Annotated in this window: 49 protein-coding genes; 27 read left to right on the top strand and 22 right to left on the bottom strand. The window is 67.2% G+C overall.

The annotated features are described in order from the left end of the window. From KF871_RS18205 to KF871_RS18195, 3 genes are all read right to left on the bottom strand, one after another. Window positions 1-939: lytic transglycosylase domain-containing protein (locus KF871_RS18205; protein ID WP_291145892.1), on the bottom strand; the 939-nt coding region annotated here is incomplete at its 3' end. A gap of 72 nt (window positions 940-1,011) precedes the next feature. Continuing rightward, entirely contained in the window at window positions 1,012-2,376 is a 1,365-nt protein-coding gene (locus KF871_RS18200) for an MBL fold metallo-hydrolase (protein WP_291145890.1), read from the bottom strand. A 40-nt stretch (window positions 2,377-2,416) separates the two neighbouring features. After that, entirely contained in the window at window positions 2,417-3,427 is a 1,011-nt protein-coding gene (locus KF871_RS18195) for a ZIP family metal transporter (protein WP_291145888.1), read from the bottom strand. A gap of 149 nt (window positions 3,428-3,576) precedes the next feature. Between KF871_RS18195 and KF871_RS18190 the strand changes: the two genes are divergently transcribed. Next, window positions 3,577-4,017, top strand: a complete 441-nt coding sequence (locus KF871_RS18190; RefSeq protein ID WP_291145886.1) for an SRPBCC domain-containing protein — start codon at window positions 3,577-3,579, stop codon at window positions 4,015-4,017. After that, complete coding sequence (locus KF871_RS18185; RefSeq protein ID WP_291145884.1) at window positions 4,010-4,492, top strand: DUF6314 family protein; 483 nt, start codon at window positions 4,010-4,012, stop codon at window positions 4,490-4,492. Before KF871_RS18190 ends, KF871_RS18185 begins: the two co-directional genes overlap by 8 nt. A gap of 209 nt (window positions 4,493-4,701) precedes the next feature. Here the strand turns inward: KF871_RS18185 and dnaJ are convergent, their stop codons facing one another. From dnaJ to grpE, 3 genes are all read right to left on the bottom strand, one after another. After that, complete coding sequence (gene dnaJ / locus KF871_RS18180) at window positions 4,702-5,841, bottom strand: molecular chaperone DnaJ (protein ID WP_291145882.1); 1,140 nt, start codon at window positions 5,839-5,841, stop codon at window positions 4,702-4,704. Between the two features lie 80 nt (window positions 5,842-5,921). After that, window positions 5,922-7,853 (bottom strand): molecular chaperone DnaK, encoded by a 1,932-nt coding sequence (gene dnaK / locus KF871_RS18175; protein WP_291145880.1) that lies wholly within the window; start codon window positions 7,851-7,853, stop codon window positions 5,922-5,924. Window positions 7,854-7,948: 95 nt separating this feature from the next. Then, complete coding sequence (gene grpE, locus KF871_RS18170) at window positions 7,949-8,512, bottom strand: nucleotide exchange factor GrpE (protein ID WP_291145877.1); 564 nt, start codon at window positions 8,510-8,512, stop codon at window positions 7,949-7,951. A 162-nt stretch (window positions 8,513-8,674) separates the two neighbouring features. On the opposite strand from grpE, the gene KF871_RS18165 reads away from it, so the two are divergent. Beyond that, a complete protein-coding gene (locus KF871_RS18165; RefSeq protein ID WP_291145873.1) occupies window positions 8,675-9,526 on the top strand; it encodes a fumarylacetoacetate hydrolase family protein in 852 nt (283 codons plus the stop codon). 48 nt (window positions 9,527-9,574) lie between these two features. Here the strand turns inward: KF871_RS18165 and KF871_RS18790 are convergent, their stop codons facing one another. From KF871_RS18790 to KF871_RS18130, 7 genes are all read right to left on the bottom strand, one after another. Beyond that, window positions 9,575-10,027 carry a winged helix-turn-helix transcriptional regulator gene (locus tag KF871_RS18790; protein WP_367172068.1) on the bottom strand — a complete coding sequence of 151 codons (453 nt, stop codon included), beginning with the start codon at window positions 10,025-10,027 and terminating at the stop codon, window positions 9,575-9,577. A gap of 161 nt (window positions 10,028-10,188) precedes the next feature. Further along, window positions 10,189-10,752 carry a MarR family transcriptional regulator gene (locus KF871_RS18155; protein WP_291145870.1) on the bottom strand — a complete coding sequence of 188 codons (564 nt, stop codon included), beginning with the start codon at window positions 10,750-10,752 and terminating at the stop codon, window positions 10,189-10,191. Window positions 10,753-10,760: 8 nt separating this feature from the next. Further along, entirely contained in the window at window positions 10,761-11,180 is a 420-nt protein-coding gene (locus tag KF871_RS18150) for a thioesterase family protein (protein WP_291145867.1), read from the bottom strand. 55 nt (window positions 11,181-11,235) lie between these two features. Continuing rightward, on the bottom strand, window positions 11,236-12,000 hold the full coding sequence (locus KF871_RS18145; RefSeq protein ID WP_291145865.1) for an SDR family NAD(P)-dependent oxidoreductase: 765 nt from the start codon (window positions 11,998-12,000) through the stop codon (window positions 11,236-11,238). 32 nt (window positions 12,001-12,032) lie between these two features. After that, complete coding sequence (locus KF871_RS18140) at window positions 12,033-12,431, bottom strand: nuclear transport factor 2 family protein (protein ID WP_291145863.1); 399 nt, start codon at window positions 12,429-12,431, stop codon at window positions 12,033-12,035. Further along, the gene (locus KF871_RS18135; protein WP_291145861.1) at window positions 12,428-14,290 is read right to left on the bottom strand and encodes a feruloyl-CoA synthase; all 1,863 of its coding nucleotides are present in this window, start codon (window positions 14,288-14,290) and stop codon (window positions 12,428-12,430) included. The genes KF871_RS18140 and KF871_RS18135 overlap by 4 nt, the downstream gene beginning before the upstream one ends. Next, window positions 14,287-15,069, bottom strand: coding sequence for a crotonase/enoyl-CoA hydratase family protein (locus KF871_RS18130; RefSeq protein WP_291145894.1), 783 nt, complete (start codon window positions 15,067-15,069; stop codon window positions 14,287-14,289). The genes KF871_RS18135 and KF871_RS18130 overlap by 4 nt, the downstream gene beginning before the upstream one ends. Before the next feature lie 123 nt (window positions 15,070-15,192). On the opposite strand from KF871_RS18130, the gene KF871_RS18125 reads away from it, so the two are divergent. Then, window positions 15,193-16,056 (top strand): amidohydrolase family protein, encoded by an 864-nt coding sequence (locus tag KF871_RS18125; protein ID WP_291145859.1) that lies wholly within the window; start codon window positions 15,193-15,195, stop codon window positions 16,054-16,056. Next, window positions 16,053-17,888 carry an AMP-binding protein gene (locus KF871_RS18120; RefSeq protein ID WP_291145857.1) on the top strand — a complete coding sequence of 612 codons (1,836 nt, stop codon included), beginning with the start codon at window positions 16,053-16,055 and terminating at the stop codon, window positions 17,886-17,888. The genes KF871_RS18125 and KF871_RS18120 overlap by 4 nt, the downstream gene beginning before the upstream one ends. A gap of 24 nt (window positions 17,889-17,912) precedes the next feature. Here the strand turns inward: KF871_RS18120 and KF871_RS18115 are convergent, their stop codons facing one another. Next, window positions 17,913-18,503 carry a 2-hydroxychromene-2-carboxylate isomerase gene (locus KF871_RS18115; RefSeq protein WP_291145854.1) on the bottom strand — a complete coding sequence of 197 codons (591 nt, stop codon included), beginning with the start codon at window positions 18,501-18,503 and terminating at the stop codon, window positions 17,913-17,915. 431 nt (window positions 18,504-18,934) lie between these two features. Here KF871_RS18115 and KF871_RS18110 point away from each other — a divergent pair, with 431 nt between their 5' ends. Beyond that, window positions 18,935-19,747 (top strand): bifunctional 2-polyprenyl-6-hydroxyphenol methylase/3-demethylubiquinol 3-O-methyltransferase UbiG, encoded by an 813-nt coding sequence (locus tag KF871_RS18110; RefSeq protein WP_291145852.1) that lies wholly within the window; start codon window positions 18,935-18,937, stop codon window positions 19,745-19,747. A 56-nt stretch (window positions 19,748-19,803) separates the two neighbouring features. Here the strand turns inward: KF871_RS18110 and KF871_RS18105 are convergent, their stop codons facing one another. After that, on the bottom strand, window positions 19,804-20,928 hold the full coding sequence (locus KF871_RS18105; protein WP_291145850.1) for a 5-methyltetrahydropteroyltriglutamate--homocysteine S-methyltransferase: 1,125 nt from the start codon (window positions 20,926-20,928) through the stop codon (window positions 19,804-19,806). 164 nt (window positions 20,929-21,092) lie between these two features. On the opposite strand from KF871_RS18105, the gene KF871_RS18100 reads away from it, so the two are divergent. From KF871_RS18100 to KF871_RS18070, 7 genes are all read left to right on the top strand, one after another. Next, window positions 21,093-22,184, top strand: coding sequence for an aromatic ring-hydroxylating dioxygenase subunit alpha (locus KF871_RS18100; protein WP_291145847.1), 1,092 nt, complete (start codon window positions 21,093-21,095; stop codon window positions 22,182-22,184). A gap of 3 nt (window positions 22,185-22,187) precedes the next feature. After that, the gene (locus tag KF871_RS18095) at window positions 22,188-22,949 is read left to right on the top strand and encodes a GntR family transcriptional regulator (protein ID WP_291145844.1); all 762 of its coding nucleotides are present in this window, start codon (window positions 22,188-22,190) and stop codon (window positions 22,947-22,949) included. Window positions 22,950-22,953: 4 nt separating this feature from the next. After that, window positions 22,954-23,985, top strand: coding sequence for a PDR/VanB family oxidoreductase (locus KF871_RS18090; RefSeq protein WP_291145842.1), 1,032 nt, complete (start codon window positions 22,954-22,956; stop codon window positions 23,983-23,985). A gap of 144 nt (window positions 23,986-24,129) precedes the next feature. Further along, complete coding sequence (locus tag KF871_RS18085; RefSeq protein ID WP_291145841.1) at window positions 24,130-25,167, top strand: TRAP transporter substrate-binding protein; 1,038 nt, start codon at window positions 24,130-24,132, stop codon at window positions 25,165-25,167. Window positions 25,168-25,291: 124 nt separating this feature from the next. After that, on the top strand, window positions 25,292-25,810 hold the full coding sequence (locus tag KF871_RS18080) for a TRAP transporter small permease (RefSeq protein ID WP_291145840.1): 519 nt from the start codon (window positions 25,292-25,294) through the stop codon (window positions 25,808-25,810). Further along, entirely contained in the window at window positions 25,810-27,126 is a 1,317-nt protein-coding gene (locus KF871_RS18075; protein ID WP_291145839.1) for a TRAP transporter large permease, read from the top strand. Before KF871_RS18080 ends, KF871_RS18075 begins: the two co-directional genes overlap by 1 nt. A 1-nt stretch (window position 27,127) precedes the next feature. After that, on the top strand, window positions 27,128-28,096 hold the full coding sequence (locus tag KF871_RS18070) for a tripartite tricarboxylate transporter substrate binding protein (protein ID WP_291145837.1): 969 nt from the start codon (window positions 27,128-27,130) through the stop codon (window positions 28,094-28,096). Between the two features lie 33 nt (window positions 28,097-28,129). On the opposite strand, the gene KF871_RS18065 is transcribed toward KF871_RS18070, so the two are convergent. The 4 genes from KF871_RS18065 to KF871_RS18050 are packed head-to-tail and all read right to left on the bottom strand — an operon-like array spanning window position 28,130 to window position 32,653. Further along, window positions 28,130-29,797 carry an ATP-binding protein gene (locus KF871_RS18065; protein ID WP_291145835.1) on the bottom strand — a complete coding sequence of 556 codons (1,668 nt, stop codon included), beginning with the start codon at window positions 29,795-29,797 and terminating at the stop codon, window positions 28,130-28,132. Between the two features lie 3 nt (window positions 29,798-29,800). Beyond that, complete coding sequence (locus KF871_RS18060; protein ID WP_291145834.1) at window positions 29,801-30,406, bottom strand: PAS domain-containing protein; 606 nt, start codon at window positions 30,404-30,406, stop codon at window positions 29,801-29,803. Next, on the bottom strand, window positions 30,403-32,301 hold the full coding sequence (locus tag KF871_RS18055; RefSeq protein WP_291145833.1) for an ATP-binding protein: 1,899 nt from the start codon (window positions 32,299-32,301) through the stop codon (window positions 30,403-30,405). The genes KF871_RS18060 and KF871_RS18055 overlap by 4 nt, the downstream gene beginning before the upstream one ends. Window positions 32,302-32,335: 34 nt before the next feature. Beyond that, complete coding sequence (locus tag KF871_RS18050) at window positions 32,336-32,653, bottom strand: hypothetical protein (protein WP_291145832.1); 318 nt, start codon at window positions 32,651-32,653, stop codon at window positions 32,336-32,338. Between the two features lie 200 nt (window positions 32,654-32,853). Between KF871_RS18050 and KF871_RS18045 the strand changes: the two genes are divergently transcribed. Further along, on the top strand, window positions 32,854-33,945 hold the full coding sequence (locus KF871_RS18045) for a C4-dicarboxylate TRAP transporter substrate-binding protein (protein WP_291145831.1): 1,092 nt from the start codon (window positions 32,854-32,856) through the stop codon (window positions 33,943-33,945). A 30-nt stretch (window positions 33,946-33,975) separates the two neighbouring features. On the opposite strand, the gene KF871_RS18040 is transcribed toward KF871_RS18045, so the two are convergent. Next, entirely contained in the window at window positions 33,976-34,881 is a 906-nt protein-coding gene (locus KF871_RS18040; RefSeq protein ID WP_291145829.1) for a LysR substrate-binding domain-containing protein, read from the bottom strand. Window positions 34,882-34,974: 93 nt separating this feature from the next. On the opposite strand from KF871_RS18040, the gene KF871_RS18035 reads away from it, so the two are divergent. Genes KF871_RS18035 through KF871_RS18000 form a run of 8 tightly spaced genes read left to right on the top strand, consistent with a single transcriptional unit; the run spans window position 34,975 to window position 41,657 of the window. Continuing rightward, entirely contained in the window at window positions 34,975-35,673 is a 699-nt protein-coding gene (locus tag KF871_RS18035) for a substrate-binding domain-containing protein (RefSeq protein ID WP_291145827.1), read from the top strand. A 34-nt stretch (window positions 35,674-35,707) separates the two neighbouring features. After that, the gene (locus tag KF871_RS18030) at window positions 35,708-36,742 is read left to right on the top strand and encodes an amidohydrolase family protein (protein ID WP_291145825.1); all 1,035 of its coding nucleotides are present in this window, start codon (window positions 35,708-35,710) and stop codon (window positions 36,740-36,742) included. An 18-nt stretch (window positions 36,743-36,760) separates the two neighbouring features. Continuing rightward, window positions 36,761-37,444, top strand: coding sequence for a 4-carboxy-4-hydroxy-2-oxoadipate aldolase/oxaloacetate decarboxylase (gene ligK, locus KF871_RS18025; RefSeq protein WP_291145823.1), 684 nt, complete (start codon window positions 36,761-36,763; stop codon window positions 37,442-37,444). A 9-nt stretch (window positions 37,445-37,453) separates the two neighbouring features. Next, window positions 37,454-38,386 (top strand): amidohydrolase family protein, encoded by a 933-nt coding sequence (locus KF871_RS18020; protein ID WP_291145822.1) that lies wholly within the window; start codon window positions 37,454-37,456, stop codon window positions 38,384-38,386. A gap of 1 nt (window position 38,387) precedes the next feature. Beyond that, window positions 38,388-38,822 carry a protocatechuate 4,5-dioxygenase subunit alpha gene (ligA, locus tag KF871_RS18015; RefSeq protein WP_291145820.1) on the top strand — a complete coding sequence of 145 codons (435 nt, stop codon included), beginning with the start codon at window positions 38,388-38,390 and terminating at the stop codon, window positions 38,820-38,822. Between the two features lies 1 nt (window position 38,823). After that, complete coding sequence (locus KF871_RS18010; RefSeq protein ID WP_291145818.1) at window positions 38,824-39,678, top strand: class III extradiol dioxygenase subunit beta; 855 nt, start codon at window positions 38,824-38,826, stop codon at window positions 39,676-39,678. Window position 39,679: 1 nt separating this feature from the next. Continuing rightward, window positions 39,680-40,645, top strand: coding sequence for a Gfo/Idh/MocA family oxidoreductase (locus tag KF871_RS18005; protein ID WP_291145816.1), 966 nt, complete (start codon window positions 39,680-39,682; stop codon window positions 40,643-40,645). 4 nt (window positions 40,646-40,649) lie between these two features. Beyond that, window positions 40,650-41,657 (top strand): aldo/keto reductase, encoded by a 1,008-nt coding sequence (locus KF871_RS18000; protein WP_291145814.1) that lies wholly within the window; start codon window positions 40,650-40,652, stop codon window positions 41,655-41,657. Between the two features lie 7 nt (window positions 41,658-41,664). Here the strand turns inward: KF871_RS18000 and KF871_RS17995 are convergent, their stop codons facing one another. Beyond that, window positions 41,665-42,096: a lysozyme inhibitor LprI family protein gene (locus KF871_RS17995; protein ID WP_291145811.1), complete on the bottom strand. Its 432-nt coding sequence runs from the start codon at window positions 42,094-42,096 to the stop codon at window positions 41,665-41,667. Window positions 42,097-42,241: 145 nt separating this feature from the next. Between KF871_RS17995 and KF871_RS17990 the strand changes: the two genes are divergently transcribed. From KF871_RS17990 to KF871_RS17975, 4 genes are read left to right on the top strand one after another with little or no spacing between them, the layout of a single operon-like run. Further along, window positions 42,242-42,712, top strand: coding sequence for a Spy/CpxP family protein refolding chaperone (locus KF871_RS17990; protein WP_291145809.1), 471 nt, complete (start codon window positions 42,242-42,244; stop codon window positions 42,710-42,712). Between the two features lie 14 nt (window positions 42,713-42,726). Beyond that, the gene (locus KF871_RS17985; protein ID WP_291145806.1) at window positions 42,727-43,029 is read left to right on the top strand and encodes a hypothetical protein; all 303 of its coding nucleotides are present in this window, start codon (window positions 42,727-42,729) and stop codon (window positions 43,027-43,029) included. 47 nt (window positions 43,030-43,076) lie between these two features. Further along, window positions 43,077-43,757 (top strand): response regulator transcription factor, encoded by a 681-nt coding sequence (locus KF871_RS17980; RefSeq protein ID WP_291145803.1) that lies wholly within the window; start codon window positions 43,077-43,079, stop codon window positions 43,755-43,757. Continuing rightward, window positions 43,758-45,095, top strand: coding sequence for a HAMP domain-containing sensor histidine kinase (locus KF871_RS17975; RefSeq protein ID WP_291145800.1), 1,338 nt, complete (start codon window positions 43,758-43,760; stop codon window positions 45,093-45,095). Here the strand turns inward: KF871_RS17975 and KF871_RS17970 are convergent. Beyond that, a complete protein-coding gene (locus KF871_RS17970; protein WP_291145797.1) occupies window positions 45,079-45,975 on the bottom strand; it encodes a LysR family transcriptional regulator in 897 nt (298 codons plus the stop codon). The two genes, KF871_RS17975 and KF871_RS17970, sit on opposite strands and share 17 nt — an antisense overlap. Window positions 45,976-46,052: 77 nt before the next feature. Here KF871_RS17970 and KF871_RS17965 point away from each other — a divergent pair. Then, a partial coding sequence (locus KF871_RS17965) for an acyclic terpene utilization AtuA family protein (RefSeq protein ID WP_291145794.1) occupies window positions 46,053-46,800 on the top strand: 748 nt, incomplete at its 3' end.

Genomic DNA, 46,800 nt, shown 5'->3' with positions numbered 1-46,800 from the left:
GAAGGCCGGCCCTTCGGCGCCCGCGGGTGTGAGCAGGCCCATGGGCAGGTCGCCGGGCAGGGGCTCGCCATCTGCGCGGCGCACGCCGCGCGCGGCCCAGGTGCTGCCGGCGCGTTTGCTGCGGCGGCCCTCGCCGGCGGTGCTGAAGCCGGCCGGCAGCTTCACCTCAAAGCCCCAGGCCAGGCCGTCGCGCCAGCCCGCGCGCTGCAGGTAGTTGGCGGTGGAGGCGAGGGCGTCGGCCGCGCTGTCGAACAAGTCGGCGCGGCCATCGCCGTCAAAGTCCACCGCCAGGCGCTCGAAGGTGCTGGGCATGAACTGCGTCTGCCCGAAAGCACCCGCCCACGAGCCGGTGAAGCGCTCGGGCGCAAAGTGGCCGGCCTGCAGGATGCGCAGCGCGGCAAACAGCTCGGTGCGAAAGTAGCTTTGCCGCCGCCCCTCGCAAGAAAGTGACGCCAGCGAACGCACGATGGGCGTGCGGCCAAAGCCGCGCCCGTAGTTGCTCTCCACGCCCCACACGGCCACCACGGTGGCGGGGTCCACGCCGTAGGTGGTGTGCACGCGCTGCAGTACCTCGGCGTGCTGCTGCAGCATGGCCTGGCCGTCGGCCACGCGCTCGTCGTCCACCAGCACGGCCAGGTAGTCCCAGATGGGGGTCTTGAACTCGGGCTGCGTGTCCAGGCTGGCGATGACGCCGGTGTCGGCCTGAAGGCCGGCGGTGTGGGTGTCGAAGGTGTCGCCGCGCACGCCGCTGGCGATGGCGCTGGGGCGCAGTTTGGCCAGGCACTGGGCGAGGGTGTCGGATGGCGAGTCGACTTGTGCGGGTGCGGGTGAGGTGGCGGGTTCGGAAGTTGGTGCGGCGCTGGTCTGCGCCAGCGCCGACCAGGGCGCGGTCAGCGCCAGCGCGAGAGCGGGTGTCAGCAGTGCGGTGGGGGTGTGCATGGCAGAGGGAGGCGCGTTGCGCGCCAGAAGTTCAGTGCAATCGACCGCGCGGGCCGCTTCAGGCCATCCGGTTCAGGCCAGCCAGGTGCTGCCGTGCTCCGGCACCATGGCGTGCCAGCCCAGCGTGTGTTCGATGCGCGCGCGCAGCGCGTCGGACGCGGCCATGTCGCCGTGGGTGACGAACACGCGGTGCGGCGGTTTGGGCAGCTGCTGCAGCCAGGCCATCAGTTGATTGCTGTCGGCATGGGCCGAGGCCGAGGCCAGTTGCACCACCTCGGCCCGCACCGGCAGCTCTTGTCCGAACACGCGCAGCTGCGTGGCGCCGCTGGCCAGCGTGGCGCCGCGCGTGCCGGGCGCCTGGTAGCCGGTGAGCACCACCATGTTGCGGTGGTCGCCCAGGTACTGCACCAGGTGGTGCAGCACGCGCCCGCCAGTGGCCATGCCGCTGGCCGACAGCACGATCTTGGGCCCGTGCTGCAGGGCGATGGCCTTGGACTGCTCGACGCTCGACGTCATCTTGGCCACGTGCTCCATGTCGCGGCATTGCGCGGCGTTCAGTCGGTGCTCGCCCAGGTGCTGGTCGTACAGGTCGGTGGTGGAAATCGCCATCGGGCTGTCGAGGTAGACCGGCAGACCTTGCGGGACCACGCCCTGCGCCTTGAGTTGCACGATGGCGTGCAGCAGCGCTTGCGCACGCCCCACGGCAAACACCGGCACGACGGCCGTACCGCCGCGCGCGGCCACGCGGGCCAGCGCGGGGCCGAGCTCGGCCAGCAGGTCCTCGGCGGGGTGGGTGCGGTCGCCGTAGGTGGATTCGCACACCACCACGTCGGCCTCGGGCGGTGGCTCGGGCGGCAGCATCAGCATGTCGTCGGGGCGGCCCAGGTCGCCCGAGAACAGCAGGCGGCGCCCACCCACCTCAATCAACACACTGGTGGCGCCCAGAATGTGCCCGGCCCCGCTCAGGCGCACCTGCCAGCCACGCAGGGGCTCGAAGGTTTCGTGCAGGCGCACGGCGCGCAGGTGCTTGAGGCTGTCTTCGGCGTCTTCAACGGTGTAGAGCGGCAGCGCCGGCTTGTGCTTGCTGAAGCCCTTGCGGTTGGCAAAGGCGGCGTCTTCTTCCTGCAGGTGGCCGCTGTCGGGCAGCATGATGCGGCACAGGTCGCGTGTGCCAGTGCTGCACCAGGCCTTGCCCTTGAAGCCCTCTTTGACCAGCAGCGGAAAGTAGCCGCTGTGGTCGATGTGCGCATGGGTGAGCACCACCGCGCCGATCTGCGCCGGAATCACCGGCAGCGGGTCGCGGTTGCGCAGCCGCAGCTGCTTGAAACCCTGGAACAGCCCGCAGTCCACCAGCAGTCGCTGGTTGTCGTGTTCGACGAGGTACTTCGAGCCGGTGACGGTGCCGGTGCCGCCGAGGAATCGGATGTGAACGCCCATGGCAGGGCATCTTAGCCCCGTGTGCGGATGCGTCTGAGCCTCAGGCGAAGGCTTCGTTGAGCCAGATCATGAAGATGAAGCCCGCCAGCAGCGTGGCGCTGGCCGCGCCCTCGAAGCCGTTGCGGTGCGTCTCGGGAATGATCTCGTGGCTCACGACGAAGATCATGGCGCCCGCGGCCAGCGCCAGGCCCAGCGGGTAGAACACCGGCACGCTGCCCAGCACCAGCACACCCAGCAGGGCGCCCAGCGGTTCGGCCAGGCCGGTGAGGGCGGCCACGCCCCAGGCCTTGCCCGCGCCCATGCCCAGCGTGCGCAGGGCCATGGCCACGATCAGGCCTTCGGGCATGTTCTGCAGGCCGATGGCCAGCGCCACGGCCGCGCCGTCGTGCACGGTGTTGGCGTTGGCCGGGCCGGCGTAAGCGGCGCCCACGGCCAGGCCCTCGGGCACGTTGTGGATCATCAGCGCCAGCACCATGAGCCAGGCGCGCTGGGTGTCGGCCTTGGTCTCGGCATCTGCGGCGCCCCACGCGGCGGTGTGGCCGTGCGCGGCCGGCGGCAGCACGGCGTGCTCGTGCGGCAGTGCGCGGTCGATCAGCAGCATCAGCCCCATGCCCAGCGCCAAGCCCAGGCCCGACAGCAGGGCGCTGGTGCCGCCCGCGCCCACCAGCGCCCTGGCCGCGTCCAGCGAGGGCATGAGCAGCGAGAACACGGCGGCCGCCAGCATCACTCCGGCCGAAAACGACATGAAGGCCGACTCCTGCCGCTTGCCGATGCGCTGCACCACGAACACGGGCAAGGCGCCCACCGCCGTGGCCACCGCGGCCAGCAACGAGGCCTGCACGCCGGCCACCAGCGCGGTGCCGCCTTCCACCGCCATCCACCACGCCCGCGTGGGCCCCCAGAAGGTGGACGCCGCCGCCAGCCCCGCCATGGCCAGCACGCCCGCGGCCAGCGCCAGCAGGGCGTTGCGCAGGGCGTGCGCCGGCACCGGCAGTTCAAGCTGCTGCAACTGGGCCCACACGGGCTGGATCTGGCGGACAAGGGTGGCCATGGGTGCTCCGTCAATCGATGTGAGCGATGAGTTTGCCAAAAGCTATCAATCAAGGCCAATCGATCGTCCCAATGGGGGGCATAGGCCCGCCGTGTGTGTGCGCGGGCGGATGGTGCAGACTCGCGGCTCCTTCACTGGCGGAGAACCGCATGGACAGCCCCCAGACCGACGAGCGCAGCCTGCACACCCAACGGGTACTGCCCTTCGACGCGGCCGCCATCTACGGCGCCTTTGCCGATGGCGCGACGCTGGCCAGTTGGTGGGGGCCGGCGGGTTTCAGCAACGCCTTCGAGGTGTTCGAGTTCCGCGAAGGGGGTGCCTGGGTGTTCGACATGATCGGCCCCGATGGCCAGCGCTACGCGAATCGCAGCGTGTTCCAGCGGCTGGTGGCCGGCGAGTGCGTGGTGATCCGCCACGATTGCGCGCCCTGGTTCACGCTGACCGTGGCGCTGACACCCGCGCCCCAGGGCACGCGTCTGGACTGGACGCAGACCTTCGACGACCCGAAGTTCATGCAAGCCATGCGCGGCGTGCTGGTGCCCGCGAACGAACAGAACCTGGACCGGCTCACCGCTGCCTTGCATGGCTGAGGCCTTGGTTGCGCGTGAGGCCCTGGCCGATGTGCTCGCAGCGTTGAGCCGCGTGCGCACCCTGCGTTTCGAAGCGCGCAGCCAGGCCGGCACGGGCTGGGACGGCGTGGGCACGGGCGAGGTGCGGGTGAGCAGCCCGCAACCGGGCGTGGTGCTGTTCGAGGAAGCCGGCGTGTGGCAGGCCGAGCGGCCCGGCGCGGCGGGCGTGGCTTTCCGCAACGTGTTTCGCTGGACGGCGGTGGGCGAGCGGCTGCGCTTGGAGCACCTGCGCCAGGGGCCGGACCACCCGGTGTTTCTGTTCGACCTGGCCTGGGCCGGCGAGGGCAGTTGGCACACCGTGCAGCCGCACCTGTGCGCGGCCGATGTCTATGCGGCGCAGCTGCACTGCGAGGCCGATGCGATCAGCGTGGCCTGGACCATCCGCGGGCCGCGCAAGGACGAGGCGATTCGGTACCGGTACGGCGCCGCGACCTGACCAGGCGCCAGCGTCCAAAAAAAAAAGCGGCACCGAGGTGCCGCTTGCTTGTGGGGTAGCTGCTTACGAGAAGAAATCCTTCGCCTTTTAGCAAGAGTCCAAAGGCCAACTGTCGCTGGCGCTGCGCACTTCTTCCCTTGCGAGAAGAAGTCTTTGGCCTTCTGCAGAAAAGCGAAAGGCGTGCTGTCGCCCGCCTGTGCCTTTTTCTCTCACGAGAAAAAGTCTTTCGCTTTTTCAAACCATCCTTTGTCGTTCGGGCTGTGTTTGTGCCCGCCTTTCTTGAACGACTCGTCAAGCTCTTTGAGCAGCTTGCGCTGGTGCTCGGTGAGCTTGACCGGCGTTTCCACCGCCACGTGGCAGTACAGGTCGCCGGGGTAGCTGGAGCGCACGCCCTTGATGCCCTTGCCGCGCAGGCGGAAAGTCTTGCCGCTTTGCGTGCCCTCGGGCAGGTCGATGGTGGCCTTGCCTTGCAGCGTGGGCACGTCGATCTCGCCACCCAGGGCGGCGGTGGTCATGGGCACCGGCACCTGGCAGTGCAAGTCGTCGCCGTCGCGCTCGAAGATGTCGTGCTTGCGCAGCCGGATCTCGATGTACAGGTCGCCCGCGGGGCCGCCGTTCTGCCCCGGCTCGCCGTTGCCGGTGGAGCGGATGCGCTGGCCGTCGTCGATGCCGGCGGGAATCTTGATCTCCAGCGTCTTCTGCTTCTTGATCTTGCCCTGGCCGTGGCAGGTGGTGCAGGGCTCGGGGATCACCTTGCCGCGGCCCTGGCAGGTCGGGCAGGTCTGCTGCACGCTGAAGAAGCCCTGGCGCATCTGCACCACGCCCTGCCCATGGCAAGTGCCACAGGTCTTGGCGCTGGTGCCGGGCTTGGCGCCGCTGCCGTGGCAGGTCTCGCAGTCGTCCCAGCTCGGGATGCGGATCTGCGTTTCCTTGCCGTTGGCGGCCTCTTCAAGCGAGACCTCCATCGCATACGACAGGTCGGCGCCGCGGTAGACCTGACGGCCGCCGCCCGCACCCCGGCGGGCACCGCCGAAGATGTCGCCAAAGATGTCGCCGAAGGCGTCCCCAAAGGCGCCAAAGCCCTCGGCGCCACCCGCTGCGCCACCGCGCATGTTCGGGTCGACACCGGCGTGGCCGTACTGGTCGTAAGCCGCCTTCTTCTGCGGGTCCGACAGCATCTCGTAGGCCTCTTTGGCCTCTTTGAACTTCTCTTCGGCGCCCTTGGCCGCATCGCCCTGGTTGCGATCCGGGTGGTGCTTCATGGCGAGCTTGCGGTACGCCTTCTTGATCTCCTCATCGGAGGCGTTCTTGGGCACACCCAGCACTTCGTAAAAGTCGCGTTTGGCCATGTTGTTGGAGCGTTGTCTGTGAGCACGAACGCCGCGTCAGGTTGCCCCGACGCGGCGCGATGGCAGATCGGGCGAAACGATCAACCCTTCTTGACCTCTTTCACTTCCGCGTCGACCACGTCGTCGTCGGCCGCGGGCTTGGCTTCGGCTTGCGTTTCGGCGCCTGCACCGGCGGCGGCTTGTTCGGCCTGTTGCGCGGCGTAGACCTTCTCGCCCAGCTTCTGGCTGGTGGTCATCAGGGCCGTGGTCTTGGCTTCGATGTCGTCCTTGTCCTCGCCCTTGGCGGCTTCTTCCAGGGCCTTGAGCGCGTCTTCGATGGCGGTTTTTTCGGCCGCTTCGAGCTTGTCGCCGTGTTCGCCCAGGCTCTTCTTCACGCTGTGGACCATGGCTTCGGCCTGGTTGCGGGCCTGCACGAGTTCGACCTTCTTCTTGTCTTCGGCGGCGTTGAGCTCGGCGTCTTTCACCATCTGCTGGATCTCGGCTTCGGACAGACCCGAGTTGGCCTTGATGGTGATCTTGTTTTCCTTGCCGGTGCCCTTGTCCTTGGCGCCCACGTGCAGGATGCCGTTGGCGTCGATGTCGAAGGTCACTTCGATCTGCGGCAGGCCACGCGGTGCGGCGGGGATGCCTTCGAGGTTGAACTCACCCAGCAGCTTGTTGCCGGATGCGATTTCGCGCTCGCCCTGGAACACCTTGATGGTCACGGCCGGCTGGTTGTCGTCGGCGGTGGAGAACACCTGCGAGAACTTGGTCGGGATGGTGGTGTTCTTGGCGATCATCTTGGTCATGACGCCACCCATGGTTTCGATGCCCAGCGACAGCGGAGTCACGTCGAGCAGCAGCACGTCCTTGCGGTCACCCGAGAGCACCTGGCCTTGGATGGCGGCGCCGACGGCCACGGCTTCATCGGGGTTGACGTCCTTGCGCGGCTCCTTGCCGAAGAACTCCTTGACCTTGTCCTGCACCTTGGGCATGCGGGTCATGCCGCCGACCAGGATCACGTCGTGGATCTCGCCCACGCTCACGCCGGCGTCCTTGATGGCGGTGCGGCAGGGCGCGATGGTGCGTTCGATCAGCTCTTCCACCAGGGCCTCGAGCTTGGCGCGGGTGAGCTTGATGTTCAGGTGCTTCGGGCCCGAGGCATCGGCCGTGATGTAGGGCAGGTTGATGTCGGTGGCGGCCGAGGACGACAGCTCGATCTTGGCCTTCTCGGCGGCTTCCTTCAGGCGCTGCAGGGCCAGCACGTCCTTGCTCAGGTCGACGCCTTGCTCTTTCTTGAACTCGGAAATGATGTGGTCGATGATGCGCTGGTCGAAGTCTTCACCGCCCAGGAAGGTGTCGCCGTTGGTGGAGAGCACTTCGAACTGCTTCTCGCCATCGACGTCGGCGATCTCGATGATGGACACGTCGAAGGTGCCACCGCCCAGGTCATACACGGCGATCTTGCGGTCGCCCTTGTCCTGCTTGTCCAGGCCGAAGGCCAGGGCCGCAGCGGTGGGCTCGTTGATGATGCGCTTGACGTCGAGGCCGGCGATGCGGCCGGCGTCTTTGGTGGCTTGGCGCTGGGCGTCGTTGAAGTACGCGGGCACGGTGATGACGGCCTCGGTGACCGGCTCGCCCAGGTAGTCCTCGGCGGTTTTCTTCATCTTGCGCAGGATGTCGGCCGACACTTGCTGGGCCGAGATTTTCTTGCCGCGCACTTCGACCCAGGCGTCGCCGTTGTCGGCCGCGACGATGGAGTAGGGCATCAGGTCGATGTCCTTTTGCACTTCCTTCTCGGTGAACTTGCGACCGATCAGGCGCTTGATGGCGTACAGCGTGTTCTTGGGGTTGGTCACGGCCTGGCGCTTGGCCGAGGCGCCGACCAGCACCTCACCGTCTTCCTGGTAGGCAACGATCGACGGCGTGGTGCGTGCACCTTCGCTGTTCTCGATCACCTTGGTGTTGTTGCCTTCCATGATGGCCACGCACGAGTTCGTGGTGCCGAGGTCGATGCCGATGATGCGTCCCATGTGGTTCTCCGTCCGAATGTGGAAATAGGTGTGAAAGTGATGTGCGGAAGGTGTGGATAAGCAGTGGGCTTTTCAAGCCCCTGCTGTGGACAAGTTCATTTGGGGGCCGCCACCGTGACCAGCGCCGGGCGCAGCACGCGGTCGGCAATGAGGTAGCCCTTTTGCAGCACCGTCACCACGGTGTTGGGCTCCTGGTCGGCGGGCACCATGCTGATGGCCTGGTGCTGGTGGGGGTCGAACTTTGCCGTAGCGGCCGGAGCAATCTCGACCACCTTGTGGCGCTCCAGCGCGCTCTTGAGTTGTTTGAGCGTGGCCTCGGTGCCTTCGCGCAGCTGCTCGCGCGTGGCTTCCTGAACGGCCAGACCGGCTTCGAGGCTGTCGGCCACCGCCAGCAGGCTTTCGGCAAAGCTCTCGACCGCGAATTTGCGCGCCTTGGACACCTCTTCGTCGGCGCGGCGGCGGGCGTTTTCGGCCTCGGCCTTGGCGCGCAGGTACTGATCGGCCAGATCGGCGTTCTGTGCCTTGGCCTTGTCCAGCTCGGCCTGCAAGGCGGTCTGAGCGTCGGCTTCGTTGGCGGCCTGCGCGGCCTCGGCTTCCTCGGGGCTCATGGGCGCGGTGTCCTGAGGGGCTTTCGGGTCGTGGGGAGGCGTCTGGCTCATCGTTTCAGGGCGTTGCGGTGGGTGGGATAGGGCGGGTTTGCCCGACAAGTCGGGCAATTGGGGCGCTTGACCCGCTTTTCAAGGGGGAGCGGGAAACTTTTCTGCGCCTGGTTGGTGGCCCGGGCAGAATCGGCGCCCTTCGCATTCCTTCACAGCCGAACCATGAAACTGATTCGCCATGGGCAGCCGGGCGCCGAATTGCCCGGCCTGATCGACGCCAGCGGCACGCTGCGTGACCTCTCGGGCGTGCTGGCCGACATCGAGCCGGCCACGCTGGGCCCGGATTCTATGGCCCGCCTGGCCTCGCTCGACCCCCTGACGCTGCCGCCCGTGCCATTCGGCACGCGCCTGGGCCCGTGTGTGGGGCGTGTGGGCAACGTGGTCGCCATCGGGCTGAACTACGCCGACCACGCGGCCGAAGCCGGCCTCAAGCCGCCGGGCCAGCCCATCGTGTTCAACAAGCACAGCGCCGCGATCAGCGGCCCCAACGACGATGTGTGGCTGCCGCCGGGCTCGACCCAGCTCGACTGGGAGGTGGAGCTGGGCATCGTGATCGGCCAGCGCACCTTCCATGTGAGCGAGGCGGATGCGCTGAGCCACGTAGCGGGCTTCTGCCTGGTCAACGACGTGTCGGAGCGCGCCTACCAGATGGCCTACGAAGGCCAGTGGGTCAAGGGCAAGAGCTACCCCACGCACTGCCCGATCGGCCCCTGGCTGATCACGCCCGACGAGCTGGGCGACCCGCAGGACGTGGACCTGTGGCTGGACGTGAACGGCGTGCGCCGCCAGAGCGGCAACACCCGCACCATGATCTTCGGCGTGGCCCACATCGTGAGCTACCTCAGCCGCTTCATGGTGCTGCAACCCGGCGACGTGATCCCCACCGGCACCCCGCCGGGGGTGGGCATGGGCCACAAGCCGCCGCTGTATCTGAAGGCGGGCGACGTGATCACCCTGGGCGGGCGCGGCCTGGGCGAGCAGCGTCAGGTGGTGGTGGACAGCCCGGCGGCCTGAGCGCCACATGGGCGACCCGGGTTGCCCGGGTTGCCCGGGTTGCGGCCTTCAGGCCGCCGCGCGCAGGCCGTGGCGCACGGCGGCATGGCGCTTGGGTGCCGATCGCGCGCTGCCGTTGCGCCCGGCCGGTGCCAGCGACTTGGCGCTGCCATTGCCGTTGGCATGGCCACCGGCATGGCCGTTGTGGTCTGCCCGGGCGGCCTGACGTTGCTGCTGGTGTTGCCAGCGCCCCGCATAGGGTTTGAGATCGGCCAGGCGGCGCACCAGCTCGGCGCCGTGCGGCGTGAGCAGGTAGCCGCTGCCGTTGTGGTCGATCAGGTGGGCGCCGCGCAATTCCTTCAGCCGGGTGTTGAGCGTGTTGGGGGTCACCCCGCCCACGCTGTCCTGCAGCAGCCGAAAGGTTTGCGGGTGGCCATCGGCCAGTGCCCACACGATGCGCATGGCGTAGCGTGACTCCAGCAGCTCGAACAGCTGGATCAGGGCGTCGTTGTCCTTGCTCATGGGCGGTCTCCTCGCGCGGCCTGGACGGGGCCTGTTCTTGCCAGAGCGGTCCACTATAGGCACGCAAGGGCGCGCTACCAAGTTGCTAGCTGTGTGCGGTGCAGCAATGTGGCGATCGGGCCACCCGGGTTAGCGCCCGTTGACAGGCGCGCGCGACGGGTTCAGAGCCCGGCGTCGCCGTTGCCGGCGCCGGCGCTACCCGGGCGGTAGACCTTGCGCAGCAGCGATATGAGGGTCTCGACCTCGTCGCTGGACAAGGCCGCCGTGGCCTCGGCCTCGAGCGCGCTGGCCGTTGCCTGGGCCTCGCGGTGCAGCTTCGCGCCCGCGGCGGAGAGGTGCAGGCCGAAGGCGCGGCCGTCGCTGGGGTGGGGCTTGCGCACGATGAGCTTGCGCTTGATCAGCGCCTTGACCATGCCTACCAGGTTGGGCGGCAGGATGTCCAGCGCCGCGCAGATCTGCCGCGAGGTGACCCCCGGGTTGTGCGCGATGACGGTGAGCACCGAGAAGTCGACCGGGCGCAGGTCGTACGGGGCCATGCGGCGCAGAAAGATCGCGATGACCGACAGCGCCGCGCGGCGCGCGTTGTAGCCCACCAGGGTCTCGAGGTAGCGCGTGTCGGGCAGGCCGTCGCCCATCGGCGCGGCGGCCGGTGCCGGCTCGGGCGCCGACGATTTGCGCGCACCACGAGGGCGGCGCATGGCGTTGGCGATGGAGGTCTCCGGCATGGGCGGGATTATTCGCACAGGCGGCGAATGTCATCGGGCACGGGTATCGCGCGGATGCGCGACGCATCGGCCGGATCACGCTCGCAGAAGGCGCGCACCTCGGTGCCTTCGCACAGCAGGGTGTCGCCGCGCATCACGCGGTGCTGGTGCTTGAAGACCTTGGCCCCCCACTCGATGACGCTGGTGTGCACCTGGATGCGCTCGCCATAGGTGGCCGGGCGCTTGAACACGGTGTGAATCTCCAGCAGCGGTGTGCCGATGATGCCGCGCGTCTTGACCAGTTCGCGCCAGGGCGGCACGCCGCACTGCACGAAGAAGTTCAGCGAGGACGCGTCCATCCATTTGCTGAAGTTGGGGAAGAAGACGATGCCGGCGGGATCGCAATCGCCGAACATCACCTCCACTTCATAGACAACCACCTTGGTCATGAGCAACGGCTTTCAGGAGAGGGCATGGAACCGGTGTTCCACGGAGATGGACAGCTCAGCGCGGCGCCATGCGCAGCGCGCCGTCGAGGCGGATCACCTCGCCGTTGAGGTGCGTGTTGGTGACGATGTGCGCCGCCAGCGCTGCGAACTCTTCGGGCTTGCCCAGGCGAGACGGGAAGGGGATGCTGGCCGCCAGCGAGGCCTGCACCGGCTCGGGCAGCTGGCGCATCAGCGGCGTGGAGAACAGCCCCGGGGCGATGGTGCAGACGCGGATGCCGTGCTGTGCGAGGTCGCGCGCCATCGGCAGCGTCATGCCGACGAGGCCACCTTTGGACGCGCTGTAGGCCTGCTGGCCGACCTGACCGTCGTAAGCGGCCACGCTGGCGGTGAACAGCATCACGCCGCGCTCGCCGTCTTCCATGGGGTCGAGCTTGGCGCAGGCCGCGGCAAACAGGCGGCTGGCGTTGTAGGTGCCGATGAGGTTGACGTTGATGACCTTGGCGAAGTCTTCCAGCGGCGCGGCGCTGCCGTCCTTTTGCACCACGCGCTTGGCGGTGCCGATGCCGGCGATGTTCATCAGCATGCGCGCCGGACCGTGCGCGGCAGCGGCGGCATCGATGGCGGCCTGCACGCTGGCGGTGTCGGTCACGTCGCACTTGAGCCCGATGCCCCCGATGTCGGCCGCCACGCGTTGCGCGCCTTCGAGGTTGACGTCAAGCACCGCGACCTTGGCGCCCAGGCGGGCCAGTTCGCGTGCGGTGGCTTCGCCGAGGCCGGAGCCGCCGCCGGTGACGAGTGCGGCCTGTCCTTGAATGTTCATGGTGTCTCCTGTTGGGTGGTGGTTGTGGCGCGTCAGGCGTACTTGTCGCCGACCTCTTCGCGCAGTGGATGGGTGTCGTAGACGATGTTCATGTCCGCGATGCGGTCGCTGCCGGGGCGGAAGGTGAACACGTCCACGCAGGTGAAGGTGACGACCTTGCCGTCCTTGAGCGTCCAGTCGTAGCGGAAGTAGGCGGCCACCCGCGTGTGCTGGGTGGCCGGCTCGACGCTGGCGAAGAGGTCGATGGGCGTGATGACGCTGTTGCTCGAGGCCTGCGCCAGGCGCGGAAAGAAATCGCGCGCGAGCATGTCGCCCAGAAAGGGCGAATGCACCATGCCGTCGGCCTCGAAGCTGGCGATGAGGCCGGCGGTGTCGCTGGCGTGCAGTGCCTTGAGGTAGCGCCGGATGGTGTCTATCTGCGGTTGGCTCATTGGGGCTTGAGGGTGTTGGGCGCGGTGCCGGCGTGCAGCGCGGCGACGAGCTCGGCGCGGTGCTTGAGCACGGCGCGCTGGTTGATGGAGCCCTTGTCGGTGACCTCGCCCTTGTCGATGCTGGGTGGCTCGGCCAGCAGGATCAGGCGTGCCACGCGGTTGGCGCTGCCGGTGGCCTGCGCGGCCAGGTCGTTGACCACCTGCTGGAAGTGCGCGAGCACCTTGGGCGCGGTCAGCACCTCGGCCATGGGCGCATCGGCCGGCAGGCCGGCCAGGCCACGCACTGCACCGGTGGTGAAGAGCATGGCGCCGACTTCCTTCTCGTTGAGGCCGGTGATGACCGCGTCCTGCACGAAGGGGGCGCCCGCGGCGATGATCTTCGCGCGCAGCGGCCCCACGCTCACGAAGGTGCCGGTGGCGAGCTTGAAGTCCTCGGCGATGCGGCCGTCGAAGCGCAAGCCCAGGTGCGGGTTGCCGGGTTCGATCCAGCTCACCGCGTCGCCAGTGCAGAAGAAGCCTTCGTCGTCGTAAGCCTCGGCGGTGGCGTCGGGGCTGCGCCAGTAGCCGGGCGTGATGTTGGGGCCGCGGTAGCGCACCTCGACCTTGTCGCCGCTGGGCACCAGCTTGAGCTCCAGGCCCGGCGCGGGCAGGCCCAGATCGCCAGACTTCACCTCGGGGCGCGTGATGAAGATGCCGAAGGGCCCCGACTCGGTCATGCCCAGTCCGGTGCCCATCACCACGCGCTCGCCGATGGCCTGCTCCTGCACCGCGTGCAGCGTGTCCCACACCGGCTGCGCCAGCGCGGCGCCGGCATAGAAGAACATGCGCACGCGGCTGAGCAGGGTGTCGCGCAGCAAGGTGTCGGTCTTCATGGCGTTGGCGATGGCCTCGAAGCCGGTGGGCACATTGAAGTACACGGTGGGCGCGATCTCGCGCAGGTTGCGCAAGGTCTCGCCGATCAGCGCCGGTGTGGGTTTGCCGTCGTCGATGTAGAGCGTGCCACCGTGCATGAGCGTGAGGCCCACGTTGTGGTTGCCGCCAAAGGTGTGGTTCCAGGGCAGCCAGTCCACCAGCACCGGCGGCACGTCGGGGTCGGCCAGCAGCGGCATGCTTTGCGCCATTTGCCGCTGGTTGGCGCACCACATGCGGTGCGTGTTGATGACCGCCTTGGGCAGCTTGGTCGAGCCCGAGGTGAACAGGAACTTGACGATGGTCTCGGGGCCGGTGGCCTGCATGGCCGCGTCGATGGCCGGCGTGGGTTCGGTCGCGCGCAAGGTCGCGAAGCTGGTGGTGGCGCGCCCGGGCACCGTGCCACTGCCGGTGACGATCTCGACGTCGTCGCCCAGCGTGGCGAGCAGCGCGCGCTCGTAGCGCGGCGCGTCGGCCGCATAGACCAGGCCGGGCGTGAGCGTGTTCACCAGGTGGCGCAGCTTGTCGTAGTCCTGGCTGACCAGCGAATACGCGGGCGATGCGGGGGCCCAGGGGATGCCCGCGTACAGGCAGCCAAGGGCGATCTGCGCGTGCTCGAGGTCGTTCTCGCTGGCGATGAGCACCGGGCGCTCGGCGCTCAGGCCGCGATCGATCAGGCCTTGCCCGATGCGGCGCGCGGCGTCGAGCGCCTGCGCGTAGCTCAGGTGCACCCAGTCGCCGGTGCTGCCGTCGGGCAGGCGCTCGCGGCGCGCCATGAATGTGCGATCGGGTGCGACCCGGGCCCAGTAAACCAGGCGGTCGGTGAGCCGGTGGGGCCAGGCCTGCAAGGGCACCGTGGCCTTGAGGTAGGCGGTGCCGTCGTCGGTGTGACGAAGGTCGGCCTCGGTCACGCCGAAGGCCATCGGCCGGTAGCGTGGTGAAGCGCTCATTGCTTCTTCACCTTGGGGCCACGGCCTTCGAGAAACTCGCGCACGCGGGCCTTGGCTTCGGGCGCGTCCTGCACGATGGCCGACATCAGCGCTTCGGTGAAGAAGCCGTGGTCGGCCGGTTGGTCGGCGATGCGCGGCAGCGCCTGCATCAGCGCGTAGTTGGTCAGCGGCGCGTTGGCGGCAATGCGCGTGGCCAGTTCCATGGCCTTGTCCAGCGCGTTGCCCTGCGGCACCAGGTACTGGGCCAGGCCGGCGCGCTCGCCTTCGTCGGCGCTGAGCACACGGCCGGTGAACATCATGTCGGCCATGCGGGCGGTACCGATCAGGCGCGGGATGCGCACCGAACCACCGCCGCCAACAAAGATGCCGCGCGAACCCTCGGGCAGGGCGAAAAAGGTGGAGGCATCGGCCACGCGCACGTGGCAGGCGCTGGCCAGTTCCAGGCCGCCGCCGACGACGGCTCCGTGCAGTGCGGCCACCACCGGCACCGGGCCGCGTTCCACGCAGTCGAGTGCGGCGTGCCACAGGCGGGAATGGTGCAGGCCGGCGGCCGCGTCGCGCTCGCTCAGCTCGGACAGATCGAGGCCGGCGCAGAAGTGGTCGCCATTGCCATGGATGACGGCTGCGCGCACGCTGTGCGGCATGCCCTGGAAAACGTCGCGAATGGCGAGCACCAGACCGTCGTTGAGCGCGTTGCGTTTGGTCGGGCGGTTGAGGGTGATGAGAGCGACTTGCTGCTGGTCTCCGCGCAGCTCGATCGTGAGGTCGTTGGTCTGAATGGGCATGGTCTCGCTCGTGCTTGAGGTGGTCGTGGATTATTGTTATAAACCATAACCAAATCAACCCGACGCCCCGGCCCTGGCGTACGGGTTTACCCGGAAATCGCCCGCTGGAGACAAGCCATGGACCATCAGAACCTGATCGCCATCGACATCCACACCCACGCCGAAGTGAGTTGCTGGAACCCCTTCGACAACTATGGTGAGGAATACGACCGCGCCGCCGACAAGTACTTCGGCAGCGACCGGCGACCGACCATTGCCGAGACCATCGCCTACTACCGCGAAAGGAAGATCGGCCTGGTGATGTTCACCGTAGACAGCGAGAGCAAGCTCGGGCGTCGGCGCATTCCCAACGAAGAGATTGCACAGGCCGCACGCGAGAACAGCGACATGATGATGGCCTTTGCCAGCATCGATCCGCACAAGGGCAAGATGGGTGCGCGCGAGGCCGAGCGGCTGATCAAGGAAGAGGGCATCAAGGGCTTCAAGTTCCACCCGACGGTGCAGGGCTACCACCCCTACGACAAGATGGCCTGGCCGATCTACGAGGTGATCAACGCGCACAAGATGCCCGCGATCTTTCACACCGGGCACAGCGGCATCGGCAGCGGCATGCGTTGTGGTGGCGGGCTGAGGCTGGAGTACAGCAACCCCATGCACCTAGACGACGTGGCGATCGACTTCCCCGACATGCAGATCGTCATGGCGCACCCGAGCTTCCCCTGGCAGGACGAGGCGCTGAGCGTGGCCACGCACAAGCCCAACGTGTGGATCGACCTGAGCGGCTGGAGCCCGAAGTACTTTCCGAAGCAGTTGGTGCAGTACGCCAACACGCTGCTCAAGGACCGCATCCTGTTCGGCAGCGACTACCCGCTGATCACACCCGAGCGCTGGATGAAGGACTTCGAAGTGGCCGGCTTCAAACCCGAGGTGATGCCCGGCATCCTCAAGGGCAACGCCATCCGGCTGCTGGGCCTCGCATGAAGGCCTTCACCTCGCTGGCCGACATCGAAGCGCTTGAGCAACGCCCGCTGCACGAGGTCGCGCCCCAGCGCACACCCTATGGCCTGATCCGCGCCGCCGCCGAGCGCTTCGGCGATCGCGAGGCCTTCACCTACCTGCCCGACGCCGACCTGGCCACGCCAGCGCGCCGCATCGGTTATCGCGAGCTGCTGTCCATGGTGCACCGGGCGGCCAATGCGTTTCGCGCGCTGGGCATCGGCCCCGGCGACAGCGTGGCGCTGCTGGCGCCCAACATGCCCGAGGCGCACGCCGTGCTGTGGGGTGCGCAACTGGCCGGGCGCGTCTGCCCCATCAACACCTTGCTGCAGCCCGATCACATCGCCGCGCTGATGCAGGCCGCCAACGCCAAAGTACTGGTGGCGCTGGGGCCGAACGCCGAGCTGGCGGTGTGGCCCACGGCCTTGCAGGCGCAGGCCCACCATGCGTGCACGCTGGTGCCGATCGTGGTGGACGAAGCGGTCCCTGGGCTGAGCTCGCTGCAGGATCTGATGGCCGCGCAGCCGGACACGCTGAGCTTCGCGCCCGACCTGAACCCCGATCGCGTGGTGGCGTTGTTCCACACCGGTGGCACCACCGGTGCGCCCAAGCTGGCGCAGCACACTGCTGGCAACGAGGCGCACACCGCCTGGTTCGCGCACGCTTATTACGACTGCAACGAACACAGCGTCGAGGTCAACGGCTTTCCGCTGTTTCACGTGGCCGGCGCCTTCGTGTACGGGCTGGCATTGCTGGCCATCGGTGCGCGCCAGGTGCTGCCCACGCTCAGCGGCATGCGCAACACTGGCTTCGTGCGGCACTACTGGCGTTTCTGCGAGCGCGAGGGTGTGACCCACCTGGCCTGCGTGCCCACGGTGCTGGCCAGCCTGCTGGGCGTGCCCATCGACGCCGATATCTCACGTATTCGCGCGGCCTACACCGGCGGCTCGCCGCTGCCCACCGAACTGGCGCAGCGCTTCGAGGCCGCCACCGGCATTGCGGTGCGCAACATCCTGGGCATGACCGAGTGCGCAGGACTGGTCAGCATCGAACCGCTGCACGCGCCGCGCGTGCCGGGCTCGGCGGGCTGGCGACTGCCGTTCACCGAGGTGCATGCCGTGCCCTGGCGCGATGGCGAGGTGAAGCTGGACGAGCGCTGCGCGCCCGACGAGACCGGCGTGGTGGTGCTGCGCGGGCCGCACATGAGCCCGGGCTACCTCGATGCCAAACGCAATGCGGGCATGTTCGAGCGGGGCTGGATCGTCTCGGGCGATCTCGGCCACATTGACGCCGATGGGCGCGTGCACCTCACCGGCCGCGCCAAGGACGTGATCATTCGCGGCTCGCACAACATCGACCCGGGCCTGGTGGAAGACGCGTTCCTCACGCACCCCGCGGTGGCGCAGTGCGCCGTGGTGGCCGAGCCCGATGCCTATGCCGGCGAAGTGCCCGCCGCCTTCGTGGTGCTGCGCGCTGGTGAATCGGTGGATGCCAATGCCTTGCTGCGCGAGGTGACGCCCCAGGTGTACGAGCGACCGGCCGTGCCCAAGCGCGTGGTCATCGTCGAGGCCTTGCCGCTGACCGCGGTGGGCAAGGTGTTCAAGCCGGCCTTGCGATTGCGCGCCATCGAATTGCGTCTGGCCGATCTGGCGCGCGAGCTGGCGCCCGATCGGGCGGTGCAGGTGCAGGCGGTGGACGACGGTGGCCGTCAGCGCGCGACGGTGCGCTTTGACGGCGAGGCCGACGAAGCACTTGCCGATCGCCTCCAATCGGCGCTGGCGGCTATTGCGGTGCCGACCGAGGTGCGGTTCGGCTGACCCGGTCGGCGTGGCGCGACGGGGTTACCAACCGCCCCGCGCCAGCCAGCGTTCGGCCTGCTCGAGTTTGTCCACGCCCCAGAACGGTTCACCATCGATGACCAGGGAGGGCGAGCCGAAGATGCCGGCCTTCAGCGAAGCGTCGACCTCGGCGCGCAGCAAGGCGGCGGCGTCCTCGCTGCCGGCGGCCTCGGCAATCGCTTCACCCACCACAGGCGCCAGCGATGCCGGCGTGGACAGGTCGGCCGCCTCACCCCAGTAGGCGCCGTACAGCGCATGCGTGACCGCCGCCGCCTGCCCGGGTTGGTGCTTGTTCACCCAGGCCAGTGCACGGGCGCAGGGCAGCGGGTTCATCACCGGGTCGCGGGGGTGACGCTGCATGCGCACGTCGTGCTCGCGTGCGTAGCGCAACACATCGCGCTCGACGTAATTGCCCTTGAGCGGTGTGTCCATCAGCGGCTTGAGCCCCATCACCTTGAGCACGGCTACGCCCAGCAACATCGGGTGCCATTGCACGTTGCGGCCATGGCGGGCTGCCAGCGACTCCACCCGCAGGGAGGCGAAATAGCCGTAAGGCGAGATGAAGTCGAAGTGAAAGTGAATCGGGGAGGGCATGGCAAGGCCGATGAATTGAGAGACAGCAAGCGCGCGTTGACCATCCGCCGATGCTGAAGGGATTGCATTGCGGTGGATCTACCCACGCAGAGGCAAGAGGGCAGGCACGAATTCTGGCACCACGCGCATGAATTGCCCTGCCGACCAAGGCAATTCGAAAGCCCTGGTTGTCGACGCGTTTCGACGGCACGAGTGCCAGACCCGGAAACACAGGCAATTGCCTACGCCGCGGGTTGATTGCCATCGCCAGACGATCTAGGCCACGTGCTGCAACGCATTTGCCGGGTTGGCGACTTATGGGGGTGAGCAATAAGGCTCCCACAACCTTGAGAGACCCAAACACCATGTTCAGGATATCTACTAGCCAAATTGGACGTCCCCAATCGACCATCCTTTCGCCCCGTGGCCCTGCCGACCCTCATGCAATGGCCATGCGCGAAGCCAGCCTGCAGTACGTCAGGACCAATATCAGCCCGGAAACAGGCTCATTCAATACCGAGGCCGGATTCAAAGGTGCCCTGAACTCGGTGACCGCGCCCGGCGCAAAGCCGATGCTGCCGGAGGACATGAAGCGCTATGACAAGCTTGCGCCCGGCTCCGTGATCGTCGACGCGGGTTGTGGTTTGGCCATTGCGGCACGCGAACTGGGCAAAAAGGGCATGAAGGTGATCGCGTATTCGCCGTCGCCGATCGAAATCAACGGACTGCAACAGCACCAGTCGGAGAACCCGGGCGTTCACGAGGGCGTGACCTATGTGCAGGCCCAAACGCTGTCCGCACTGGAGTTGAAGCCAGGCAGCGTACACAGCATTCGCATCGACCGCGCAATTCCCTACATGACTGAGGAGCAGCGCAACCAATTCTTCTGCGATGCGAAGACGGCGCTCGCACCGGGTGGCGAAGTGCTCTGCAGTTTCTATCACGTCTCCAGCCGCATGGAACACGGCCAGGCTCACGCTCTGGCAGAGATTGTGAGAAGCATCGTGCAGGCGGGGTTGACGCCGAAGTCCGGCGGCGTCTTCATTGACGCGGTTCGCCCCGATGGCAGTCAGATGAGGGTGCTCGTCGACAGGCTGGATGCGTTTACGGTCGAGTCAGCGGAGTTGGTTTCCGAGGACGGCAACACGGGGCTCGCCAATTGCGAGCAAACGCTTCATCGCATAGGCCAGCAGTGCGTGAAGGACGGCGCCTTCATGTATGCCGTTCGCGTCAACGTGATCGCCATCAAGCCTGACCACGAGTGAGCGGAGACACCAACGGGCCTGTGCCAGCCCGTTGGTCTTCGGCCAGGGCGTGGCGCTCAACCGCCCCAGACCTCGCGCGCCGTCTCCACCACCAGCGCCAGCTTGCGGCGCTGGTCTTCCACCGCAATGTTGTTGCCGTGCACGGTGCTGGAGAAGCCACACTGGGGTGACAGGCAGAGCTGTTCCAGCGGGGCGTACTTCGCGGCCTCGTCGATGCGGCGCTTGAGGTCGTCCTTGCTTTCGAGCTGGCCGAACTTGGTGGTGACCAGGCCCAGCACCACGGTCTTGCCCTTGCCCAGGTAGCGCAGCGGGCGGAAGTCGCCCGAGCGGTCGTCGTCGTACTCGAGGAAGAAGGCGTCCAGCTTCATCTCGGACAGCAGCGCTTCGGCCACCGGCTCGTAGTTGCCGGCTGCGGCGTGCGTGCTCTTGAAGTTGCCGCGGCACAGGTGCATGGCCAGGGTCATGCCTTTCGGCTTGCGCTCCACCACCTTGTTGATGAAGCCGGCATAGCGGTGCGGCAGCTCGTTGGGGTCGTCGCCGCGCTGGCGGGCCGCCTCACGCATCTTCTCGTCGCACAGGTAGGCCATGTTGGTGTCGTCCATCTGCACATAGGTGCAGCCGGCGTCGGCCAGGCTTTGCAGCTCGTCCGCGTAGGCCTGGGCCACGTCGTCGTAGAACACCGGGTCGAGCTCGGGGTAGGCGGCCTTGCTGATGCCGGCGCGCCCGCCACGGAAGTGCAGCATGGTGGGCGAGGGGATGGTCACCTTGGGCATGAGGCCGGGTTTGCCCAGCGCCTTGACCTGCGCCTGCAGGAACTGGAAGTCGGCCAGCTGGATGTTCTTGGCGTGGCGCACCTTGTCGATCACGCGGATCACGGGCGGGGCCAGCTCCTCGGTGCCGTCGGGCTTGCGGATGGTGACCGGGATGTCGGTCTTCACGCCGCCGAGCTGCTCCAGGAAGTCGATGTGGAAGTAGGTACGGCGGAACTCGCCGTCGGTGATCGACTGCAGGCCGACGTCGGCCTGGAACTTCACGATCTCGGTGATGGCGCGGTCTTCGACCTCGCGCAGCTGTGCGGCCGTGATCTCGCCCTTGGCCTTCTTCTCACGCGCCTCCAGCAGGTAGGCCGGGCGCAGAAAGCTGCCGACGTGGTCGGCGCGGAACGGGGGATTCAGGCTCATGAGGTCTCCTCAGGGTTTTGCGGATTCGAAAGCCCGCGACGGTAGCGGAAGGCCGATGGGCTGACAATGGGAGAAGTTGTTCTGGATACATAAAGGCCGGTAAGTTGAGAGAATCAGGCGGAAAACTGGATGAAATAGGTGCTGTATGTATACAGTGCGTATCCATGAACACCGATCGCAACCACTTTCCCCTCAATGCCTGGTACGCGGCCGCCTACGACGTCGAGGTGGGTCGAAGCCTGTTGGCGCGCACCATCTGCAAGCAAAAACTGGTGCTGTTTCGCCAGACGGACGGGCAGGTGGCCGCGCTGGAGGACGCCTGCTGGCACCGCCTGCTGCCGCTGTCCATGGGGCGCCTGGACGGGGATCAGGTGGTCTGTGGCTACCACGGGCTGGTGTTCAACGCCGAAGGGCGCTGTACCCACATGCCGAGCCAGGAGCGCATCAACCCGTCGGCGTGCGTGCGCCGCTTCCCGGTGGCCGAGAAGCACCGCTTTGTGTGGATCTGGCCCGGCGACCCGGCGCTGGCCGACGAGTCGCTGATCCCCGACCTGCACTGGAACCACGACCCCGCCTGGGCCGGCGACGGCAAGATGATCCGGGTGAAGTGCGACTACCGGCTGGTGATCGACAACCTCATGGACCTCACGCACGAGACCTTCGTGCACGGCAGCAGCATCGGCAACCGTGCCGTGGCCGAGGCGCCCTTCGTGGCCACGCACGGTGACCGCACGGCGACCGTCACACGCTGGATGGGCGGCATCGAGGCGCCGCCATTCTGGGCCGGGCAGATCGAACAGGCGCGTGGCTACCGTGGGCCGGTGGACCGCTGGCAGATCATCCGCTTCGAGGCGCCGTGCACGGTCGCCATCGACGTGGGCGTGGCGCCGGCCGGGGCGGGCGCCTTGCCGGCCGATGGCGGCGACCGCAGCCAGGGCGTCAACGGCATGGTGCTCAACACCATCACGCCCGAGACCGACAACACCTGCCTTTACTTCTGGGCCTTTGCACGCAACTACTGCCTGGGCGAGCAGCGCCTGACGCACCAGCTGCGCGAAGGCGTGGCGGGCATCTTTCGCGAGGACGAGTTGGTGCTGGAGGCGCAGCAGAAGGCGATCGAAGAGCACCCGGACCACCGCTTCTACAACCTCAACATCGACGCTGGTGCGATGTGGGCGCGGCGCCTGATCGACCGCATGGTCGAGGCCGAACACGACCCGGGCACCAAGGTGATCCCGATCCGAAAGGCGGGCTGAGCCATGGCCCACCCCAACCAACTTGAAGGTGTGCCCGAGAGCGCGCAGGTGCGCGCACTGCTGCAACTGCGCGAGCTCATCCTCTCGGGTGAACTGAGTGGCGGCTCGCGCATCGCCGAGCTGGCCATCGTCGAGCGCCTGGGTGTGTCGCGCACGCCGGTGCGCGCGGCGCTACTGCGGCTCGAGCAAGAGGGCCTGCTGCGTGCACTGCCCGGTGGCGGCTACGTGGTGGTGACCTTCTCGGAGCGAGACATCGCCGATGCCATCGAACTTCGCGGCACGCTCGAAGGCCTGCTGGCGCGGTTGGCGGCCGAACGCGGGGCACCCGCTGCAGTGCTGACCGAAGCACGCAGTGTGCTGGCGCGCATCGATGCGGTGCTGGCCGAACCCACGCTCGACGACGAGGCCTTCTCGGACTACGTGGCGCTCAACAGCCGCTTTCACGTGCTGATGGCCGAGATGGCCGACAGCCCGACGGTGGAACGCCAGCTCGAGCGCGTGTGTGCATTGCCCTTTGCCTCGCCGTCGGGCTTCGTGCTGGCCGAGGCCGAGTCGCGCCAGGCGCGCGACATGCTCGTGGTCGCGCAGGACCAGCACCGCCAGGTGCTCGACGCCATCGAGCGCCGCGAAGGCGCGCGTGCCGAAGCCATCCTGCGCGAACACTCCCGTCTGGCCCAGCGCAACCTGCGCGCGGTCCTGGCCGGTCACACCCAGGGGCAGGCCCATGCGGCCATGCCCGCCTTGCGTCTCATCCGTCGCCGTTGAAACCATGAAGAGCCAGAACCACTGGAGCGCTGTGCGCGTGAGCGCGCTGCGTGACCTCACCCCCACCGTGCGCGAGATCGTGTTGCAACCCGTCGAAGGGGTGGCACAGCACTGGGCGCCCGGCGCCCACCTGCAGCTGCGCGTGCGCGTGGCAGGACGCGAGCAAACGCGTTCGTACTCGCTGGTCGGTCTGCCGGCCGATGTGCCCGGTGCCTACCGCATTGCCGTGAAGCGCCTGGCCGATGGCCGCGGTGGTTCGATGGCGATGTGGGACCTGGCCGTGGGCGATGTGTTGCCCGCAAGCGCACCGAACAACCACTTTCCGCTCTCGCTCGATGCGCCCGGGACCTTGCTCATTGCGGGTGGCATCGGCATCACGCCGCTGGTGGGCATGGCGTGCCAGCTGCGCGAGCGCGGCACGCCGGTGCGCTTGCTGTACGCCGCGCGCAGTGCCGCCGAGCTGGCCTACGCCGACGATCTGCGCGTGGCGCTGGGCGACGCGCTGGTGTGCGCCTCGTCCGATCGCGGCGAGCGGCTGGACCTGCTGGCCGCCCTCGCGGCCTTGCCGATGGGGTCGCCTTGCTATGTCTGCGGCCCCGCCGGCCTGCTGGACGCGGTGCGCGAGGTGTGGGCGGCGCAGGGCCGTGCGCCGGCCGACCTGCGCTTCGAGACCTTTGGCAGCGGCGGGCGGCTGCCCACCGGCAGCTTCCAGGTGAAGGTGCCGCGCCATGGGGTGGACATCACCGTGGCGGCGGGCGAGTCGCTGCTGGACGCGCTGGAAGCGGCCGGGGTGCCGGTGATGAGCGACTGCCGCCGCGGGGAATGTGGCCTGTGTGCCATGGACGTGGTGGATCTGCAGGGCGAGATTGACCACCGCGACGTGTTTTTGAGCGAGGGCGAGCGCCAGGGCAACCAGCGCCTGTGCGCCTGTGTGTCTCGCGTGGTGGGCAGCGTCTGCCTGGACAGTGCGTACCGGCCCGACGGCGACCTGGCGGCCCAGTCAGATGCAAACCGAGGGTTTGCACTCGTTTCATAACATAACGGCATAGCTGAAAGTCGGCCGTGGGGCTGGCCGCTCCCGGTGAGCGCATGCACAGTGCGGTGGTTTCAGTTCCAGGCCCGGGCCGCGCGCAGACGCGGTTCTGGGCACGAGTCAACACACCCGACCGGAGACACGACGATGAAATTCCTGAAGCGACGCACCGCGCTGGCGGTGATGGGTGCTGTGGCCGCCGCCACCCTGGCCGGCACCGCCATGGCCCAGACCGTGACGCTGCGCCTGCACCAGATGCTGCCGCCACAGGCCACCATTCCGGCGCGCGCGCTCACGCCCTGGGCACAGAAGGTCGAGGCCGAATCCGGCGGCAAGATCAAGATCCAGCTGTTCAACGCCATGCAGCTGGGCGGCGCGCCACCACAGTTGTTCGACCAGGCGCGCGATGGCGTGGTTGACCTGACCTGGACCGTGCTGGGCTACACCCCGGGCCGCTTCCCCAAGACCGAAGTGTTCGAGCTGCCCTTCATGAGCGGCAGTGCCGAGGCCTCGTCGCGTGCCATTCAGGAGTACGTCGAGAAGTACGCCGCCGATGAGTTCAAGGACGTCAAGCTGATTGCCGTGCACACCCACGGCCCCGGCCTGTTCCACACCAAGACGCCGGTGACCGGCCTGGAGAGCCTGCGCGGCATGAAGATCCGCGGTGGCTCGCGCATCATCAACAACATGCTGGTCAAGCTGGGCGCGACGCCGGTGGGCATGCCCGTGCCGGCTGTGACCGAAGCCCTCTCCAAAGGCGTGATCGACGGCACCACCATCCCCTGGGAGGTGACGCCGGCCCTGAAGGTGACCGAGCTGGTGAAGAACCACACCACCTTTGCCGGCAAGGACGGCCTGTACACGCAGACCTTTGCCTTCTCGATGAACAAGGCCGCTTACGAGAAGCTGCCGCCCGACCTCAAGGCGGTGATCGACAAGAACTCCGGCATCGAAACGGCCGCCATGTTCGGCAAGGCCATGGACGACGGCGACAAGGCCGGCCGTGCCATTGCCGAGAAGGCCGGCAACAACATCGTCGCCCTGGACGCGCTGGAGACGCAGCGCTGGCGCCGTACCGCGGCCACGGTCGAGACCGACTGGGTCAACGAAATGAAGGGCAAGGGCATCGATGGCGCCAAGCTGGCGGCCGAGGCCCGCGCACTGATCGCCAAATACAGCAAGTGATCCCCGGCCCCGGTGGCCACCGGCCGTCCTCGCGAGGGGACGGCCTTTTTATTGAGGGCGGTGGCGCCGTGTCGATGTTGGACAATCGCCGCTTCTTCTCATCCGTCAGCTGAAAGTCTTTCGCATGATTGCATTCGTCTACCGGCTCTCCCAATGGGCGGCCATCGTCGGCGGCATCGTCCTGGTGGCGCTCACCTTGATGATCGTTGCCAGCGTGAGTGGCCGCGCCATGATCGGCATCGGCCTGGGCCCTGTGCCTGGCGACTTCGAACTGGTCGAGGTCGGCACCGCCGTCGCGGTGTTCTTCTTCCTGCCCTGGACTTACCTCAAGGGTGGGCATGCCACGGTGGACCTGCTCTACATGCACCTGCCCAAATGGGGGCAGCGCGCGATCGTGATCTTCAGCGACGTCATCATGCTGCTGGTGTGGCTGGTGCTCACCTGGAAGCTCTACGAAGGCATGGTCGAGAAGAAGGAGTACCTGGAGACCACCTTCATCCTGGCGATGCCGGTGTGGTGGGCCTATGCGGCCTGCTTCGTCGGGGCCGTGATCGGTTGCATGGCCTACATCGCCAAGACGCTCACCCTGTTCGGGCTGGCGAAAGAGCCTGAGGGCTGGACCACCGAAGCGGGGGTGCACTGATGTCTGGCGTCGAACTCGCGGCCTGGTCGTTCCCGATCCTGCTGTTGCTCATCTTCGTTCGCGTGCCCATCGGGCTCGCGATGCTTTCATGCGGCCTGGTCGGGGCCTGGCTGGTGTACGGCTCGTACCTGCCGATCCTGAACCAGCTCAAGCAGGTCACGTACAGCACCTTCTCCAACTACAACCTGTCGGTGATTCCGCTGTTCCTGCTGATGGGACAGTTCGCGGCGCTCGGCGGTCTGTCGCAGGCACTGTTCAAGGCGGCCGAGGCCTGGATCGGCCACCGCAAGGGTGGCGTGGCCATGGCCGCCGTGGGTGCCTGCGCCGGCTTCGGCGCGATCTGCGGCTCCTCGCTGGCCACGGCCGCCACCATGGGCCAGGTGGCCCTGCCCGAACTCAAGCGCGCGGGCTATGCGGGCGGCATCTCCACCGCCACGCTGGCCGCCGGCGGCACGCTGGGCATCCTGATTCCGCCGTCGGTGGTGCTGGTGATCTACGCCATCCTGACCGAGCAGAACATCGCCAAGCTCTTCCTGGCCGCGTTCGTGCCGGGTGTGCTCGCCGCCATCGGCTACATGATCGTCATCGCGGTCTACGCCCGCGTGCGGCCGCAGGAGATGGGCACCATCCCGCCGATGCCGATGGCCGAGCGCTGGAAAGCCACGCTCAAGGTCTGGCCCGTGATCACCATCTTCCTGGTGGTGGTGGGCGGCATCTACCTGGGCTTCTTCACGCCCACCGAGGGTGCCGCTGTGGGCGCCTTCGGCACCGGCGTGGCCGCCTGGGCCGCTGGCGGTCTCAACCGCAAGACCCTGCTCGGCGCGGTGCTGGGCACGGCGGTGGCCACCGGCATGATCTTCATGATCGTGCTTGGTGCGGGTGTCTACAACACCTTCCTGGCGCTGTCGCAGCTGCCGCAAGAGGCCGCGCAGATGGTGGCGGGCTCGGGCCTGAGCCCGACCGTGGTGTTGATCGCCATCCTGGTGATCTATGTGATCCTGGGCTGCTTCATGGACTCGCTGTCCATGATCCTGCTGACCATCCCGGTGTTCTTCCCGGTGGTGACCGCGCTGGACTTCGGCATGAGCCCCGAGCACTTCGCGATCTGGTTCGGCATCCTGGTGCTGATCGTGGTCGAGGTCGGTCTGATCACGCCACCGGTGGGCATGAACCTGTTCGTCATCAACAGCATGGCCAAGGATGTGCCCATCATGGCCACCTACCGGGGCGTGATGCCCTTCGTGGCCAGTGACTTCATCCGCACCGCCTTGCTGGTGGCCTTCCCCTCGATCGTGACCTTCGTACTGAGGTTCTGACATGCGCCGTCGCTTCCTCGCTCTGGTGTCTGCGCTGGCCCTGGGTGGGGTGGCGGGCCTGGCGTCTGCCCAGACGTTTCCGGTCAAACCCCTGCGTGTGGTCGTGCCCTTTGGCGCGGGTGGCGTGGGCGACCTCACCGCCCGCATCGTCGCGGCCGGCCTGTCCACGCGCCTGGGTCAGCCGGTGGTGATCGAGAACCGACCTGGTGCAGGTGGCGTGGTGGCCGCCGATTCGGTGGCGCGCAGCGACCCCGACGGCCACACGATGTTCCTGATGTCCAACGGTACGGCGGTCACTGCCAGCCTGTTCAAGTCATTGCCGTTCGACACGGTGCGAGACTTCACGCCCGTGTCCACACTGGGCACGTTCGACATCGTGGTCGTGGCCAACCCCGATGCGCCCTACAAGACCTTTGCCGAGCTGCTGGCCTGGGCCAAAGCCAACCCGGGAAAGCTCAACATCGGCAGCATCAATGTCGGCAGCACGCAGAACCTGGCGGCCGAGTTGTTCAAGAGCAGTGCCGGGATTGACGCGCAGATCGTTCCCTTCAAAGGCACACCCGACCTGATCGGCGCCCTGCGCGGGCGACAGGTGGACGTCGGTGTGGAGATTCTCGCTCCAGTGCTCGCACAGATTCGCGCCAACGCCTTGCGTCCACTGGCGGTCAGTGGTGAGCGCCGCTCGGTCGTCCTGCCCGAGGTGCCGACCGCGGTCGAGTCGGGTGTGCCCGGCTTCGTGGCCTCGTCATGGAATGCGCTGGCGGTGCCGTCGAAAACGCCCCGGGCCGTGGTTGACCGGCTGCAGCGCGACATCGCGGCCACCGTGGCCGACCCTGATGTGCAGGCCAGACTGCGCGCGCTGAACATCGACCCGCGCTCGTCCACGCCCGAGCAAGCCGCCGACCTGCTGGCGGGCGATATCAAGCGCTGGGGTGCGGTGATCGAGCGCGCGGGAATCCCGAAGCAATGACCTGGGCGGCGGGCCACGCCCGGCTTGTCCTGCTCATGCCCCACCCTGCAGAAACCGCCGCAGCGCGCTCGCGCTGACCGGCTTGTGCAGCAGGCTGAAGCCATACCGGCCGGCCTGCTCGATGCGTTGAGCCGACATGTCGCCGGTGACCATGCACACCGGCAACGGGCCTTGGTGGCGCTGCCGAAGGCGTAGCAGGAAGGCCACTGCATCGGTGGACGGGTCCAGCAGGTAGTCGCAAATCACGGCGTCGATGTGCTGGGGCGTGGCCTCGCACAGCCGGATGGCCTCACCCGCGCTGGATGCGCTCAGGACCAGATGACCCCAGGACTGGAGCAAGCGCACGGTGGCCTCCATCACCTGTTCGTCGTCGTCGATGACCAGCACGCGCATGCCTTGGGCCGCCTCTGCTTCAGGCTTGCGTGTGCCTCTGCCTGTCTCGACGGCTCCGGGCTCGCACCGGGGCAAGCGGACCGAGAACATGGAGCCTTGCCCCGGCGTCGAACGCACGTCCAGTGACGCGCCCAGCTGCGCGGCTGCGCGCTTGACATTGGAAAGGCCAAGTCCCTCCGACCGATCGCCTTGTGGCGTGCGCGCCTCCACGCGGTAAAAGGCCTCGAAGATGGATTCGAGCTGCGCGTGTTCGATGCCGATGCCGGTGTCCCACACCTGGACCTCGACATGGGGGCCCCGAATTCGCGCGCCGAGCACGACGCGACCGCTTTCGCAGTAACGAACCGCGTTGGCGACCAGGTTGGCCAGGATGCGCCGCAGCACGGTGGCGTCGGCCCGAACCCAGGCCCGCGTGGGCACGGTGCGCAGTTCAAGGCCCTTGCCGGCGGCCATCGCGCCAAACTGGGTGAGCATTTCATCGAAGGCCACCTGCAGCGGCATCGGCCCGGCCTGCAGTGGCCTTTGATCCGCGTCGAGCAGCGATGCACCCAGCAGCAAGTCCAGCAGCTCCATGAGGCCATCGAGCGAAGAGCGCATGCGCTGTGCGATCGGACGCAGCGATTCGCTGCTGAGCGAATGGGCTGCCCGGTTCAGGCTCTGAATGGTGGTGAGAAAGAGCCCCAGCGAATGAATGGGCTGTCGCAGATCGTGGCTGGCTGCCGCCAGGAACACCGATTTGCTGCGGTCGGCTGCCTCGGCGCGCGCGGTCTGTTGCCTGAGATCGCCCACGAGCCGATCGATGCGCCGTTGCGCCTGATAGCGGTAGCTCATGTCCTGGATCAGCAAGGCGCAGCGAGTGACGTTTTCGTCCACATAGCTCACGCCCTGGATCAGCAAGGGGGGCAGCCCGCTTTCTCCGCGCGACAGACTCAAGTGAAGGTGCGTGGGTGCGTCACCGTCGAGAACCAGGGTGGCGGGCGACAGCCCCAGTGACTGCAACGCCTGGACAACCGTTTGACCGACGAGTTGCTCGCGCGTTTGGCCGAAGTGTCTGCACGCCACCGGGTTGGCGTCGCTCACCATCTCACCGTCACACAGCAGAATGCCTTCAATGCCGGCTTCAAACAGCGTGTCAAGCCGTTCCAGGGTCTGGCGCAAGGCCTGCATGCCGCGATGACGCAAGGTCACGTCGCGAGTGAGGGTGGCCATCTTGGCGTTGGTGCCACCGGACCCCTCGATCGGCCACAGCAGCACACCCATGACGCGGTCCTCGCCGCTGCTGTCTACCAGCGCGCGTTCATAGCGCACGGGCTACAGCGTGCTGAACAACTCCTCGCGCGAAGCGCGGGTGCGTTCGTAGTTCTCGTCGCCCATGACTTCGCGCAGCGGAAGGCCGGACGTTCGAGGCTGCGCAGCGCCGAAGAAGCTTGCGTAGGCGGCATTGATGTAGTGGACGGTGTCGTCGTGATCGATGAGGGAGATGGGTTCATCCAGACGATCGAGCGTCTGGTACAGCCGCTCCAGCACCAATGCCCGGCGACTGCGCCGGTTCTCGACGGCGGAGACATCGACAAAGGTGCACAACCAGTCTTCGCACCCCTCCAGTGGCACGAATGCCGCCTGCAGCAGGCGCTGGCCCACACGAGAGCGGGGGTTGCCCGTGCGCATCCGTCCCTCGAAGGCCTGACCCGCGGCCATGAGGGCGATCAGATCGAAGCCTGCTGCTTCAAACGCCTTGACGAATGCGCCGGGCTTTTGCTCGCTGAGGCTCAGCAGGTGCTCAAATGCCGCATTGCCGTTCAAGCGCCAGGGCGCTGCGCGCACCAGGACGGCCGGACCATCGATCTGTTCAACCCAGGAGCGCCGTTCGGCATCGTCCCTGGCACCCACCGGCGCGGAGGTTGCGCCTCTTTTCATGGATCGACCTGCTGTAGCACCCGTCGCAGGTCGTCCTGCCGAACCGGCTTGTGCAGCAGCGACAGGCCCAGTGAACGGATGGCCTGCGCTGCGTGCAACGAGGTGTCGGCGGTAAAGACATGTACGGGCACCGGACGGGCCAGGCAGGCCCGAACGGCGTCGATGAACTGCGTGGCATGGATGCCATCGCCCAGGTGGTAGTCGGACAGCACCAGGTCGATGTCTTCGGCGTGCGAGATGGCCAGCACGATGGCCTGGTCGGCGTCGGAGGCGCACCAGACCTCGTGCCCCCAGGCTTGAAGCAGTTGCTGCATGGCCATCAGCACCATCGCGTCGTCGTCGATTACGAGCACGCGCCGTGGCGTGTCCTTCGGGGCGCTGTCGCGAATGATGGGTGTGTGCGCACTGGGTGGTGTGGCGACGGCTTCTGCACGCGGCAGGGTGATGGAGAACATGGACCCCTTGCCCGGCGTGGAGCGCACCTGCAGCCTGGCATTGAGCAATCTGGCGGAGCGCTGAACGATCGACAGGCCGAGCCCAAGGCCGCGCAAGCCGCCGCTTGATGGCGCGTGCGGGTGCACCTGGTAGAACTCCTTGAAGATGCCGTCCAGCTGGTCCGAGGCAATGCCGATGCCCGTGTCCCATACCTGAACCTCCACCTCGGTGCCCCGCGATCTGGCGACCACAAGCACGCGCCCCGCTCTTGTGTAGCGCAAGGCATTCGACACCAGATTGTCCAGAATGCGTCGCAGCACCACAGCGTCGGTTTGGACCCATGCGTCGGTCGGCACCACATCCAGACGCAAACGCTTTGACTGCGCTGCGTCTGCCAGATCATCGGCGAGCTCATTGAACATCGCTGCCAGTGACACCGGCGCTGCGTGGACCACCACCGCGTTGGCATCCAGGCGGGAGATGTCGAGCAGCGAGTTGAGCAGGCGGCTGAGTGCATCGAGCGACGCGGCCATGCGGCGCGTCAGTTCCTCGAGTGTCTGGGTGGACACGCGGGGTGACTCGGTCAGGGCCTCCAGGCTGGAGAGCAACAGACCCAGCGCATGGATGGGTTGGCGCAGGTCGTGGCTCGCCGCAGACAGAAACAGCGATTTGGCGCGATCGGCCGACTCGGCGCGGTCCTTTTGCATGCGCAGGTTGTCGATGAGCGCGCGGATGCGTGCCTGTGCATCCCGCCGGTCGCGTACATCGCGAACGATGGCCATGCGCATGAATGAGCCGTGGCGCTGCACGGTGCGACCGATGAGTTCCACAGCGATGCGCGCGCCCTGGGTGTTGATCAACTCGCATTCGAAGGCCTCGTGTGAGGCCTGTTTCATGAGCATTTCGTAGGTCGCGTGGTACTCGGGCGCTATCAACGACGCGAAGTGCTGTTGGTACACCGCCGAGGGTGTGCTGGCCAGCAGTCGACATGCGGCAGGATTGGCGTTGATGATCTGTTGGTTCACGTGCACCACGATGCCGTCGCTGCTGGCCATGACGAAGCGCTGCAAGCGTGATTCGGTGAACTGCAGCTCACCCATTGTTTCGTGGTAGGCCGTAGTGTCCAGCGCATCGATGAAATGGCCGCTGGCACGGCCCGTATCGTCTGTGAGCGTGCGCAGGTGACCATCCAGTACTCGACGGTTCCCTTGGGCGTCCACCACTCGCCAGGTGAATGGCACGGCAGGCTCCTGGGCACTTTGCTGCAACAGGGCGAGCAGCTCGCCATGGAGGGTTGGGCCGAACAGATCCAGTGCGTCACGGCCCACGGCGTCCGCGCCGTGGGGTGTCACCAGTTCGAGCAGGGCGCCGCTGGCGAGTGCACAGCGCAGCCGCGGGCCGGTATCCAGCTGGATGACCAGCAGCGGCAGGTTGTCCACCATCTGTTGCAGCAGCTGCAATCGCAGATCGGTGGCTTGCCGGGCGAGGTGCAGATCACTCGTGTCCGCGAGCTGGCAGACGTGTGCCCGACGGGTCGCGTTCCAGTGGGCGGCACAGTGCAGGTGCACCGGCTTGGCCGGGGGGGGGCGGCACGAGCTGGAGTTCGAGCTCGAACGAGTCCGGGCGCGCCAGAGCAGACAGCATGGCCTTGCGCGAGGCGGGTACCAGAATGGACCAGTCCTGCCAGCGTGCGCCCGTCGCTGCTTCGAGTGCGCACCCGCCGGCACTCAGGTCGGTGAGGGGGCCCTGGTGCGCGACCTCGAATCGCACGCCGAACCAGGGGATGCGAGTGGGGTGGGGGAGCGAGTGCATCGGATGCCCAGGCAGGTTCGTGGAATTGTCGTGACAAGTCCTGACCTTGGGAAGGCTGGTTTTGGCTTGGTATTGGGCCGGTCAAGAATCCGTGGCAAGCGATAGGCGACAGCGCGTCGTGGCGGTGCTAGGCTCCGCATCCGCCCGGCAGTTGGGGAGGCGTAGGTCTTTCGACGGTGATCGTGACTGGAGAGGTGACCATGAACAAGCGGGAACTGTTGCGTTCGGCATTGGCGGTGGCCGGCACCTGTGTGATCGCGCCCGGGGCCATGGCCGCCGAGACCATCAATCTCACCGTGGCAGCGGCGCACCCGGCCACCACGCCGTGGGTGCGGCTGATGGCCGAGCAATTTGTTCCGGAAGTTCGCGAACGCGTGGCGGCGCTCGGCCCCGGCTGGTCGACGCAGATCAGCGAGTTCTATGGTGGCCAGCTCTACAAGATGAATGCCTCGCTCACCAGCGTGAGCGACGGCATCGCCGACATCGGCTGGGTGCTTGCGCCCGCCGAACCCGCCCGGTTGCCGTTGTCACAGTTCAGTGCCGCCATGCCGTTTGCATCCGCCGATCTGCGGGCGGTCCTGGCCGTCGTGAACGAGATGAATGACTCTGTGCCGGAGCTGGCCGAAGAATGGGATCGCAACGGGCTGGTGTTTCTGGGGGCCGTGGTGTCCGACCCCTACCACCTGTTCACCCGAACGCCGTTGCAGGGTTTTGCGCAACTTCAGGGGCTTCGCATCAGTGTGCCGGGCGCGCTGGGGCAGTGGCTCAAGGGCTCTGGGGCCGTCGCGGTCGACGGTGCGCTCACCTCCTACTACACCGACATCCAGACGGGGGTGAGTGACGGGACGATCTCCGTCACGTCGGGAGTCGTGCCCCTGCGGATTCACGAGGTGGCCCCGCACGTGTCGCTGGTCGATGTCGGCTGCATGTATGCGGGCGGCCTGGTGATGAACAAGGGGCGATTCCAGTCGATGCCCGCGCAGGTTCAAGGCATTCTTCGCGAGGCCGGGCGCCACTATTCAGCTTCCACTGGCGAGGCCATGTCCCGGGCCTACGACGGTGGCCTGAAGGCACTGGAAGCGATGACCACCCGCCAGCCCAACCCGGTCACGCTGAACCGCTGGCCGCAGGCGCAACGCCTCGCCTGGGCGCGCTCGCTGCCCAACCTGGCCGGCGACTGGGTGAGCCATCAACGCTCGCCGGAAGCGGCCCGGCGAATCGTGCATGCCTACCTGGAAGGACTGCGGCGTCGCGGTGCACAACCACTGCGGGACTGGGCGCTGTCGCTCTGAGGCTCGGGTGCGAAAGCCTGGCAGATCAGTTCAGCGCGAGGCAATGCGCTCCAGCGTCTGGCCGATGAGCTCGATGGTGGACTGCTGTGTCAGCGTGGCCGGGCGTTGTGAGCTGGTGGCCAGGCTCAGGCGCGTGCGCAGGGCAGGCGTGATGGCGCGCAGGCGATAGGCGGAGGGCTTGATCGAGCTGGCCACGGCGTTGCGCGAGAGCAGGGCGGCACCGGCGCCATCGGCCACCAGGTCGAGGATGGCGGACACGCCGTCGATCTCCAGTGCCACGATCGGTCGACACCCGATGCCGGCCAGCGCGGCTTCCACCTGCATGCGAAAGGCGTTGGGCCGGCTGGGAATGATCAAGGGCACCTCGGCCAACTCGCGCAGTGGCATGGGCGTGGGCGGCGGGTCTTCGGGCAGGCCGGGCGGGCGCGATTGCACCAGCCAGAGTTCTTCTTCGCGCAGCGGCTGCAGGTCGATCTCGGGCGCAGGCTGCGCGTTGTAGAGAACAGCGATGTCGATGCGCCCGGTCAGCAGCCATTCCTGCATGTTGGCCGACAGGCCCTCGCTGATCGACAGGCTGGCCTCAGGCAACTGTTGCCTGAAGGCCCGGGTCAGTGGCACCGCCAGCACCCGCGCCAGGCTGGGTGGCAGGCCGATGGCCACGCGCCCGGCCAGCGCGCCGCGCACCCGGCCCAGTTCTTCCCTGGCGCGCTCCACCTGGTGCAGGATGCCGCGCCCGTGCGCCAGCAGCAGCTTGCCGGCCTCGGTGGGCGTGGCGCCCCGCCCGTTGCGCACCAGCAGGGTCTGGCGCAGTTCCACCTCCAGCAGGCGCACTTGGCGCGAGAGGGCAGGCTGGGCCACGTCCAGGGCCACGGCGGCGCGAGTAAAGCTGCCGAGTTCGGCCACGCGCACGAAATATTCAAGCTGTTTCAGATCCATGGGTTGCGCCGTAGAGGTATGTGATTTTGTTCTAGCTGCTAGCCGGTGGTGTGGGTTTTGTTCAGGATGTTGACTCGCGACAATCCCCGGCTGATGACCGAATCCAACACCGTCCCCCTTCGCGGCATTTCTTCCATGGCCACCCGCCAGGTGCTGGCCGAACTCACCCAGGCCTATGCCGAACGCAGCGGGCAGGGCACCGACATCGCGTCGGTGGGCGGCGTGGACGCCGCGAAGCGGGTGCAGGCCGGCGAAGCCTTCGACCTCGTGATCCTGGCCAGCGACGCCATCGACAAACTCATCGCGGCCGGCCACCTATTGCCCGGTCGCGTCGATCTGGTGGTCAGCAGCGTGGCGGCCTGTGTGCCGGCTGGCGCGCCGGTGCCCGACCTGTCCAGCGAGGCGGCTGTGAAAGCCACCGTGCTGGCGGCCGGTAAAGTCAGCTATTCAACCGGGCCCAGCGGCGTGGCCTTGCAGAAGCTGTTTGCCGATTGGGGCATGGCCGAGGCCGTGGCGGGCAAGACGGTGCAAGCGCCGCCCGGCGTGCCGGTGGCCTCGCTGGTGGCCAGCGGCGAGGTGGCGCTGGGCTTTCAGCAGCTGAGCGAACTGCTGCACGTGCCCGGCATCACCATCGTTGGCGGCCTGCCTGAACCGATCCGGATCGTCACCGTGTTCAGCGCCGGCATTGGCGCCCACACGCCGCGGGCCGACGCGGTGCGCGCACTGCTGGCCTTCATGACTTCCGCCGACGCCGATGCCGCCAAGCAGCGCCAGGGCATGGCGCCGGCCTGAATTTGTCTTGCACAGAACAACCCGAGGAGACTGCATGTCACTGATCATCGATTGCCACGGCCACTACACCACGGCCCCCAAGGCGCTGGAGAACTGGCGCAACGCGCAGATCGCGGGCATCAAGGACCCGGCGCAGATGCCGAAGGTGGCCGACCTGAAGATCAGCGACGACGAGCTGCGCGAGTCCATCGAGACCAACCAGCTCAAGCTGATGAAGGAGCGCGGCAGCGACATCACGCTGTTCAGCCCGCGTGCGAGCTTCATGGCCCACCACATCGGCGACTTCGCGGTGTCCAGCACCTGGGCAGCGATCTGCAACGAGCTCTGCTACCGCGTCTCGAACTTGTTCCCCGACCACTTCGTGCCGGTGGCCATGCTGCCGCAGAGCCCGGGCGTTGACCCCAGGACCTGCATCCCCGAGCTGGAGAAGTGCGTCAAGGACTACGGCGCGGTCGGCATCAACCTCAACCCCGATCCCTCGGGCGGCCACTGGACCAGCCCGCCGCTGACCGACCGCCACTGGTACCCCATCTACGAAAAGATGGTGGAGCACGACCTGCCGGCCATGATTCACGTGAGCACCAGTTGCAACCCGTGCTTTCACACCACCGGCGCGCACTACCTCAACGCCGACACCACGGCTTTCATGCAGCTGATCCAGGGCGACCTGTTCAAGGATTTCCCGACCCTGCGCTTTTTGATTCCGCACGGCGGTGGCGCGGTGCCCTACCACTGGGGCCGCTTCCGTGGCCTGGCGCAGGAGATGAAGAAGCCCCTGCTGAGCGAGCACCTGCTCAACAACGTGTTCTTCGACACCTGCGTCTACCACCAGCCGGGCATCGACCTGCTCAATACCGTGATCCCGGTCAAGAACGTCTTGTTCGCCTCCGAGATGATCGGCGCGGTGCGTGGCATCGACCCGACCACCGGCAACTACTACGACGACACCAAGCGCTACATCGAGGCGTCGACGATCCTGTCGGCCGACGACAAGCACGCCATTTACGAAGGCAACGTGCGCCGCGTGTTCCCGCGCCTGGACGTCCGCCTCAAGGCCAAGGGCCACTGATTCCCAAGGAGACAAGACATGTACGAACTCGGCGTCGTTTACCGCAACATTCAGCGCACCGACCGCGCCACCGCCGACGCGCTGGCGTCGCTGGGCTCAGCCACCGTGCACGAAGCCATGGGCCGTGTCGGCCTGCTCAAGCCCTACATGCGGCCCATCTACAGCGGCGTGCAAGTGAGTGGCACCGCCGTCACCGTTCTGCTGCACCCGGGTGACAACTGGATGATGCACGTGGCCGCCGAGCAGATTCAGCCCGGCGACATCGTGGTGGCGGCTGTCACCGCCGAGTGCACCGACGGCTACTTTGGCGACCTGCTGGCCACCAGCTTCCAGGCTCGCGGCGCGCGCGCGCTGGTCATCGACGCTGGCGTGCGCGACGTCAAGACCCTCAAGGAAATGAACTTCCCGGTCTGGAGCAAGGCCATCAGCAGCAAGGGCACCATCAAGGCCACGCTGGGTTCGGTGAACATTCCGGTGGTGTGCGCCGGCATGTGGGTGACGCCGGGCGATGTGATCGTGGCCGACGACGACGGTGTGGTCTGCGTGCCGCGTGCCAAGGCGGCCGCCACGCTGGAGGCCGCGCGCAAACGCGAAGCCAACGAAGGCGAAAAGCGCGACAAGCTGGCCAGCGGCGTGCTGGGCCTGGACATGTACAAGATGCGCGAGCCGCTGGCAGCGGCCGGTCTGCGTTACATCGACTGAGACCAATCCATGAGCAAACCCACATCCGGAGACTTCACCAAAACCGCGGGCTGGCTTGACTGGTTCGAGGGCCCGAGCAAGCCGCGCTTCCAGCTGCCTGCGGGCAGTGTGGACGCGCACTGCCACGTGTTCGGCCCCGGCGCCGAATTCCCGTACGCACCCGAGCGCAAGTACACGCCCTGCGACGCGAGCAAGCAGCAGCTCTATGCGCTGCGCGACCACCTGGGCTTTGCGCGCAACGTGGTGGTGCAGGCCACCTGCCACGGCGCCGACAACCGCGCCATGGTCGATGCCTGTTTGAACAGTGGCGGCAAGGCGCGCGGTGTGGCCACCGTCAAGCGCAGCGTCACCGACGAGGAATTGCAGGCCTTGCACGCCGCCGGCGTGCGCGGCGTGCGCTTCAACTTCGTCAAACGGCTGGTGGACTTCACGCCCAAGGACGAGCTGATGGAGATTGCCGGGCGCATCAAGGCGCTGGGCTGGCACGTGGTGATCTACTTCGAGGCGGTGGACCTGCCCGAGCTGTGGGACTTCTTCACCGCGCTGCCCACCACCGTGGTGGTGGACCACATGGGCCGCCCCGACGTGAGCAAGCCCGTCGACGGCCCCGAGTTCGCTCTGTTCCTGAAGTTCATGCGCGAACACCCGAACGTGTGGAGCAAGGTGAGCTGCCCCGAGCGCCTGTCCGTCACCGGCCCCAAGGCCCTGAACGGCGAGCAAGCCGCCTACCGCGACGTGGTGCCGTTTGCCCGCAAGGTGGTCGAGACCTTCCCCGACCGCGTGCTCTGGGGCACTGACTGGCCACACCCCAACCTGAAAGACCACATGCCCGACGACGGCCTGCTGGTCGACTTCATCCCGCACATCGCGCCGACCGCCGAGTTGCAGCAAAAGCTCCTGGTGGACAACCCGATGCGTCTTTACTGGCCGGAGGAGGTCTGATATGGCACTCGACAAACCCTACAAGGACGTGCCCGGCACGACCATCTTCGACGCCGAACAAAGCCGCAAAGGCTATTGGCTCAACCAGTTCTGCATGAGCCTCATGAAGGCCGAGAACCGTGAGCGCTTCAAGAAGGATGAGCGCGCCTACCTCGACGAGTGGGCGATGACCGAAGAGCAGAAGCAGGCCGTGCTCGCACGCGACCTCAACTGGTGCATCCGTCTGGGCGGCAACATCTATTTCCTGGCCAAGATCGGCGCCACCGATGGCAAGAGCTTTCAGCAGATGGCGGGTTCCATGACCGGCATGACCGAGGACGAGTACCGCGCCATGATGGTCGCGGGTGGTCGCTCGGCCGACGGCAACCGCTACATCGGCGAAGACGGGGATGCGCAGGCGCATCACCAACCCCAAGGCAAGCAAGGGAAGCACTGACATGGCCCGCATCACCGCATCCGTTTACACCTCGCACGTGCCCGCCATCGGCGCCGCACTCGACCTCGGCAAGACCGCCGAGCCCTACTGGCAGCCGGTCTTCAAAGGCTATGAGTTCTCCAAGCAGTGGATGAAGGATCACAAGCCCGACGTGATCTTTCTGGTCTACAACGACCACGCCACCGCGTTCAGTCTGGACATCATCCCGACCTTCGCCATCGGCACGGCGGCCGAATTCAAGCCCGCAGACGAAGGCTGGGGACCGCGCCCGGTGCCCGTCGTCAAGGGTCACCCCGAACTGGCCTCGCACATTGCGCAGAGCGTGATCCAGCAGGACTTCGACCTCACCATCGTCAACAAGATGGACGTGGACCACGGCCTGACGGTGCCGCTGTCGCTGATGTGTGGCCAGCCGCAGGCATGGCCGTGCCCGGTGATTCCGTTCGCCGTGAACGTGGTGCAGTACCCGGTGCCCAGTGGCCAGCGTTGCTACAACCTCGGCAAAGCCATCCGCAAGGCGGTGGAGAGCTACGACGAAGACCTCAACGTGCACATCTGGGGCACAGGTGGCATGAGCCACCAGTTGCAGGGCCCGCGCGCGGGCCTCATCAACAAGGACTTCGACAACCGCTTCCTCGACCTGCTTGAGACCGACCCCGAAGCGGCGGCCGCGATCCCGCACATCGACTACGTGCGCGAGGCCGGCAGCGAAGGCATAGAGCTCGTGATGTGGCTGATTGCGCGCGGCGCCATGGCCGACGCCGGCGGCGGCAAGCGCCCGAAGGTGGCGCACCGCTTCTTCCACGTTCCGGCCAGCAATACCGCCGTGGGTCACCTGATCCTGGAGAACAACTGACATGACCAACAAGACCATCAAAGTCGCGCTCGCGGGCGCGGGCGCCTTCGGCGTCAAGCACCTGGACGGCATCAAGAACATCGACGGCGTCGAGGTGGTATCCCTCATCAGCCGCGACCTCGACAAGACGAAGGAAGTGGCGGCCAAGTACGGCATCGGCCATGTCACCACCGACCTGGCCGACGCGCTGGCCTTGAAGGAGGTGGACGCCGTCATCCTGTGCACACCCACCCAGATGCACGCCGAGCAAAGCCTGGCCTGCCTCAAGGCCGGCAAGCACGTGCAGGTGGAGATTCCGCTGGCTGACAGCCTGGCGGGTGCGCAGTCGGTGGTCGACCTGCAAAAGCAAACTGGTCTGGTGGCCATGTGCGGTCATACCCGTCGCTTCAACCCGAGCCACCAGTACGTGCACAAAAAAATCGCTGCCGGTGAATTCAACATCCAGCAGATGGATGTGCAGACCTATTTCTTTCGCCGCACCAACACCAACGCGCTGGGCCAGCCGCGCAGCTGGACCGACCACCTGCTGTGGCACCACGCTGCCCACACGGTCGATCTGTTCGCCTACCAGGCCAACAGCCCCATCGTGCAGGCCAACGCCATCCAGGGGCCGATCCACCCGACGCTGGGCATCGCCATGGACATGAGCATCCAGCTCAAGGCGGCCAACGGCGCCATCTGCACGCTCTCGCTCTCGTTCAACAACGACGGCCCGCTGGGCACCTTCTTCCGCTACATCGGCGACACCGCCACCTACATCGCACGCTACGACGATCTCTTCAATGGCAAGGAAGAAAAGATCGACGTGTCCCATGTCGACGTGAGCATGAACGGTATCGAGCTGCAGGACCGCGAGTTCTTCGCCGCCATCCGCGAGGGCCGCGAGCCCAACTCGAGCGTGGGCAAGGTGTTTGCGTGCTACCAGGTGCTCAACCAGCTGGAGCAGCAGCTCAACGCGAAGGGTTGATCCCATGCAGCAGCGCAAGCTCGGCCCTTTCAGAGTCTCGGCCATCGGCCTGGGCTGCATGAACATCTGCCACGCCTATGGGCCGCCGGTGCCCGAGGCACAGGCCGAGCGTCTGCTGCTGACCGCGCTGGACGAAGGCGTCACGCATTTCGACACTGCGGCGCTGTACGGCTTTGGCGCCAGCGAGACGATCGTGGGCAAGGTCTTGTCCGCGCACCGCAGCCGCTTCACGCTGGCCAGCAAATGCGGCATGCAGGGTGTGGACGTCAAGGGCGACGGTCAACTGGTGCGCGTGATCGACGGGCGACCCGAGACGTTGCGCGCCACCTGCGAGGCCGCCCTGAAGCGCCTGCGCACCGACGTCATCGACCTGTACTACCTGCACCGCTGGGACAAGCAGGTGCCCGTCGAAGAGAGCGTGGGCGGCCTGGCCGACCTGGTGCGCGCCGGCAAGATCCGCGCGATCGGTTTGTCGGAAGTGTCGGCCGCCACGCTGCGCAAGGCCCACGCCGTACACCCGATCGCCGCGGTGCAGACCGAGTACTCACTGTGGACGCGCAACCCGGAGATTGCGGTGCTCGATGCTTGCGCCGAGCTGGGAGCTGCGTTCGTGGCCTTCAGCCCCACGGCGCGGGGCTTCCTCGCCACCGACCTCAATCCCGATGGCTTTGATGCCAAAGACATCCGGCGCGCCATGCCGCGCTTCCAGAGCGCGCACTGGGCTGGCAACCTGCGCTTGCTGCCGGGGTACCGCGCCATCGCGTCGGAGGTGGGTTGTACGCCAGCGCAGTTGTCCCTCGCTTGGCTGCTGCACAAGGCGCCCCACATCCTGCCCTTGCCCGGCACCGGCAATGTGGATCATCTGCGCGAGAACCTGGGCGCGGACGCCGTGACACTGAGCGCCGATGTCATGCAGCGGCTGGATCGGCTCATCAACCAGCAGTCGGTACACGGCAACCGCTACAGCGAGCAGAGCAACCGCGAGGTCGATACCGAGGTATTCGCGGCCTGAACATGCCTCAGCGCCGGTTGGGCCTTACACAGGCCACATCCCCCTCCGGGCAGCTCATGTGTCGGCGCAGCTCGGCTGTGCGCTCGCGCGTCAGGCGCGCCTGGCACATCTGCCGCACCATGGGCTCGGCACTGCCGCCGCGCACACCACTGGCCTCGAATTCACACGCGGTGGTGCGGAACTGCAGCCAGGCGGTCTGCGCGTTGCGCAGCAGGGTGCGCTGGGCGCTGTCCAGCACCGCTGAAAGGTCGCGGAAGGTGGCGGCGTAGCCCGCCTGGGCATGTTCGAAATCGCGGTAGGCGCAGGCCGTGAGCTGGCGCTGCGTCTCGGCCTTGGCGCAGTCGGCGGGCAGGTCGTTGGCGGGCGTTGTGGCGGGCGCGGTGGCCAGGGCCGGTGTCAGCGGCAGCAGCAGGCAAAGCAGGGCGGCGAAGCGGTGCATGGTGGTCCTCCTGGGCGCTGGTTTGGGGGCACCGCATTCTGCGCTGAAACAAAACGACAAGAAGCGATACCGCGGCGAGACCCGGCAGCGCCAGCCGCTGCGCACCATGACGGCCATGTTCCACCCGTCCCGAAAGGACCCCGTCATGAAACCCTGGATCAAGCGCACCCTCATCGGCCTCACCAGCATCACCGTGCTGGCGGGCGGCCTGGCCGCCTGTGGCCACCGCGACCACCATGCCCGTGGCCCGGCGTCGCCCGATCAGGTTGCCGAGTGGCGCGGCAAGGCCATCGACCGCGTGAGCAGCAAGCTCGATCTGGATGGCGCCCAGCGTCAGAAGCTGGAAGTGCTGGCCGACAAGCTGATCGCCCAACGCACCGCCATGATCGGCCAGAGCGGCCACCCGCGCGAAGAGATGCGGGCCCTGGTGGCCAGCGAGAAGTTCGACCGCGCCCGCGCACTGAACCTGCTCGACGAGAAGACCCGCGTGCTGCAGCTGAGCACGCCCGATGTGATCAACGCGCTGGGCGATTTCTACGACAGTCTCAACGCCACCCAGCAAGCCGAAGTGCGCGAGTTCCTCGAGCACCGCCGGGGCTGGTTTCGGCGCGGCTGAGCATGGGGCGATCCATGTCACCCGCCCTGCAGACCATCGCACGCCCATGGCGTGAGCACGGCCCGGCCCTGGTGGCCGGTGTCGACAACCCCCACGACGAGGTGATGGCCCTGGTGTGGGGCCCGCGCTTCGACCGCGAGCACGCCATGTGGCTGTGGTCGCGCCTGTCGCGGCGCGAGCCGCAGCAGGCCGCGCCCGTGTTGCCGGCGCTGCTGGGTATGGCCGAGGACTACGACGCGCTGGAAACCAGCGAACAACGCCGGGTACGGCGCCTCATCATGCGCCACCGTTCCTTGACGGGCGCGGGCGCTGCCTGAGGTGTGGTTGAAGCGGTTGGCGTCCAGGCCGGTGTGAGAATGCGCGCATGCCCCGCATCCTGTTGATCGACGACGACGCCCAGCTCGGCCCACCCCTGGCGAGCTACTTCCAGCGCTTCGACATGAGCCTGGTGCAGGCGCTCAAGCCCAGCGAAGGCCTGGCCCAGTTGCGCCGCGGCGGCTTCGACGCCGCCATCCTGGACGTGATGCTGCCCGAGATGGACGGCTTCGAGCTGTGCCGCACCATCCGCAAGGAAAACGACCTGCCCATCGTGATGCTGACTGCGCGCGGTGACGTGATGGACCGTGTGGTCGGCCTCGAACTCGGTGCCGACGATTACTTGCCCAAACCTTTCGAGCCGCGCGAGCTGGTGGCGCGCCTGCAGACCGTGCTGCGCCGCCGGGTGGCCACGCCCGAGCCCGGCGTGTTGCAGTTCGACGGCTTGGTGATCGACCCCGCGCGACGCGAAGTGCGTCGCCAGGGGCAGGTGGTCGACCTGACCGGCACCGAGTTCGAGCTGCTGCTGTTGCTGGCGCGCGAGCCGGGCCGTGTGCTCAGCCGCGATGACATCCTCAACCACCTGCGCGGACACGAGGCCGAGCTGCTGACGCGCGCGGTCGACATTGTGGTGAGCCGCCTGCGCAAGAAGCTCGAACCGCTGGAGTGCATCAAGACGCTGCGCAACGCGGGCTATTCACTGGCCCTGCGCCGCGCGGCGGGAGACTGAATGGGCAAGAAGCTGCTGTGGCGCCACTCGCTCAAGCTGCGCTTGCTGGCGGTGTTCCTGCTGCTGGCGTTCGCGCTGGCGTTCATCTTCATCGGCGGCGCGCAGAAGGCCTTCTCGCTGGGCTGGAAGGAAGCGGCCAGGCCCTTGCTGATGGACTACGTGAACCGTCTGGCCGACGACGTGGCGCCGGCCGGCACGCCGGATGTGGCGCGCGCGCAGGCCCTGGTGGCGCGCGTGCCCCTGGTCACCATCGACATCACCGGCCCGCAGGTTCAATGGCGCTCGCACCCGGCGCAGTCGCGCCCGCACTGGTTGCGCGATCGGCCCGAGGGGCGTGGGCGCGACGACTGGGGTGACGATCAGGACTGGATCGAGCTGCTGCAGCGGCGCACCGCCGACGGCCACCTGATCGAGTTCGGGCTCAACGAAGACGCCTTCGAGCGCCGCCCGCGCATGTTCATCTACGCGCTGGTGGCCTTGTTGCTGGTGACGACCCTGGCCTTTCTCTACCTGCGCCGTTTGCTGCGACCGCTGGACGCCATCCGCGCCGGCGCCATGCGCTTTGGTGCCGGCAACTTTTCGCAACCCATCGAGGTGCCGCGCCGCCGCCGCGAAGACGAGCTCGGCCAGCTGGCCGGCACCATCAACACCATGGGGCGCGACATCGAACAGATGCTGCAGGCCCAGCGCGCGCTGCTGCTGGCCATCAGCCACGAGCTGCGCAGCCCGCTGACCCGTGCCCGCCTGAACACCGAACTGCTGCCTGAGCGCGAGGACGTGAGCCCACAGCGCGAGGCGCTGCTGCGTGACCTCAACGAAATGGCGCGCCTCATCAGCGATCTGCTCGAGAGCGAACGCCTGGCCGGGCGCCACGCCGCGCTGCACCGTGAGCTGACCGACCCGGTGGCGCTGGCGCGCGAGGTGGTGGACGAGCTGGCAGCGGTGCGCCCCGAGGCGCGCGACATCGCCTTGCACCTGCCCGAGGCCTTGCCCCTGGCCTCGCTCGACCGCGTGCGCATGCGGCTGCTGCTGCGCAACCTGCTCGACAACGCCCTGCGCCACAGCTCGGGCGCCGCGCGGCCGCCCGAGCTGCACCTGAGCGCCGAGGGCCGGCAGTTGCGCTTCGAGGTGCGCGACCACGGCCAGGGCGTGCCCGAAGATCGCATCGGCCAACTCGGCCAGGCCTTCTACCGCCCCGACAGCGCGCGCACACGCGATGCCGGTGGGGTGGGATTGGGGCTCTACCTGTGCCGCTTGGTGGCGCAGGCCCACGGGGGGCAACTGGACATCCGCAACGCCCACCCGGGCTTGCGGGTGAGCGTCACGCTGCCGACCTGAAGCCTGGGCGCTGAGCCATCAGAAGCTCGTACAGGCCTTGTGCCGCAGATGACAGTGCGCGGTCGGCGCGCCTGAGCAGGTAGACCTGACGCTTGAGCCCGGCGGCCACCACCGGCCGCGCGCGCAGGCGAGGGTGGTCGAAGTGAAAAAGCGTGAGCGTGGGCACCACGGACACACCCAGTCCCTCGCGGACCATGGCCGCCACGGTGCTGAGCTGCTCCAGTTCCAGGAACGAGGACAGGCGCCTGGGGTGGAGGGCGGCATCGACGTGCTGACGCACGCTGCTGGAGCGCGCCAGCTGGATGACGGGCCAGCCACTCAGTTCGGAGAGCTTGAGATGGCCTGTCTGTGCGGCCAGCGGGTGGTCGTCGCGGCACACCAGATGAAAGCTGTCGGCGCAAAAGCGCTCGGCGCGCAGCCCATTGGCGCTGGCCTGCGTGGACGCCAGCGCAAAGTCGGCGCGGCCGGTCTGCACGCGCGCAATGCAGTCGTCTGACAGCACGTCGGCGACGTCGAGTTCGATGTCCGGGTAGCGCGCGTGATATCGCGCCAGCAAGGGGGGCAGCCAGCCGGCGGCCAGTGAAGGCAGTGCGGCGATGGCCACGCGCCCACGGCGGCGCGCCACGTGATCGCGCACGTCGGCCACGGCGGTGTCGGCTTCGCGCAGCAGGCGTTGTGCGGCTTCCAGAAACCCGGCGCCTTCCACCGTGAGCTCGACCTGGCGGGTGGTGCGGTCGAACAGCCGGCCGCCGATGTGTTCCTCGAGCGAGCGGATCAATGCCGAGAACGCGGGCTGCGACAGGTGGCAGCGCTCGGCGGCGCGGGTGAAGTTGCGCAACTCGGCCAGTGCCACGAAAGCGCGCAGTTCGCGGGTCGACATATTGATCTGCATGGCAGATAAATGTATCGGCAATTCAAGTTTCACAGATCAGTCAGTGATCCCTAAAGTGCCGCTCCATGACAGCCAAGGAGACATTGCTGATCGGCTCGGCCGCCGGCTTTTCGGGCGACCGTGCCGACGCCGCCGGCCCGGTGGTCGACGCGCTGGTGCGCGCTGGTGGCCCGGCCTGCCTGATGTTCGAGACCCTGGCCGAGCGTACGCTGGCGCTGGCGCAGCTGGCGCGCCGCGACGACCCGTCGCGGGGCTATGAACCGTTGCTCGACGACATGCTGCGACCGGTGCTGGGGCGTTGCCTGGACCACGGCGTACGCATCGTGGGCAATTTCGGTGCCGCCAATCCGCGGGGAGCGGCGCGCCACATCCACCGCATCTGCCGCGAGCTGGGGCTTCGCCAGGCTCGCGTTGCGGTGATCGAGGGCGATGACCTCAGCGACGTCGCGCACCGTGGCCTGCTGCGCGAAGCCCTGGGCGGCGCGCTCGACGGCCTGCAACTGGTGAGCGCCAATGCGTACATCGGGGCCGAGGCCATTGCCCAAGCGCTGCGCGACGGCGCCGATGTGGTGGTGGCGGGCCGGGTGGCCGACCCCTCGCTGGCGCTGGGACCGGCCCTGCACCACTTCGGGTGGGCCATGGACGACTGGGACCGCTTGGCCGGCGCAACCATGGCCGGGCATTTGCTGGAATGCGGCGCGCAGGTCACCGGTGGCTATTACGCGGACCCGGGCATCAAGGACGTGCCCGATCTGGCGCACGTCGGCTACCCGATCGCCGAGCTCCATGCGGGTGGGTCGTGCGTCGTCTCCA

Source organism: Hydrogenophaga sp. (genome assembly GCF_019635465.1).
GTDB lineage: Bacteria > Pseudomonadota > Gammaproteobacteria > Burkholderiales > Burkholderiaceae_C > Hydrogenophaga.
The sequence above is the reverse complement of the archived record's forward strand: the minus strand, read 5'-3'. Positions and strand labels throughout refer to the sequence as shown.

Bases quoted from the DNA above. Each gene is read 5' to 3' on its own strand.
- KF871_RS18005 (WP_291145816.1), top strand. From the start codon at position 39,680: ATGACCAACAAGACCATCAAAGTCGCGCTCGCGGGCGCGGGCGCCTTC.
- KF871_RS18115 (WP_291145854.1), bottom strand. From the start codon at position 18,503: ATGCCCTCCCCGATTCACTTTCACTTCGACTTCATCTCGCCTTACGGC.
- KF871_RS18190 (WP_291145886.1), top strand. From the start codon at position 3,577: ATGGACAGCCCCCAGACCGACGAGCGCAGCCTGCACACCCAACGGGTA.
- KF871_RS18140 (WP_291145863.1), bottom strand. From the start codon at position 12,431: ATGAGCCAACCGCAGATAGACACCATCCGGCGCTACCTCAAGGCACTG.
- KF871_RS18000 (WP_291145814.1), top strand. From the start codon at position 40,650: ATGCAGCAGCGCAAGCTCGGCCCTTTCAGAGTCTCGGCCATCGGCCTG.
- KF871_RS18075 (WP_291145839.1), top strand. From the start codon at position 25,810: ATGTCTGGCGTCGAACTCGCGGCCTGGTCGTTCCCGATCCTGCTGTTG.
- KF871_RS17980 (WP_291145803.1), top strand. From the start codon at position 43,077: ATGCCCCGCATCCTGTTGATCGACGACGACGCCCAGCTCGGCCCACCC.
- KF871_RS18105 (WP_291145850.1), bottom strand. From the start codon at position 20,928: ATGAGCCTGAATCCCCCGTTCCGCGCCGACCACGTCGGCAGCTTTCTG.
- KF871_RS18100 (WP_291145847.1), top strand. From the start codon at position 21,093: ATGAACACCGATCGCAACCACTTTCCCCTCAATGCCTGGTACGCGGCC.
- KF871_RS18040 (WP_291145829.1), bottom strand. From the start codon at position 34,881: ATGGATCTGAAACAGCTTGAATATTTCGTGCGCGTGGCCGAACTCGGC.
- KF871_RS17995 (WP_291145811.1), bottom strand. From the start codon at position 42,096: ATGCACCGCTTCGCCGCCCTGCTTTGCCTGCTGCTGCCGCTGACACCG.
- KF871_RS18095 (WP_291145844.1), top strand. From the start codon at position 22,188: ATGGCCCACCCCAACCAACTTGAAGGTGTGCCCGAGAGCGCGCAGGTG.
- KF871_RS18080 (WP_291145840.1), top strand. From the start codon at position 25,292: ATGATTGCATTCGTCTACCGGCTCTCCCAATGGGCGGCCATCGTCGGC.
- KF871_RS18150 (WP_291145867.1), bottom strand. From the start codon at position 11,180: ATGACCAAGGTGGTTGTCTATGAAGTGGAGGTGATGTTCGGCGATTGC.
- dnaK (WP_291145880.1), bottom strand. From the start codon at position 7,853: ATGGGACGCATCATCGGCATCGACCTCGGCACCACGAACTCGTGCGTG.
- KF871_RS18090 (WP_291145842.1), top strand. From the start codon at position 22,954: ATGAAGAGCCAGAACCACTGGAGCGCTGTGCGCGTGAGCGCGCTGCGT.
- KF871_RS18035 (WP_291145827.1), top strand. From the start codon at position 34,975: ATGACCGAATCCAACACCGTCCCCCTTCGCGGCATTTCTTCCATGGCC.
- KF871_RS18200 (WP_291145890.1), bottom strand. From the start codon at position 2,376: ATGGGCGTTCACATCCGATTCCTCGGCGGCACCGGCACCGTCACCGGC.
- ligA (WP_291145820.1), top strand. From the start codon at position 38,388: ATGGCACTCGACAAACCCTACAAGGACGTGCCCGGCACGACCATCTTC.
- KF871_RS17985 (WP_291145806.1), top strand. From the start codon at position 42,727: ATGTCACCCGCCCTGCAGACCATCGCACGCCCATGGCGTGAGCACGGC.
- KF871_RS18155 (WP_291145870.1), bottom strand. From the start codon at position 10,752: ATGCCGGAGACCTCCATCGCCAACGCCATGCGCCGCCCTCGTGGTGCG.
- KF871_RS18020 (WP_291145822.1), top strand. From the start codon at position 37,454: ATGAGCAAACCCACATCCGGAGACTTCACCAAAACCGCGGGCTGGCTT.
- grpE (WP_291145877.1), bottom strand. From the start codon at position 8,512: ATGAGCCAGACGCCTCCCCACGACCCGAAAGCCCCTCAGGACACCGCG.
- KF871_RS17970 (WP_291145797.1), bottom strand. From the start codon at position 45,975: ATGTCGACCCGCGAACTGCGCGCTTTCGTGGCACTGGCCGAGTTGCGC.
- KF871_RS18145 (WP_291145865.1), bottom strand. From the start codon at position 12,000: ATGAACATTCAAGGACAGGCCGCACTCGTCACCGGCGGCGGCTCCGGC.
- KF871_RS18060 (WP_291145834.1), bottom strand. From the start codon at position 30,406: ATGAAAAGAGGCGCAACCTCCGCGCCGGTGGGTGCCAGGGACGATGCC.
- KF871_RS18045 (WP_291145831.1), top strand. From the start codon at position 32,854: ATGAACAAGCGGGAACTGTTGCGTTCGGCATTGGCGGTGGCCGGCACC.
- KF871_RS18050 (WP_291145832.1), bottom strand. From the start codon at position 32,653: ATGCACTCGCTCCCCCACCCCACTCGCATCCCCTGGTTCGGCGTGCGA.
- ligK (WP_291145823.1), top strand. From the start codon at position 36,761: ATGTACGAACTCGGCGTCGTTTACCGCAACATTCAGCGCACCGACCGC.
- KF871_RS18125 (WP_291145859.1), top strand. From the start codon at position 15,193: ATGGACCATCAGAACCTGATCGCCATCGACATCCACACCCACGCCGAA.
- KF871_RS18120 (WP_291145857.1), top strand. From the start codon at position 16,053: ATGAAGGCCTTCACCTCGCTGGCCGACATCGAAGCGCTTGAGCAACGC.
- KF871_RS18195 (WP_291145888.1), bottom strand. From the start codon at position 3,427: ATGGCCACCCTTGTCCGCCAGATCCAGCCCGTGTGGGCCCAGTTGCAG.
- KF871_RS18790 (WP_367172068.1), bottom strand. From the start codon at position 10,027: ATGAGCAAGGACAACGACGCCCTGATCCAGCTGTTCGAGCTGCTGGAG.
- KF871_RS18185 (WP_291145884.1), top strand. From the start codon at position 4,010: ATGGCTGAGGCCTTGGTTGCGCGTGAGGCCCTGGCCGATGTGCTCGCA.
- KF871_RS18085 (WP_291145841.1), top strand. From the start codon at position 24,130: ATGAAATTCCTGAAGCGACGCACCGCGCTGGCGGTGATGGGTGCTGTG.
- KF871_RS18070 (WP_291145837.1), top strand. From the start codon at position 27,128: ATGCGCCGTCGCTTCCTCGCTCTGGTGTCTGCGCTGGCCCTGGGTGGG.
- dnaJ (WP_291145882.1), bottom strand. From the start codon at position 5,841: ATGGCCAAACGCGACTTTTACGAAGTGCTGGGTGTGCCCAAGAACGCC.
- KF871_RS18165 (WP_291145873.1), top strand. From the start codon at position 8,675: ATGAAACTGATTCGCCATGGGCAGCCGGGCGCCGAATTGCCCGGCCTG.
- KF871_RS18010 (WP_291145818.1), top strand. From the start codon at position 38,824: ATGGCCCGCATCACCGCATCCGTTTACACCTCGCACGTGCCCGCCATC.
- KF871_RS18110 (WP_291145852.1), top strand. From the start codon at position 18,935: ATGCGCGAAGCCAGCCTGCAGTACGTCAGGACCAATATCAGCCCGGAA.
- KF871_RS17990 (WP_291145809.1), top strand. From the start codon at position 42,242: ATGAAACCCTGGATCAAGCGCACCCTCATCGGCCTCACCAGCATCACC.
- KF871_RS18030 (WP_291145825.1), top strand. From the start codon at position 35,708: ATGTCACTGATCATCGATTGCCACGGCCACTACACCACGGCCCCCAAG.
- KF871_RS18135 (WP_291145861.1), bottom strand. From the start codon at position 14,290: ATGAGCGCTTCACCACGCTACCGGCCGATGGCCTTCGGCGTGACCGAG.
- KF871_RS17975 (WP_291145800.1), top strand. From the start codon at position 43,758: ATGGGCAAGAAGCTGCTGTGGCGCCACTCGCTCAAGCTGCGCTTGCTG.